Origin of the sequence: Methylobacterium bullatum (assembly GCF_014845095.1) — a bacterium.
Lineage (GTDB): Bacteria > Pseudomonadota > Alphaproteobacteria > Rhizobiales > Beijerinckiaceae > Methylobacterium > Methylobacterium bullatum.
The window spans coordinates 1-57,671 of sequence record NZ_NKUG01000093.1; the positions used below are offsets into that span (position 1 = coordinate 1).

Annotated in this window: 45 protein-coding genes, 1 tRNA gene, 1 pseudogene and 1 riboswitch (1 of these 48 running past the window's edge); of the genes and pseudogenes, 32 read left to right on the forward strand and 15 right to left on the reverse strand. The window is 67.2% G+C overall.

Features of this window, described 5'->3' with window-relative positions; genetic code table 11:
* Nucleotides 1-237, reverse strand: a pseudogene (locus tag MBTS_RS14130) (1-deoxy-D-xylulose-5-phosphate synthase N-terminal domain-containing protein); the annotation flags it as partial.
* A 367-nt stretch (nucleotides 238-604) separates the two neighbouring features.
* On the opposite strand from MBTS_RS14130, the gene MBTS_RS14135 reads away from it, so the two are divergent.
* The 5 genes from MBTS_RS14135 (at nucleotide 605) to MBTS_RS14155 (ending at nucleotide 5,233) form a co-directional block, all read left to right on the forward strand.
* Nucleotides 605-805, forward strand: coding sequence for a hypothetical protein (locus tag MBTS_RS14135; RefSeq protein WP_147830345.1), 201 nt, complete (start codon nucleotides 605-607; stop codon nucleotides 803-805).
* Nucleotides 802-1,716 (forward strand): DNA/RNA non-specific endonuclease, encoded by a 915-nt coding sequence (locus MBTS_RS14140; protein WP_147830347.1) that lies wholly within the window; start codon nucleotides 802-804, stop codon nucleotides 1,714-1,716. The genes MBTS_RS14135 and MBTS_RS14140 overlap by 4 nt, the downstream gene beginning before the upstream one ends.
* Nucleotides 1,717-1,735: 19 nt before the next feature.
* Nucleotides 1,736-2,020, forward strand: a complete 285-nt coding sequence (locus MBTS_RS14145) for a hypothetical protein (RefSeq protein ID WP_147830349.1) — start codon at nucleotides 1,736-1,738, stop codon at nucleotides 2,018-2,020.
* Nucleotides 2,021-2,320: 300 nt separating this feature from the next.
* Nucleotides 2,321-3,973 carry an energy-dependent translational throttle protein EttA gene (ettA, locus tag MBTS_RS14150; RefSeq protein WP_026176022.1) on the forward strand — a complete coding sequence of 551 codons (1,653 nt, stop codon included), beginning with the start codon at nucleotides 2,321-2,323 and terminating at the stop codon, nucleotides 3,971-3,973.
* 393 nt (nucleotides 3,974-4,366) lie between these two features.
* On the forward strand, nucleotides 4,367-5,233 hold the full coding sequence (locus MBTS_RS14155; RefSeq protein ID WP_147830351.1) for an outer membrane protein: 867 nt from the start codon (nucleotides 4,367-4,369) through the stop codon (nucleotides 5,231-5,233).
* 249 nt (nucleotides 5,234-5,482) lie between these two features.
* On the opposite strand, the gene MBTS_RS14160 is transcribed toward MBTS_RS14155, so the two are convergent.
* The 3 genes from MBTS_RS14160 to MBTS_RS14170 all read right to left on the reverse strand — a co-directional run bounded on the left by MBTS_RS14160 (nucleotide 5,483) and on the right by MBTS_RS14170 (nucleotide 8,528).
* Entirely contained in the window at nucleotides 5,483-6,337 is an 855-nt protein-coding gene (locus tag MBTS_RS14160) for a formyltransferase family protein (RefSeq protein ID WP_147830354.1), read from the reverse strand.
* Nucleotides 6,334-7,104, reverse strand: a complete 771-nt coding sequence (locus tag MBTS_RS14165) for an SDR family NAD(P)-dependent oxidoreductase (RefSeq protein ID WP_147830356.1) — start codon at nucleotides 7,102-7,104, stop codon at nucleotides 6,334-6,336. Before MBTS_RS14165 ends, MBTS_RS14160 begins: the two co-directional genes overlap by 4 nt.
* 116 nt (nucleotides 7,105-7,220) lie before the next feature.
* Nucleotides 7,221-8,528 (reverse strand): capsule biosynthesis protein, encoded by a 1,308-nt coding sequence (locus MBTS_RS14170; RefSeq protein WP_147830357.1) that lies wholly within the window; start codon nucleotides 8,526-8,528, stop codon nucleotides 7,221-7,223.
* Nucleotides 8,529-8,830: 302 nt separating this feature from the next.
* Between MBTS_RS14170 and MBTS_RS14175 the strand changes: the two genes are divergently transcribed.
* From MBTS_RS14175 to MBTS_RS14185, 3 genes are all read left to right on the forward strand, one after another.
* Nucleotides 8,831-10,321 (forward strand): capsular polysaccharide export protein, LipB/KpsS family, encoded by a 1,491-nt coding sequence (locus MBTS_RS14175; protein WP_308444977.1) that lies wholly within the window; start codon nucleotides 8,831-8,833, stop codon nucleotides 10,319-10,321.
* Nucleotides 10,318-11,766 (forward strand): LTA synthase family protein, encoded by a 1,449-nt coding sequence (locus tag MBTS_RS14180; protein WP_192215902.1) that lies wholly within the window; start codon nucleotides 10,318-10,320, stop codon nucleotides 11,764-11,766. The genes MBTS_RS14175 and MBTS_RS14180 overlap by 4 nt, the downstream gene beginning before the upstream one ends.
* Nucleotides 11,767-12,045: 279 nt before the next feature.
* Nucleotides 12,046-13,215 carry a polysaccharide biosynthesis/export family protein gene (locus tag MBTS_RS14185; RefSeq protein WP_018044376.1) on the forward strand — a complete coding sequence of 390 codons (1,170 nt, stop codon included), beginning with the start codon at nucleotides 12,046-12,048 and terminating at the stop codon, nucleotides 13,213-13,215.
* Nucleotides 13,216-13,384: 169 nt separating this feature from the next.
* On the opposite strand, the gene MBTS_RS14190 is transcribed toward MBTS_RS14185, so the two are convergent.
* Together MBTS_RS14190 and MBTS_RS14195 are read right to left on the reverse strand one after the other, a co-directional pair.
* Nucleotides 13,385-14,758: an aminotransferase class I/II-fold pyridoxal phosphate-dependent enzyme gene (locus tag MBTS_RS14190; protein WP_018044375.1), complete on the reverse strand. Its 1,374-nt coding sequence runs from the start codon at nucleotides 14,756-14,758 to the stop codon at nucleotides 13,385-13,387.
* 69 nt (nucleotides 14,759-14,827) lie between these two features.
* Nucleotides 14,828-22,234 (reverse strand): type I polyketide synthase, encoded by a 7,407-nt coding sequence (locus MBTS_RS14195; protein ID WP_192215903.1) that lies wholly within the window; start codon nucleotides 22,232-22,234, stop codon nucleotides 14,828-14,830.
* A 746-nt stretch (nucleotides 22,235-22,980) separates the two neighbouring features.
* Between MBTS_RS14195 and MBTS_RS14200 the strand changes: the two genes are divergently transcribed.
* From MBTS_RS14200 to MBTS_RS14210, 3 genes are all read left to right on the forward strand, one after another.
* A tRNA-Val gene (locus MBTS_RS14200) sits at nucleotides 22,981-23,055 on the forward strand.
* Between the two features lie 302 nt (nucleotides 23,056-23,357).
* Complete coding sequence (locus tag MBTS_RS14205) at nucleotides 23,358-24,779, forward strand: DUF1800 domain-containing protein (RefSeq protein WP_244973563.1); 1,422 nt, start codon at nucleotides 23,358-23,360, stop codon at nucleotides 24,777-24,779.
* Nucleotides 24,780-24,905: 126 nt separating this feature from the next.
* Complete coding sequence (locus MBTS_RS14210) at nucleotides 24,906-26,141, forward strand: DUF1501 domain-containing protein (RefSeq protein ID WP_018044371.1); 1,236 nt, start codon at nucleotides 24,906-24,908, stop codon at nucleotides 26,139-26,141.
* A 30-nt stretch (nucleotides 26,142-26,171) separates the two neighbouring features.
* Here the strand turns inward: MBTS_RS14210 and MBTS_RS14215 are convergent, their stop codons facing one another.
* Complete coding sequence (locus tag MBTS_RS14215; RefSeq protein WP_147830368.1) at nucleotides 26,172-26,585, reverse strand: PilZ domain-containing protein; 414 nt, start codon at nucleotides 26,583-26,585, stop codon at nucleotides 26,172-26,174.
* Nucleotides 26,586-27,079: 494 nt separating this feature from the next.
* On the opposite strand from MBTS_RS14215, the gene MBTS_RS14220 reads away from it, so the two are divergent.
* From MBTS_RS14220 to MBTS_RS14240, 5 genes are all read left to right on the forward strand, one after another.
* Nucleotides 27,080-28,762, forward strand: coding sequence for a type I secretion system permease/ATPase (locus tag MBTS_RS14220; RefSeq protein WP_238253750.1), 1,683 nt, complete (start codon nucleotides 27,080-27,082; stop codon nucleotides 28,760-28,762).
* Complete coding sequence (locus MBTS_RS14225; RefSeq protein WP_018044368.1) at nucleotides 28,762-30,105, forward strand: HlyD family type I secretion periplasmic adaptor subunit; 1,344 nt, start codon at nucleotides 28,762-28,764, stop codon at nucleotides 30,103-30,105. Before MBTS_RS14220 ends, MBTS_RS14225 begins: the two co-directional genes overlap by 1 nt.
* 231 nt (nucleotides 30,106-30,336) lie before the next feature.
* Nucleotides 30,337-30,462, forward strand: coding sequence for a type B 50S ribosomal protein L36 (gene ykgO, locus MBTS_RS14230; RefSeq protein WP_003601867.1), 126 nt, complete (start codon nucleotides 30,337-30,339; stop codon nucleotides 30,460-30,462).
* Nucleotides 30,463-30,546: 84 nt separating this feature from the next.
* Nucleotides 30,547-31,191 carry a tetratricopeptide repeat protein gene (locus tag MBTS_RS14235; RefSeq protein ID WP_147830370.1) on the forward strand — a complete coding sequence of 215 codons (645 nt, stop codon included), beginning with the start codon at nucleotides 30,547-30,549 and terminating at the stop codon, nucleotides 31,189-31,191.
* Between the two features lie 6 nt (nucleotides 31,192-31,197).
* Nucleotides 31,198-32,214 carry an alpha/beta fold hydrolase gene (locus MBTS_RS14240; protein WP_147830372.1) on the forward strand — a complete coding sequence of 339 codons (1,017 nt, stop codon included), beginning with the start codon at nucleotides 31,198-31,200 and terminating at the stop codon, nucleotides 32,212-32,214.
* A 5-nt stretch (nucleotides 32,215-32,219) separates the two neighbouring features.
* On the opposite strand, the gene pyk is transcribed toward MBTS_RS14240, so the two are convergent.
* A complete protein-coding gene (pyk, locus tag MBTS_RS14245; protein ID WP_018044365.1) occupies nucleotides 32,220-33,656 on the reverse strand; it encodes a pyruvate kinase in 1,437 nt (478 codons plus the stop codon).
* A gap of 558 nt (nucleotides 33,657-34,214) precedes the next feature.
* Here pyk and MBTS_RS24125 point away from each other — a divergent pair.
* The gene (locus tag MBTS_RS24125; RefSeq protein ID WP_147830374.1) at nucleotides 34,215-35,708 is read left to right on the forward strand and encodes a glycosyltransferase family 61 protein; all 1,494 of its coding nucleotides are present in this window, start codon (nucleotides 34,215-34,217) and stop codon (nucleotides 35,706-35,708) included.
* On the opposite strand, the gene MBTS_RS14255 is transcribed toward MBTS_RS24125, so the two are convergent.
* Together MBTS_RS14255 and MBTS_RS14260 are read right to left on the reverse strand one after the other, a co-directional pair.
* Entirely contained in the window at nucleotides 35,677-36,024 is a 348-nt protein-coding gene (locus MBTS_RS14255; protein WP_238253751.1) for a DUF1036 domain-containing protein, read from the reverse strand. The genes MBTS_RS24125 and MBTS_RS14255 overlap by 32 nt on opposite strands.
* Before the next feature lie 124 nt (nucleotides 36,025-36,148).
* Entirely contained in the window at nucleotides 36,149-37,477 is a 1,329-nt protein-coding gene (locus MBTS_RS14260) for a glycerate kinase type-2 family protein (protein ID WP_056145088.1), read from the reverse strand.
* A 205-nt stretch (nucleotides 37,478-37,682) separates the two neighbouring features.
* Between MBTS_RS14260 and MBTS_RS14265 the strand changes: the two genes are divergently transcribed.
* Entirely contained in the window at nucleotides 37,683-38,429 is a 747-nt protein-coding gene (locus tag MBTS_RS14265; RefSeq protein ID WP_147830376.1) for an N-formylglutamate amidohydrolase, read from the forward strand.
* A gap of 84 nt (nucleotides 38,430-38,513) precedes the next feature.
* Here the strand turns inward: MBTS_RS14265 and MBTS_RS14270 are convergent, their stop codons facing one another.
* Nucleotides 38,514-38,786: a hypothetical protein gene (locus tag MBTS_RS14270; protein WP_147830378.1), complete on the reverse strand. Its 273-nt coding sequence runs from the start codon at nucleotides 38,784-38,786 to the stop codon at nucleotides 38,514-38,516.
* 324 nt (nucleotides 38,787-39,110) lie between these two features.
* On the opposite strand from MBTS_RS14270, the gene MBTS_RS14275 reads away from it, so the two are divergent.
* The 6 genes from MBTS_RS14275 (at nucleotide 39,111) to MBTS_RS14300 (ending at nucleotide 43,821) form a co-directional block, all read left to right on the forward strand.
* Nucleotides 39,111-39,854, forward strand: a complete 744-nt coding sequence (locus MBTS_RS14275; RefSeq protein ID WP_147830380.1) for a DUF2259 domain-containing protein — start codon at nucleotides 39,111-39,113, stop codon at nucleotides 39,852-39,854.
* A 696-nt stretch (nucleotides 39,855-40,550) separates the two neighbouring features.
* Nucleotides 40,551-40,859, forward strand: a complete 309-nt coding sequence (locus MBTS_RS14280) for a DUF1244 domain-containing protein (protein WP_192215904.1) — start codon at nucleotides 40,551-40,553, stop codon at nucleotides 40,857-40,859.
* 82 nt (nucleotides 40,860-40,941) lie between these two features.
* The gene (locus MBTS_RS14285) at nucleotides 40,942-41,208 is read left to right on the forward strand and encodes a DUF2312 domain-containing protein (protein ID WP_018044356.1); all 267 of its coding nucleotides are present in this window, start codon (nucleotides 40,942-40,944) and stop codon (nucleotides 41,206-41,208) included.
* A 58-nt stretch (nucleotides 41,209-41,266) separates the two neighbouring features.
* Nucleotides 41,267-42,013, forward strand: a complete 747-nt coding sequence (locus MBTS_RS14290; protein ID WP_192215905.1) for a response regulator transcription factor — start codon at nucleotides 41,267-41,269, stop codon at nucleotides 42,011-42,013.
* Nucleotides 42,010-43,332, forward strand: coding sequence for an ATP-binding protein (locus tag MBTS_RS14295; RefSeq protein ID WP_192215906.1), 1,323 nt, complete (start codon nucleotides 42,010-42,012; stop codon nucleotides 43,330-43,332). Before MBTS_RS14290 ends, MBTS_RS14295 begins: the two co-directional genes overlap by 4 nt.
* Nucleotides 43,333-43,566: 234 nt before the next feature.
* A complete protein-coding gene (locus MBTS_RS14300; protein WP_018044353.1) occupies nucleotides 43,567-43,821 on the forward strand; it encodes a hypothetical protein in 255 nt (84 codons plus the stop codon).
* A 37-nt stretch (nucleotides 43,822-43,858) separates the two neighbouring features.
* Here MBTS_RS14300 and MBTS_RS14305 read toward each other — a convergent pair whose 3' ends face one another.
* From MBTS_RS14305 to MBTS_RS14320, 4 genes are all read right to left on the reverse strand, one after another.
* Nucleotides 43,859-45,199: a voltage-gated chloride channel family protein gene (locus MBTS_RS14305; RefSeq protein WP_192215907.1), complete on the reverse strand. Its 1,341-nt coding sequence runs from the start codon at nucleotides 45,197-45,199 to the stop codon at nucleotides 43,859-43,861.
* A 24-nt stretch (nucleotides 45,200-45,223) separates the two neighbouring features.
* Nucleotides 45,224-45,377, reverse strand: a riboswitch (Fluoride riboswitch).
* A 110-nt stretch (nucleotides 45,378-45,487) separates the two neighbouring features.
* Complete coding sequence (locus tag MBTS_RS14310; RefSeq protein WP_192215910.1) at nucleotides 45,488-47,038, reverse strand: peptidoglycan L,D-endopeptidase MepK; 1,551 nt, start codon at nucleotides 47,036-47,038, stop codon at nucleotides 45,488-45,490.
* A gap of 223 nt (nucleotides 47,039-47,261) precedes the next feature.
* On the reverse strand, nucleotides 47,262-49,343 hold the full coding sequence (locus MBTS_RS14315; RefSeq protein WP_192215908.1) for a L,D-transpeptidase family protein: 2,082 nt from the start codon (nucleotides 49,341-49,343) through the stop codon (nucleotides 47,262-47,264).
* A gap of 180 nt (nucleotides 49,344-49,523) precedes the next feature.
* Nucleotides 49,524-51,017 (reverse strand): sigma-54-dependent transcriptional regulator, encoded by a 1,494-nt coding sequence (locus tag MBTS_RS14320; protein WP_056145153.1) that lies wholly within the window; start codon nucleotides 51,015-51,017, stop codon nucleotides 49,524-49,526.
* A gap of 341 nt (nucleotides 51,018-51,358) precedes the next feature.
* Here MBTS_RS14320 and MBTS_RS14325 point away from each other — a divergent pair, with 341 nt between their 5' ends.
* The 8 genes from MBTS_RS14325 to MBTS_RS14360 all read left to right on the forward strand — a co-directional run.
* Nucleotides 51,359-53,200: a M3 family oligoendopeptidase gene (locus tag MBTS_RS14325; RefSeq protein WP_373321246.1), complete on the forward strand. Its 1,842-nt coding sequence runs from the start codon at nucleotides 51,359-51,361 to the stop codon at nucleotides 53,198-53,200.
* Between the two features lie 60 nt (nucleotides 53,201-53,260).
* Entirely contained in the window at nucleotides 53,261-53,485 is a 225-nt protein-coding gene (locus tag MBTS_RS14330; RefSeq protein ID WP_018044347.1) for an AbrB/MazE/SpoVT family DNA-binding domain-containing protein, read from the forward strand.
* Nucleotides 53,482-53,868 (forward strand): type II toxin-antitoxin system death-on-curing family toxin, encoded by a 387-nt coding sequence (locus MBTS_RS14335; RefSeq protein WP_018044346.1) that lies wholly within the window; start codon nucleotides 53,482-53,484, stop codon nucleotides 53,866-53,868. The genes MBTS_RS14330 and MBTS_RS14335 overlap by 4 nt, the downstream gene beginning before the upstream one ends.
* A gap of 107 nt (nucleotides 53,869-53,975) precedes the next feature.
* On the forward strand, nucleotides 53,976-55,340 hold the full coding sequence (locus tag MBTS_RS14340) for an ABC1 kinase family protein (RefSeq protein WP_056145227.1): 1,365 nt from the start codon (nucleotides 53,976-53,978) through the stop codon (nucleotides 55,338-55,340).
* Between the two features lie 170 nt (nucleotides 55,341-55,510).
* The gene (locus MBTS_RS14345; RefSeq protein ID WP_018044344.1) at nucleotides 55,511-55,804 is read left to right on the forward strand and encodes an aa3-type cytochrome c oxidase subunit IV; all 294 of its coding nucleotides are present in this window, start codon (nucleotides 55,511-55,513) and stop codon (nucleotides 55,802-55,804) included.
* Nucleotides 55,805-55,898: 94 nt separating this feature from the next.
* Complete coding sequence (locus MBTS_RS14350) at nucleotides 55,899-57,041, forward strand: Re/Si-specific NAD(P)(+) transhydrogenase subunit alpha (protein WP_056160002.1); 1,143 nt, start codon at nucleotides 55,899-55,901, stop codon at nucleotides 57,039-57,041.
* Between the two features lie 17 nt (nucleotides 57,042-57,058).
* Nucleotides 57,059-57,499 (forward strand): proton-translocating transhydrogenase family protein, encoded by a 441-nt coding sequence (locus tag MBTS_RS14355; protein ID WP_018044342.1) that lies wholly within the window; start codon nucleotides 57,059-57,061, stop codon nucleotides 57,497-57,499.
* 4 nt (nucleotides 57,500-57,503) lie between these two features.
* A protein-coding gene (locus MBTS_RS14360; protein ID WP_056145168.1) for an NAD(P)(+) transhydrogenase (Re/Si-specific) subunit beta crosses the window boundary here: on the forward strand, nucleotides 57,504-57,671 show its beginning. It continues 1,233 nt past the right edge of the window; the window shows 168 of its 1,401 coding nt (coding positions 1-168); the start codon lies at nucleotides 57,504-57,506; its stop codon lies beyond the right edge, outside the window.

Sequence of the window (57,671 nt, forward strand, 5' to 3'; positions counted from 1 at the left end):
TGGGCCTGACCCTCCAACCTGGCGGTTCGACGGGACTCTCGAATACGTGGTGCATCGCCCCCGTACAGCTCCACCACGCCCAGACCCGCACCCGAGGTGACCGCCCGTCACCGACACCGCGTCGATCATCTCCTGACGCACAGCGTCCGCCACCGCCTGAAGCTGGCTCTCGGGAAGCGCGCGAAGAGCAGACGTCTCGTCAAGCCCGTCGAGGATCGAGGTTTCTATCCGTGACAATGGCTCACTCACTTCTTTGAATCTGATATCGGATCGACAGGGCGCCCCACCTGCCGCTATCGGCTTCGGGCAGGGGCCGACGATCCTGGTGATGACAACGTTCCGCGCCGCGAGGTCGTCGCGCACTATAACGCCACTATCGGTCAATACCACGCCGACGTTGCAGAGCCGCTGACCGCTTCCCAAGCTTTTGAGCGTTCGAACGGCCACGGGAGTTAAGGATTTGCGGCCGATCGATCAATGTCGAAGAATGGCTTTTCCGCCATCGACGACTTCGCTGCGAGCCGAGATGAACTGCTTTCGCCGCCTGTCCGCACTACTGTCGATGGGGCTCCTGGCCTGTGTGACGCTTTGTCCTGAACCCTTAGTGGCCTCGCCGCTCTCGATCCCGGCGCCCGTCCTCGAATTGAAGCTGCCCTGCGACAGGCTCGACGGCTGCCGGAATCCAGGCTCGTCGCAGCAACCCGACCGCCGGGTCGAGCCGTTCGGCGGCACACTCGGCCGGCCCTGCGCCTATCGCTGGCGGCCGACGCCCTCGGGCACGCGCAAGGTGCGGATCTGCCATTGAGCATTCCGGTTCGGCGGAACGGGCGGCGCTCGGCTGCGGCATGCCTCCTCCTCGTCGGGCTGGCGTGGCCGGCGAGCGAGGGCGAGGCGGGGTTTGCCTGCGCCTCGATCTTCGCGAACGGACAGGAGCCGGTTCTCGTCAACCGTAAGCTCGCCCGCGAGACGACGAGCCTTTGCTACGAAGCCTTCGCGGTGCTGCATTCGGGCGTGTCGCGCACCCCCGTCTACGCTTCCGAACTCCTGACGCGGGCGAGCGTCGCCAAAGCGCGGACCGTCGACCGGACGGATTCCTTCCACGAGGAGGACCGCCTGCCGAATTCCGTCCGCGCCCGGCTCGACGATTACGTCCGGAGCGGGTTCGACCGAGGCCACATGGCGCCGGCCGGAGATATGCCGAGCGCGGCGGCGCAGGCCGAATCGTTCAGTCTCGCCAATGTCGTGCCCCAGGATCGTACCCTGAACCGGGGCCTGTGGGCGGCGATCGAGGAGAGCGTCCGCCGCCTCGCGGTCGCGCGCGGGCGCCTCTTCGTGGTCACCGGGACGATCTATGCGGGCAGCACCATCGATTCCCTCGACGGCCGCGTCCTCGTGCCCACCTCCCTTTTCAAGGCGGTCTACGATCCCGCGCGGAGGGAGGCGGCGGCCTATCTCGCGGCGAACCGGGCCGATGCCGAATGGCGGTCGGTCCCCCTCGGCGAACTGACCACCCTGTCGGGCATCGACGTCTTTCCCGGCCTCGTCGCGACGGCGATGGACCTGCCCGAGCCGCGCACCTATTCCAGGGGCGACACGGCCGGCGAGCGTCCAAAAGGGCGCATGCGCGAGGAACCGGGATTCGGCGAATGGGCGCTCGCAGCGCTTCACCGCATCGCGCGGCGCCTCCTCCGCGAGGTGCTGAGGTCGATCTTCTGACGATGCGGGGAAGACGGACATGAAGACGACGGCCGAGACGGAGGCGACTCCCCCGACCTTCACGCCCTTCGCGGACGACGCCACCGTGGAGACCATCGGGGGGCTCTCCGTGGAGAACGGGTCGGGGTCGATCGCCGTTCACGGCAGCCTCGACCTGCCGCGCGACAGGATGGGACTGGATCGCGCACGCAAGCTCAAGGCGGTCGCCGACGCGATCGTGGCCGCGCTCGAAGCCAGCGACCTGCCGGACGAGGCGCCGCGCGCCGCATCGAACTCCCGGACGGTCGAGAACCCGTTCGCGTGATCCGACGACGGGGCGGGCTCGGAAAGACCGGCCTTCGCCCGCTCGCGCAGCATACCCGTTCTTGCCGCTGACCCGTCGCCCTGATACTTCCAGCCATCGTCCGACGCGGTGCGGTTTCGAGGACGGCTCGCCGCCGTTCGACGCCGCCGCACGCGGGACGGCCCGGGCAGACCGGAGCAACGCGCGCCGCTTTTCATGGCGCGCGACCTCCGCGGCAAGGCCCACCCACGCCATTTCCGGCGGCCGATCCAGCGCCCCCGCGCCAAGCCGCCCCGCAACAGTCAAGGATACCGGACGCTCATGGCGCGCGAATTCATCTACCACATGAAGGGTCTCACCAAGACCTATACCGGCGGCAAGAAGATCTTAGACAACGTCAACCTGTCGTTCTATCCGGACGCCAAGATCGGCGTGCTCGGCATCAACGGCTCGGGCAAGTCGACCCTGCTCAAGATCATGGCCGGCATCGACACCGAGTGGACCGGCGAGGGCTTCGTCGCCCAGGGCGCCCGCGTCGGCTACCTCCCGCAGGAGCCGCAGCTCGATCCGAACAAGTCGGTGCGCGAGAACGTGATGGAGGGCGTCGCCGAGAAGCAGGCGCTGCTCGACCGCTACAACGAACTCGCCATGAACTATTCCGAGGAGACGGCGGACGAGATGACCGCCCTCCAGGACCAGATCGAAGCCAAGGATCTGTGGGAACTCGATTCCAAGGTCAATCAGGCCATGGAGGCGCTGGGCTGCCCCAGCGACGAGCAGCCCGTCGCCACCCTGTCGGGCGGCGAGCGCCGCCGCGTGGCGCTCTGCAAGCTGCTGCTCTGGGAGCCGGAACTGCTGCTCCTCGACGAGCCCACCAACCATCTCGACGCCGAGACGGTGAACTGGCTCGAAGGCCACCTGAAGCAATATCCCGGCGCGATCCTGATCGTGACCCACGATCGCTACTTCCTCGACAACGTCACCGGCTGGATCCTCGAGCTCGACCGCACCCGCGGCTACCCCTACGAGGGCAACTACTCGGCCTGGCTGATCCAGAAGCAGAAGCGCCTCGCCCAGGAAGGCCGCGAGGACATGGCCCGCCAGCGCGCCATCAACCGCGAGCAGGAATGGATCTCGGCCTCGCCCAAGGCGCGCCAGTCGAAGTCGAAGGCCCGCATCACCCGCTACGACGAGCTGGTGGCCAAGCAGAACGACAAGATCGACGCTTCGGCCCAGATCGTCATCCCCATCGACGAGCGGCTCGGCAACAACGTCATCGAGTTCGACCACCTCAACAAGGCGTTCGGCGACCGGCTGCTGATCGAGGACCTGTCGTTCAAGCTGCCGCCCGGCGGCATCGTCGGCGTCATCGGGCCGAACGGCGCCGGCAAGACGACCTTGTTCAAGATGATCACCGGCCAGGAGAAGCCCGACGGCGGCACCATCTCCGTCGGAGAGACCGTGCATCTCGGCTATGTCGACCAGTCGCGCGACGCCCTCGATCCCGGCGCAACGGTCTGGCAGGAGGTCTCGGGCGGCAACGACATCATCTATTTCAACAAGCGCGAGATCAATTCCCGCGCCTATTGCGCGGCTTTCGCCTTCAAGGGTTCCGACCAGCAGAAGAAGGTCGGCACGCTGTCGGGCGGTGAGCGTAACCGCGTGCACCTGGCCCGCACGCTAAAGGGCGGCGCCAACGTGCTGCTCCTCGACGAGCCCACCAACGATCTCGACATGGAGACCCTGCGGGCGCTCGAAGAGGCGCTGGAGGATTATGCCGGCTGCGCCGTGATCATCAGCCACGATCGCTGGTTCCTGAACCGCATCGCGACCCACATCCTCGCCTTCGAGGGCGAGAGCCATGTGGAATGGTTCGAGGGCAACTTCTCGGATTACGAGGAGGACAAGAAGCGCCGCCTCGGCGCCGATTCCCTCATGCCGAAGAAGATCAAGTACAAGAAGTTCTCGCGCTGACGACGCGGCCCGGTCCAAGACCGGGCCGTTTTCGTATGGCCGGCCCATGGCCGGGCGAGAGGCCGAGGCAACGATGCCGCACCGGATCGAGCTGGTAGCGGCATCGTTCTTGCCAGGCCATCCTCCAGAACTTCGCCCGACCTTCGCATAGACCGGCACGATTTCGGCAGGAGGCCCAGTGTTGAAGCAAAGATGATCGAAACGTTACCGATCTCGATGTCTTCGGATTTTCGCTCCGCAGAACGGAATTTCTGAGGGGGGCCGCCGCCGTATCGATAGAGATCGGCCTACGACGCTCGTTTCTACGTTAGGGTGTGGCTCGCGGGTCATAGGCGAGCCGTGGGGGAGGGGCTAATTTGACCTCAAGGTCAGCCCCCACGGACAATCCTCATCATGATCGCGAAGCTTCTTCTCGCCGGCACCGCCTCCGTTCTTCTGGCCGGCGCCGCTTCGGCCGCGGACCTTCCGCGCCGCGCCGCTCCCCCGGCAGTGTTCTCGCCCGTCCCGGTCTTCACCTGGACCGGCTTCTACCTCGGCACCCATAGCTCCTACGCCTGGAGCGACAATCAGACGATCCGCACCACCGGCAACGAGTTCAACACGCGCGAGAACGTGCGCCTGGACCGTCGTCCCGGCACCTTCCGCTCCGAGCAGGACGGCATCGGCAATGTCGGTGGCGGCATCGGCTACAACTACCAGCTCACCCCCGGTTCGGGCTTCGTCCTCGGCGTCAATGCCGACGTGACTTGGACGGACATCAGCAAGAGCTACGCCTATTTCGGCCCCAGCAGCACTGTGGGAGGCCCCCTCAATCCCGCTAACCTGCGCCAGCGCCTCGACTATCTCGGCACCGTCCAGGGCCGCATCGGCTACGCTTTCGACACGGTCCTGGTCTACGGCACCGGCGGTTTCGCCTATGGCAACGTCAATTACGGCGCCAACTTCTTCAACGGCGCCGGCGCTCTGGCCTATGCCGGCCGCTACAACGACATGGAGACCGGTTACGCCTATGGCGGCGGCATCGAGTGGGCGATCCCCACCGACAGCTTCCTCAACCGGTTCAACTTCATCGGCAGCTTCATCGGCGCCAGCGCCATCACGCTGAAGGCCGAGTACCTGCATTACGATCTCGGCAGCCGCAACGTGCTGGTGAACAACACGGGCCTCGGCGCTCCCTCCACCGGTTCCTACACCTCGCGGTTCAGCACCGAGGGCAACCTGATCAAGGCCGGCTTCAACTACAAGTTCGGCGGCCTCTGAAGTCACCGCCCGCCGGAGCGCACCGCGCCCCCGGCAAGCCAATTCGACGGTCAACGACATGGCTCGATCCTCTGGATCGGGCCATGTTCGTTTGGAAACAAGGCCATGATACCGCCGTGCCGGCCCGGGTGTAGCCCAATGGCGATGGCGGTCGTTCGAGACCGTTTCTCCAGCCGTTCGATAGGTCGCGCAGCCTATCGGCCGACCAGTCCAGCGAAGCCGCCCGCGCGATCTGTTTGCGACACGTATTCAGGCCTTCGCATTCACGCCCAGCGCAGCCCGCAAGTCGGCGCTGTCGATGAGCTTTCGCCCTTGGCTGGCCAGACGCGTGAGCAGCGCGCGGTCCGGGAAGTGGCAATAGGGCAGGGCCTCCGGCGTGATCCCCTCCTTCAGCGTGTCGGATGCGATCTCGTCCAGCACCCGGTCGAGCAGGATGCGCCCTCGCTCATGCAGCAGGATCGCGGCACGGGTGGCGGTGGTGCCGGACGGCAGGTCCGATGCTTCCTGCGCGAGGATCGCCCCCGCGTCGATGGCGGGCGTCAGGCGATGGATCGTGACTCCGAAGGCGGGATTCTCTTCCGCCAGAGCGTGGATCGTCGGAACCGGCCCGCGATGGCGCGGCAGCAGGCCGGGATGGAGGTTGAGTCCCCCGAGCGGCGCCAGCGACAGGGTCGCGGCCGAAAAGATCTGGTCGAAATGGAACGCGACGATGAGATCCGGAGCATGGGCCTCGAAGGCCCGGGCCGCGTCCGGTCCGTTGACGTCGTCGATCCGCAGGGTCGGAATACCGAGCGTTCGGCACAACGCCTTGAGCGGCGTCGCCGTGGTCGCGTCTCCGGCCCCGGTCAACCGCCTCAGCAGCCCCGATGCCGGAGCCAGCAGATCGGGCAGGCCGAAATTCACCGCGAGATAGGGCAGGAAAGCCGGGCCGGAGCGGGCGAGGTGTCGCCGGACCTGACCACTTAAGCCGCCGGAACTCGGACGCTCGGCATTCGACAGGCCGACGAAAGCGATATCCTCGGCGTGATCCCGCACGAACCGGCGTACGGCACGGGCATTCGGCAGGGCCTCCAGCACGAACAGGGCGATGCGCGGGCGGGTCATCGTTTGTTGCGTCCGACCTTGAACCGGAAGCCGCGCATGGAGCGGCGGCGCAGTCCCTCCGGCAGCAGGGCCGATCCGCGCGCCAGGGAGGCGAGGGGCTCGGGAAAGGCGATGATGTCGAGATCGCGCGCGAGGCCGCGCGCGATACGGGCGGCCGCCTCCTCGGCGCTCATCTCCATCGGGCGCCAGCCCTCGTAATCCCCGCCCATGGTGGTCTTCACATAGCCGGGCGTCACCACGTTCATCTTGACGCCTCGGGGGGCGAGCTTGGCGCGCAAGGCCAGGCCATGCGCGAGCAGTGCCGCCTTGGTGCCGCTATAGGCCGGAGCGTCGGGCAGGGGCGCGAAGGCGGCGAGCGACGAGACCAGGGCGATCTGGCCGCTGCCACGCGCCAGCATCAGGGTGACGCAGGGCAGGGCGACGTTCAGGGCACCGTTGAGATTCACGTCCACGGTCTCGAACGCCATCGCCTCGGTCTCGATCTCTCCGCCGGGATGGCCGCCATTGATGCCGGCATTGACGATGACGAGATCGAGGGGCGCGGCCGCGTGGGTTTCGCGCAGCCATTCGGCCACGGCCGGCCTGTCGCGCACGTCGAGGGAACGGATCGACACGGTTGCGCCGAGATCGCGGCACGCGGCGGCGACGGCATTCAGCCTGTCGATGCCGCGCGCATTGAGAACGAGGTGTGTGCCGGGCGCGGCGTAATGCCGGGCAAGGGCCGCGCCGATACCGCTCGAGGCACCGGTGATGAGGATGACGGGCATGGGCCTGTTCTAGAGCATCATTCCGGCAAACGGGAACCCGCTCTGGGAGGAGATCATGCCGTACCGATAACGGGACGCAGCGGCCTGCTCGGAATGAACCGAGGCGCGGCGATCGCTCAGTAGACGGGAGCGAGTTCTGGGGTTCTCGTCGAGCGTTCGCGGATCGCCTGTGCCGCCGCCAGGGCCGGGGCCGGAAGCCTGGATTCCAGCCGCAGGACGCTGCCGGCCACAGCCCGGTCGATGGACGGGCGGGAGAAGAAGCCGCCATTCACCTGGGTCCGGTGAAGGACGACACGGCGGAAATCCGCCATCAGCGCCATGTCCGGTGCTTCGGGCTTCGTCCAGAACGTGTCGAGGCCGCCCTGATGGGTCAGGCCGGGCAGGTTGTAGATCGCCTCGCCCGCGGCGACGGTCGGACGTCCGAGTTCGAGGGACAGCATCCCGACTGTGCTGTTCACGAGCACCACGCCCCGGCTGCCGGCGATGAGCTTGGGCAGGTCGCCGCCATCGATGAAATCGAGCCGCTCGTCCACACCGTGGCGCCGGGCGGAGTTACGGGCGTGCTTGCGCCAGTTCACCAGTCCACTGTCGAGCGGGTGGAGCTTGATCAGCAGTCTCGAGCTCTCGGACGCATGGGCGGCAAAGGATGCGATGACGCGATCCATGAACCCTTCCACCCCGAGGAAGGGCGAGTGGACACGGATCTGATAGTCGCTGTCGAGTTGCAGCGGCAGCAGGAAGTACTCCTCCTTGCGCGCCGCATAGATCTCGTTGAGCTCCCGTGCCTGGCGCCGCGTGCGGCTCCGGCCGGCGAACTTCTTGATCCAACCCACATATTCGGCCGCCACATGAATCGGCCGATGGCTACGGAAATGCGGGAAGAAGTAGGGAAACCCGATATTGGCGATGTTGTAGGCCACGTCCCAAAGGCTGCGGCGGGCCATGTCGCCGCTCGCCGGCATCGCGCGACCGGGCCGCGGCAGGCGGCGGGCGATGGCGCGGATCTCGTCCGCACAGCGGGGCAGCGAGGAATGGCCGTTGACGCCGCCGAGCTCACACGTGATCCAGTTCGGCCGCAGGTAACCTTCTTCGAACACATGGATGCGGATGCCGAAGGGCTCGGCTGCTTCGCGCGCGGCGACATGATAAGGACGGCAATCGCCGAACAGGACGATATCCGTCACGCCGTGCTGGACGATGTAGTCGGCGATGTAGGCGTCCCAGCCCTCGCGGGGGCCACGATAATTGTCCGAGCCGAGGCGCCAGAACAGCCAGTCGCCCGAGGAGAAATTGATACGTCGCACCTGATGGCCGCGCTTGAGCAGCGCCTGACCCAGATCGGCGAAGAACGGCGAGGCGATCCCCTGCAGAAACAGGAAGGTCGCCGGCCTCTCGCGCGTGATGTCTACGCGTGTCGGCAACATGCGGAAGTGCTTGCTCCTGCGCCCTAGGCGGGCGTGTCGAATGGGCACGTACGTCGCCCTCATTGCACGAATGGTGCAACGCGGCAATTGCGTAGCACGGCCTCGTCGATGGAATTCCTGGGGGCGTGATGTGTCGGCAACAAGGCGCCTTGTCGACCCCGTCGAACCCCGACACCGATGGTCCGTCGCGAGGCGAGATCGGATCGCCTGAGGGCGCGGATCGTCGTATGGGTGCCCCTCCCGAACCGGATCAGCGATTGCCGTTGCCCCATCTTTCGACGCCACCTGCCTCGGCCGCATCGATAGCGACAGGATCGCTACTCGCCGCGAGCCGGCCCGTCCGGGCCCTGCGGGCTGAGATCGAATCCGTGACGGGCCTCCGTTTCGGCCGGCGCTGGACGCCCGGGACGATCGGCGTGGTCTGGGGCCGGGGCGGCCTCACGGCGTCGAGCCTGCGGCTTGCCGGTCGCGCGATTCTCACCGTCGAACCGGGCCCCCTGCTCAGCCCCTACGATTCGCCGGCGACGGGACTGTCGACCCTGCGTCTGACGCTCGACGGCGCGCCGTTCGGGGGAGAGGCCGGGATCCACGCATTCGACCCGTGGACGCGCAGACCGATTTCGCTCGGGGAATGCCGGGACAAGGTGGCATGGCTGGAAGGCCGGTTCCGGGACAATTCCCGCCCCACCGTCCTCGTCGGCATCTCGCGCTGGAAGCGGCCGGCCCTCGATGTCTTCGTCGGCGGCCCGTCCGGGAAGCCCGTCCATGCCATGAACGCCGAGGATGCCGTGGCGAAGGCCAGGGCCGGTCGTGCCCGCATCCTCGCCTGGGCGACGCGGATGCCTGAACGACTGCCGGCGCTCTGCGCGGAACAGGGCATTCCCCTCGCGCGGATCGAGGATGGGTTCCTGCGCTCGGTCGGTCTCGGGGCGAGCCTGCAGCCCGGCGCCTCCATCGTGGTGGACGACAGCGGCATCTATTACGATCCCCGCACCGAGAGCCGCCTCACGCGCATTTTCAAGACCGAGGATTTTCCGCCCGAACTCGTGGCCCGGGCATCGGCCCTGCGCCGACTCGTGGTGGAACGGCGCCTGACGAAATACAATGTCGGCCTGTCCGGAGACGCATCGGGTTGGCCCGAGGACCGGCGCATCGTGCTGGTGCCGGGCCAGGTCGAGGACGATGCCTCGGTGCGGCACGGCTCGCCGCATGTCCGCTCGAATCTCGAACTCCTGCGCGCGGCCCGCGCCCGCAATCCGACGGACTTCCTCCTCTACAAGCCGCATCCCGACGTGGAGGCCGGGTTCCGGCCGGGCGCGATCCCGGATGCCGAAGTTCTGGCCCTGGCCGACAGGATCGTGGCCGGCCTCTCCATCGTCGATCTCCTCGACCGGGCGCACCATGTGGAGACGATGACCTCGCTGGCGGGGTTCGAGGCCCTGATCCGGGGCTTGAGCGTGGCGGTCCATGGCCGCCCCTTCTACGCCGGCTGGGGGCTGACCGAGGACCTCGCGCCCGGCGCCGACAAGGGGCGGCGGCTCGCCCTCGACGAACTCGTGGCAGGCGCGCTCCTCGTCTACCCGCTCTATCTCGACCCCGTGGCGATGAAGCCGTGCACGCCCGAACAGCTCCTCGACCGGCTGAGCGAGAGCCGCGAAGCGGCGGCGCCATCGAAGCTCGCCCTCAGCCGCCGGGCACAGATCGTCATGCGCCTGCGCTACGCCGTGCTGAACCCCATCGTCCGCCTGATCCGGGCACGGCGGGGGATCGGCAAAGGTGGCGACAAGGCATGACGATCCCCGCCGCTCTCGCCATGGCACTGATCGGCTCCCTCGCCATCGAGGCGTGGGACGGTGCGGGTCGCCGGCCCATCGGCCGTCGTCCCGCCGAATTGGCCCTGCGCCTTGCCGGCTACGCGCTGCTCACTGCTTTCTGGTTCTGCTTCTCGTGGCGTCCCTGGCTCGCGGCCTTCTCCTGCCTTCTCACCGTCGCGATCCTCGTCGTCGTCAGCCGGTTGAAACAGGCAGTGATCGGCGAGCCGTTGGTCTTCAGCGATTTCGCCCTGCTGCGGCAGGTGCCGCGCCATCCAGACCTCTACTATACGCGGCCGTTCACAGACCCGCGCATGGCCATCCCCCTCGGGGTAAGTCTCGTCGTCGTCGCCCTCTGGTACTGGATCGAGCCCACCGCCCTGCCCGAAGAGCCGAGCGTCGCCCTCGTCGCCCTCATCGGCTTGCCGTGCCTCCTCGTCGGACTGGCCTCCGAGCTTGGCACCGGACGTCCGGCGCAGTGGCTCGCCGCCCGGTTTCCCCGGCCCGATCTCGATGCGGATTGCGCGCGCTATGGGCTGCCGGCCACGATCATCGCCTATGCCCTGCGCTGGAGACGCGAACCGCCGCCGCCGGAGGCAGGCGACGACATCTCGCTCTGCCAGTCCGGCCCGGCGCCGGTGGTCGTCGTCGTCCAGCTCGAATCCTTCGTCGACCCGACGCGGCTCGGCGGGCCGGCCCTGCCGCTCATGGAGACGATCCGGACCCGCGCCTCGCGCCACGGCCGGCTGACGGTCCCGGCCCACGGCGCCTATACGATGCGGACGGAACATGCGGTGCTCACCGGAAGAGAGCCCGACAGCCTCGGATTCGGACGCTACGATCCCTATCTCAGCAACGGCGGCGACGAGCCGGCGAGCATCGCCCGGCGGGCGTTGCGGGCGGGATACGCGACCGTCTTCGTGCATCCCTTCCACCGCGATTTCTTCCATCGTGCCGAGGTGATGCGGCGGTTCGGCTTCGCGCGCCTCGTGATGGAGGAGGATTTTGCCGGTGCCCCGCGCATCGGCCCCTATATCGGCGACGAGGCCCTGGCGGCGCGCATCCTCGCGGAGGTCGAGGCAGCGACGACACCCGTCTTCGTCTTCGCCGTGACCATGGAGAACCATGGGCCGTGGAAGCCCGGCCGGCTCGACGGCATCGACGATCCGCTGGCGCAGTATCTCCACCACGTCGCCCATACCGGCCGGGCCATGGAGACCCTGATCGCCGGCCTCAAGGGGCGCGATGCGATCCTCTGCGTCTATGGCGATCACGCCCCGTCCCTGCCCACCTGCCGGCCGGGCTTCGGCGACACGACCACGGAGTATGCCGTTTTCGGGTTCGGGACCTTCCGTGACGGTCCACAGCGGGTCGATTCCACTGCCCCCGAGCTCGGCCGTTTCCTCCGGTCACTCATCAAGGGGTGATCGGCAGAGCGACCGGGATCGGCTATCGCCTCACCATCGTGCTGACACGAACGTGACCGAGGCGGACCCGCGCATCGTTCCGACAATGCGATAGTGGAACGATCGTTAAACGATCGAAGAGATTTGGCGCTATCAAGGGTGGACCGTTCGTGACGACCGGCCTCGCACCGGCCGGCACGGCTGGCGACCGAGACCGGCGCTGACGGACGGTTCGTATCCGCCGACCGACACGTGATCCGACAAGACACTCGTCGTGGGGGCGGGTCTGAGGAGAGTTCGATGTTACCCAAAGCCACGCTGGCCATCGCCATCGCCGTCACGGTGTCGGGCTGCAACGCCTTCCTGCCCGCCGCCGGTCCGTCGACCTCCGCCGTGGTGGAAGGAAGCGATCAGGCGACGAGCGAGGGGACCTTCGCCCGCTATGAGTTCATCGAGGTGAACTCCGCCGTGGTGGAGGCCTTGCGCGGACGCCCCCTCGACAGCCTGCTGTCCTCGTTCGGTGACGGACGCATGCCCTCGGAACCGGTGATCGGGATCGGTGACGCGGTCGCCGTTTCGGTGTTCGAAGCTGGCTCGGGGGGCCTCTATTCCGGTCCGCTCACGGTCAACTCGATGTCCGCGGGCTCGAAGGCGGCGCAGCTGCCCGAGCAGATCGTCTCGCGGGACGGGGCCATCTCGGTGCCCTATGCCGGCCGGATCAAAGTCGCGGGGCGCCGTGCCCAGGACGTCCAGGCGCTGATCGAGACCGAACTCGCCGGCAAGGCGATCCAGCCGCAGGTCATCGTCACCGTGAGCCGGCCGGTCTCGCAATCCGTCACCGTCGGGGGTGAGGCGGTGGGCGGCGCCCGCGTCCCGCTCGGCACCCAGGGCGATCGTATCCTCGATGTCATCGCCACGGCCGGCGGCGTGAAAGCCCCGGTCAGCGAGACCTTCGTGCGCCTGTCGCGCAACGGCAGGACGGCAACGGTGCCGCTGACCACCGTGGTGTCGAACCCCAAAGAGAACATCTACCTGCGCCCCAACGACAACCTCACCCTGGTGCGCGATCCCCAGACCTTCCTGGCCATCGGAGCACTGGGCACCTCCAACGAGATTCCGTTCCAGGCCGAGGGCATCACCCTGGCGCAGGCGCTGGCCAAGGCGCGCGGCCAGAGCGACGCCGATGCTGACCCCACCGGCACCTTCCTGTTCCGCTTCGAGCCCGCCCCGGTGGTGCGCCGCCTGAAGCCCGGCAGCCCGCTCCTCGGCACGCCGCTCGTGCCGGTGGTCTATCGCTTCGACATGCGCGACCCCAACAGCCTGTTCCTCACCCAGGCCTTCCGCATGCGCAACCGCGACATGATCTACGTGTCGAACGCGCCGTTCACCGAGGTCAAGAAGGTCCTCTCGGTCTTCGCCGCGGCGTCCCAGCCGATCACCACCGGCGTCCGCGTGGGCGGCGCTTTCTGAAGGGTGAGCCCCGTAGGGGCAGGACGGCGGATCGCTCGACCGATACGCGCGGCCCTCGCGATACGGGGGCTTCTGCGTCGCGCCATCCGGCCGATGGTGCCGGCCTCAGGATCACACTCGTCGCGGGTGATGCCGCGCCGCCTGCCCGGCCAAGCCGGCCAGGATGCTCTCAGGGCTTGCCGCGCTTGGCCATGAGCTGCTCGATCAGCGAGCCGCCCTTCTCGATCTCGGCGAGTTCCTCGGCCACGGCCGCCACCGTCTCGCGGATCTGCTCGGGCGTATGCTCGGAGGTGATGAAGAAGCGCAGGCGTGACGAGCGCTCGGGCACCGCCGGGTGGATGATCGGCTGCACGTTGATGCCGCGCTTGTACAGGCGGTCCGACAGGGTCACCGATTTCAGCGAATCCCCGACGATGACGGGAATGACGGCGAGGCCGAGGCTCGTGCCGGTATCGAGCCCGTGCTTCCTGGCGCAGGACAGGAACAGGTGGCCGTTCTGGCGCAGGCGCTCGACCCGATGCGGCTCCGCATGCATCAGGGCGAGCGAGGCTTCGGCGGCGGCGGCCAGCGGCGGGGACAGGCCGACGCTATAGATGAAGCCGCCGGCGGTGCATTTGAGATACTCGATCAGCGCGGCCGGCCCGGCGATGTAGCCGCCGCAGGAGGACAGCGTCTTCGACAGCGTGCCCATCCAGATGTCGACGAGGCGCGGATCGACGTCGCAATGCTCGGCGAGGCCGATCCCGCTCCGGCCGAGGACGCCGAGGCCATGGGCGTCGTCCACCATCAACCAGGCGTCGTAGCGCTGCTTCAGGGCGATGAGGCCGGCGAGATCCGGCGCATCGCCGTCCATGCTGTAGAGACCCTCCACCACGATGAGCGCACGGCGGTGCTCGTGCCGGGTGGCACCGAGCAGGGTCTCCAGGGCGTCGAGATCGTTATGGGCGAAGGAGCGGCGCTGGGCGCCCGAGAGCTGCGCCCCGGTGACGATGCTGTTGTGGCTCAAGGCGTCGTGGAAGATCACGTCGCCGGGTTCGAGCAGGGCGCCGATGGTGGTGACGTTGGTGGCGTGCCCGCTCACCATCACCACGCAGGCTTCCGTCTCGTAATGCTCGGCCAGCGCCTGTTCGAGGCTGAGATGTCCGGGCCGCTCGCCAGCGACGATCCGGCTCGCCGAGGCCGACGTGCCGTACTCGTCGATGGCGCGGCGCGCCGCCTCGCTCACATCCGGGTGCCCGTTGAGGCCGAGGTAATCGTAGGACGAGAAATTGATGAAGCCCTTGCCGGCGATACGCGTGGTGGCGCCGGCCTTGGTCTCGTGGACCCGGAAGAACGGATTGCCGAGGCCGATCAGGTCCGCGGCCGAACGCTGCAGCCGCAATTCCCGGTAGCCGGGCAGGGACTCGAACTTCTGCACCGAGGCGTCCGTCGTCTTCGCCTCCGGGCGCGGGGCGGCCTGACGGCTGGCGTTGCGGCCGAGGCGATTGGTGACGAAGCCCGCGAGTGCCGCGCGGCCACCGTCGGGACGGGGTGGGTTGGACATACGGATAGGGTCTTCCGGTTGCGGATCACGAGGGCTGGCTCGGGCCAGCCCTCCTTTACGGCAGGATTTCTACGGCAGGATTTCTTTGATCTGGAGGCTGTTCTGCTCGACGAGCTCGTGGAACGGCTCGAGGGTGCGCACGTCGACGCCCTCGCTGGCATGGCGCTGGGCCAGACTCATCACCGCCGCCGACGCGTCGTCCACGGGGGCGGCCACCGACTGGATCAGGGTCTCCGCCAATTCCACCACGGTCAATCCCGAGGAGATGCCCGAAGGCGGCGCGTCGAGGGCGAAGCGCTCCTGCAGGCTGGCGCCCAGTTCCACGCCCATCAGCGAATCGAGGCCAATCTCGGAGAGATGGCGCACGCGGCTGATATCGTCCTTGGGCAGGCGCAGGATGCGGGCGATGTCCTCGACGATGGCGTCGGAGACGGTCTTGCGCACGGCATCGAGGTCCTGGCTCTTGAGCAGGCCGCCGATATCGATGGTGGCCACCGTGCCGGCTTCCGCCTGCTGGTCCGAGCCGAGGTCGCCGTAGCTCGGGGAGCGCATGGTGGCGAGGCGCTCGCGCGCCTTGCCCCAGTGCATCGACGCGATGGCGAGGACGGCATCGTCGGGTGACGAGCCCTGTCCTTCCAGGGCCTCGGCCATGAGATCGAGGGAGCGGCGGGCGTCCATCGGCGTGACGCCGACACGGCCCGCCAGGGTCTCCATCACCGCGCGGTTGCGGGCGAGCACGCCGACATCGCCGATGGCGCCCCAGGCGACCGCGAGGGCGGGCAGTCCCAGCGCGCGGCGACGACGGGCGAGGCCCTCCATGAAGCCGTTGGCGGCGACATAGGCGCCCTGTCCCGGATTGCCGATGAAGGTCGTTGCCGACGAGAACAGGACGAAATAATCGAGCGACCGGCCCCGCGTCGCGGCGTCGAGATGCTCGGCCCCGACGACCTTCGGGCGGATCACCGCGTCGAGGGAAGCGGCGTCGAGATTGGCGATGAGGCCGTCCTGCAGCACCATCGCCCCGTGGATCACGCCGGCGAGCTTGCGGCCGCCGCTTTCGACCTCCTCGATAAGGTCGTCCACCGCCCGGCGGCTGGTGATGTCGCAGGCCATCGCGGCGACGCTGACGCCGCGGACCGCGAGATCGGCCACCACCTGCTTGGCTTCCGGACTCGATGCGCCCTTTCGCCCGACGAGCACGAGGTGACGGGCTCCCCGGTCGGCGAGCCACCGGGCCGCCTCGATGCCGAAGCCGCCGAGCCCGCCGGTGACGACGTGCACGCCCTCCGCCGAGACCCGGAAGTCGGACTTGCGCTCGACCACGATGCTGCCCGGCTTCGGCGGGGCGATGACGATCTTCCCCACATGCCCGGATTGCTGCATCAGCCGGAACGCGTCCGAGACCTCGTCGGCGGTGAAGGGCTGGAACGGCAGGGGCTTGAGACCGCCTTCCGTGAACAGGGCCATCACTTCGCGGAACAGGCGCGCTCCGTCCTCACCCTGGTGCTGGAGCACCTGATCGAGGTCGACGCCGAAATACGACAGGTTCCGGCGGAACGGCCGCAGGCCGATATGGGTGTTGGCGACGTAGTCGCGCTTACCCAGTTCGATGAAGCGGCCGAACGGCTTCAGGCAGTTCAGGCTGCGCTCCATCGCCTCGCCGAACAGGCTGTTCAGCACCACGCCGACGCCATCGCCGGTGATGCGGCGGACCTCGTCGACGAAGGCCAGCGAGCGGGAATCGAGGACGTGCTCGGCCCCCAGCGCCTTCACGAGCGCCCGCTTCTCGCGCGAGCCGGCGGTGGCGATGACGCGCGCGCCCTTCAGCTTGGCGATCTGCAGGGCGGCAAGACCGACGCCGCCGGCGCCGCCATGGACCAGCACCCACTCGCCGCGCCGCAGGCGGGCGCAGCTGACGAGGCTGTAATAGGCCGTGAGGAAGGCGACCGGCACGGTCGCCGCCGCCTGCGGGTCGAGGCCGGGAGGGCTCGGCGCCACGACGAGTTCGGGCACGACGATGTGAGTCGAGAAGCCCGACTGGGCGAAGGCGACGACGCGATCGCCGACCTTGAACGCCGCGGCGCCCTTGCCCACCGAAACCACACGGCCGGCGACTTCGAGACCCAGGCGCGGTCCGGCGAAGCCGTCCTCGAGGATCTCCTCGGGAAGCATCGACAATGCCCAGAGCACGTCGCGGAAATTGAGGCCGGTGGCCTCTACGGCGATCTCGACCTCGCCGCGTCCGGGAGTGCGCCGCTCGGCCGGCCCCCAACGCATGTCGTTGAGACCTCCCGTGGCGCTGCGCTCCAGCTGCGCGGCCGGCGCGGGCACCGCATCGACGGCAGGGCGGCGCGAGAGTTGCCCCGGCGAGAACCGGATTACGCGGGTGGCATCGACGTCGAGGACGATCTCCGTCTCGGGGGTGCCCGACAGGATCACGTCGCGCAGGCGCTCGGAGGCGATCTTGGTCGGCATCGCCTCGGTGAGGTCGATGCGGCGGATGTCGAGATTGGCCACCTCGTTGGCGAGGGTGCGGGTGAAGGCCCAGAGTCCGGCTTCCACCGCGCCCGCCCCGTCATGGCGCGTCGCACCGGGACAGACGACCCAGAGACGGGTCTGGCGCGTCCCGAGATGCTCGACGCAGCGCTTGAGGCCGAGGCAGCGCTCGCGCAGCCGGTCTGCGGCTTCGCCGCCGGAACTGAAGGCCCCGGCGAGGAACACCACCGTGTCGGGGGTCTCCCGTTCGAGTTCGAGCAGGGACTGCTCGGAATCGAGGATGATCGAGACGTGGACGCCGGCGGCGACGAGGAGCGTCGCCAGCGAGGAAGCGGTTTCGGCGGCGAAAGAATCCCGCGATCCGATGATGAAGGTGAAGGTCTGGCCGGTGGCGGCCTTGGCCCGCACCGGCGCCTCGGCGAGGAAGAGAAGATCGTCGCCATTGGCCGAGGCGGCCCGGTCGACGGCGATGCGCACGAGGCCGGTATCGCTGAGCGAACGCTGCCAGCCGGTGATGTCGTCGAGGCGACCCAGCGGCATGCCGTCCACGCTCTCGAACCAATCCGGCATCAGGCCGAAGACGAGGTCGCGGAACAGCGACGCACCCGGTTCCACAGCCAGGAGGAACCCGCCGGTGGCGAGGGCATCGGCGACCTTGCCGAGGAGACCGCGCTCGGATCGGTGCAAGACGTTGCTCGCCAGGATCGCGTCGAAGCCGCCCTCCGTCAGATCCACCTCGTCCTCGATCACGGTGACGCCACGGGGCAGGGCGAGGCGAGCGCGCTCGGCGAGGCGCCGATCAGTCTCGAACACGGTGAGCTGGGCGGCGATGCCGTCGGCGATGGCGGCGGCCTGCGCGGAGAGCGGCCCGAACCCGACCTGGAGAAGGCGCAGCGAGCGGTCCTTCGGCAGGTCCGCTCGTGCTCCCTCGCAGACAGCCGCGATGACGTCGGACGATGCGCGGGCGGTGGCGCTGCGCAGGACAAAGGCGTCGAGGGCGTTCTGCGACAGGGTCGGCGGACTGGCGAGTTCACCGGCCACGAGGCGAGCGACCACGGCGCCGAGATCCGCGGTGAGCACCAGCTCGGCGGAGAGTTCGGGATGGTCGGCCGCGATCCAGCGCATAATTTCGTCGGGCGCGGGCAGGGTGACGTCCTTGCGCAGGGTCCAGCGCGTTCCGTCGAGGGTGGCGAGTCCGCTGCTCTCGAGGGCGTAGAGGGCGTTCAGCAGCCAGGGCCGCATCGCCTCCGGCACACGCTCGTCGATGGCGACGGTGCCCGAGCGCTGCAGCCCCTCGGCCATGCGGTAGGCCAGCGAGGTGGCCCAGCCTTCGAGGAGGAGATGGCCCGGCGAGAGGGCCGCATCCGCCGGGGCGAGGGCACCCTTGATGCCGGGCCGGACGGCATCGGCGATGCGGGCACGCCGGTCGAGGGGGATCGCGGTGGGTTCGGTGGCGAGTTCGGACCGCTGCGCGATGGCATAGGCGGCGAGATCCTGACCGGACTTGGTGCGCAAGGCCTGGAAGCGGCCTTCGCGCAGGGTGGCGATCACCTCGCCCGCCTCGTCCACCAAGGTGAAGTCGGCCAGGATGCTTCGCTCGTTGCAGCGCCGGGTGCGGATCATCGCCCGCGCGATGACCGCGCCCGGCCGGATCAGCCTGATCTCGCCGAAGCGCACCGGAACGTAGGCCTTGGTCGAGCCCTCGCCCATCAGGTCGGCGAAGAGCAGGATCAGGCCGTGGAAACAGGCGTCCAGCCGCGCCGGCACGAGGCCGAACCGGAGATCGGCTTCGGCCGGCTTCAATTGGGAGACGATGGTCGTCTCGTCCACGCGTGCGCTGAGGGCGACCTGCCGGAAGCTCGGCCCGAAATCGAGGCCGGAGGCGGCGGCGAGGCAATAGAGCCCGGCACCCTCGACGGCGTTCTCGGCCGGGATGTCGATGTCCTGCCGCGGCCGGGCGGCGAAGGTGCCGTCCACGACCTTGGCGGAGGCGTGCAGCTGCCAGCCCGCCTGGGTCAGGCGCGGCCGGCTCAGGATCTGGATCTGATTACCGCTGCCGGAGAGCCGAACGGCGACCTCGCGAAGTGCCTCCTCGGCGAAGACCATCGGCGACAGGATCTCGAACTCGGCCAGCACGACGTCGTCGCTGCGCATGGCTTCGCGGGCGACGCCCAGCGCCATCTCGATGAAGGCCGCACCCGGCAGGATCGCCTGGCCATCGATGCGGTGATCGTCGAGATCGGGCACCGTGGCGATGTCCACATGGCCGAGCCATTCGAGCCCGTCCGGCGACAACCGGGAACCGTAGAGCGGGTGATAGACACGGGCGGTCGCCGCACCGACGCCTTCCGATGTCTCGGACAGGCGGAAGGGCCGGCGCTGCCACGGATACGACGGCAGGGCGACGTCGCCCTTCGGGTTCTCGCCGAAGACCACCGCCTCGTCGACGGCGGCACCGTGGACGAGGGCCGAGGCCAGGGCGCGGGCGAAGGGGTCGCTGCCGACGGGCTTGTTGGTGAGAACGCCCACCGTGGCGTTCTCGATGCCGAGGGGCTCGATGCAGTCGCCGATATGCGGCAGAAGGGTCGCACGCGGACCGACCTCGACGAAGATCCGGGCACCCTTGCGGGTCGCTTCCTGGACCGCATCGGAGAAGCGCACCGGCTCGCGGATGTTGCGCCACCAATAGCCGGCGTCGAACTCCCCCCCGGGGAGCACCGTGCCGGTCACGGTGGACACCATGGCGATAGCGCCGGGATGAGGCGTGAGCCCGGCAAGATCGCGCAGCAGCGGCTTCTCGGTCGGGTTCATCAGCCGGCCGTGGAAGGGATAGGCGAGGTCGAGCTTGCGACCACGGCGGCGCTTGCGCGCCAGCGCCTTCATGGCCGCGTCGATATCGGCGACGGGGCCCGCCACGGTGACGGCCTTCGGGCTGTTATAGGCCGCGATGTCGAGGCTCGGATAATCCTTGAGGAAGATCTCGATCTCCTCGACGGGCGCCAGCAGCACGGCCATGGTGCCCAGACCCCGCGTCGTCTCCTGATGCTGGCTGCGGTAGAAGATGACCTTCACCGCCTGTTCCAGGCTCAGGATGCCGGCACCCTCGGCGGCCGCGATCTCGCCGACGCTGTGGCCGAGGACGAAGGAGGGGACGAGGCCGGCGGCCTTCAGGGCCGTGGTCGAGGCACTGGAGATCGCGAAGATCAGGGGCTGCGAGACCCGGGTGAGGACCATGCGCTCGGCGAGGTCCTCGGCGAACAGGGCTTCCTTCAGCGACCAGCCCGAGATCTCGGCGAACAGGACGTCGATCCGGTCGAAGGCGGATTGGAAGGTGGCGCTGCGCTCATACGCCTCGCGGCCCATCCCGACCCATTGGCTGCCGTTGCCGGAATAGACGAAGGCGACCTCCGCATTGCGGTCCACGGCAGTGCCGACGCGGGCAATATCGGTCTCCTCGGCATCGGCGACCGCGCGCAAGGTGGCGGGCAGGTCGACGTCGAGGGGCATGGCGAGGCGGGTGGACAGGCGCTCGCGCCGATGGGCGGCGGCGGCGGCGATGCGCACGGTCTGGGCGTCATCGGCCTGCTCGAACCGCTCGGCGTAGTCGAGGGCGAGTTCGTTCAGGGCCGCACGGCTCTGGGCCGAAAGAAGCAGCAATTCGGGCGGGCGCCCGGCATCGCTCGCGGCGGGGGCCGGCGCTCCGTCGGTGAGGACGATATGGGCGTTGGTGCCGCCGAAGCCGAACGAGTTGACGCCGGCGAAACGCTCGCCGCGGCCACGCGGGATCGCCAACGGCGCGGTGACCACCGAGAGATTGAGCTTGGTGAAGGGGATATCGGGATTGAGCTCGGCCGCGTGAAGCGAGGGCGGCAGCAGATCGTGCTCCAGGGCGAGACTTGCCTTCAGAAGACCGGCGAGCCCCGAGACCGGCTCGGTATGGCCGATGTTGCTCTTGATCGAGCCGATCGGCAGCGGCTCCTTGCGGGGACGTCCGATCTTTCCGCCGATGGCGCCGGCCTCGATCGGATCGCCCACCGCCGTGCCGGTGCCGTGCGCCTCCACGAAGGCAACCGCGTCGAAATCGATCTCCGCCTCGCGGTAGACCTGTTCGAGCAGGGCACCCTGTGCGTAGCCGGAGGGCAGGGAGATGCCGGTGGTCCGGCCGTCGGAATTCACGCCGCTCGCCGCGATGACGCCGCGCACGGTATCGCCGTCGCGGGCCGCCTGACGCGCCGATTTCAGCACGAGAACGACGCCGCCCTCGGACCGGACATAGCCGTCGGCATTGGCCGAGAAGGCTTGGCAGAGCCCGGTGCGCGACAGCATCTGCGCGTTGGAGAAACAGATGAAGTTGAACGGGCTCGCGAGCAGGTTCACGCCTGCCACCACCGCGGTGTCGATCCGGCCGCTGGCGATCGCCGCGACGGCGGCATCGAGCGCCACGAGGGAGGAGGAACAGGCCGTATCGACGGTGAAGCTCGGCCCCTTCAGATCGTAGATATAGGAGATCCGGTTGGACAGGATCGAGAGCGTGTTGCCGGTCGCCGCATAGGCATCGCCCGACGACGTATCGAGGACGCGCAGGTTGCCGTAGTCGAGGGACGAGGCGCCCACGAACACGCCGATCTGCGACCCCGCCACGGCGGAGGGACGCAAACCCGCATCCTCCAGGGCCTCCCAGGTCAGTTCGAGGAGAAGCCGCTGCTGCGGGTCCATCTGCTCGGCCTCGCGCGGCGAGATGCCGAACACGCCGGGATCGAACGACCAGATGTCGTCGAGAACGCCCGCCGACCACGTGTAGCTCTTGCCGCGCTCCTGAGCGCGCGGGTGACCGAACCGCTCCAGCGACCAGCGATCCTCAGGGATGCGGCCAACGGCGCATCGTCCTTCGCTCAGAAGCTGCCAGAGGCCGTCGACGCTGGCAGCGCCGGGCAACCGGCACGAACGGCCGACGATCGCTATGTCTGTACGTTTGATCACGTTCGATTCGCACACGCTCTTGATCGAGGAAACCACCGTCTCGCACTCGCAACGGACCGGCGACCCTGTGATGCATAATATGCAGCCGGAACCGTGTCCAACCCATGGCAGCTTTGCTGCAGCACGGAGGCCAGGCAGACATCAGGATACGGGCAGTCTCGAGGGCTGATATAAATCACACACCCTGCATCAGACACGTCGACGATAGAACATTCCAATCATCGATCCCGCCAGAAGCATACGGACCAGATCGATCATCTGCAAAAAAGCCGCGACATTACATCGATTGAAACAATCACATCATAAAACTGGGATGGATCGATCAATATGGAAAATTCATGACACCACCGTGCTTACCTCAAGCAGAATCTTTCTTTTAACATGCATTTCAAGAAACATAACTTATTATGAGTTTCAACTGTTACAGATATAAATTTGAATTTATGAATAAAAATGGCCCACATGATCGTTTAATTTTCTGCCGAAATCATAACCCATCAAGTATCTAGCCAATCTTGAGCCGGCCGTGAAAATCAACCTCGTGCCGAGCCTGCCGTCTACTCCACCCCTTGTCGCCGCAGCGCAACATGACAGCCGCGTCCCAGGCCTCGTGGGAGGAGGCGGCGCCATCGGAGAAAGCGTGCTTGCGCTACCGGAACACGCTCTTTCCGGACGAAAGGCCCTTGACGCCCGTTCCGACCCAAAGCTATACGCCGCTCCTCGCTGCAGCGGAAACGCTTCAGCCGGGGCGCGTAGCTCAGCGGGAGAGCACTACCTTGACATGGTAGGGGTCACAGGTTCGATCCCTGTCGCGCCCACCATTCCTCTTTCAGTGGAATGGTCGAGAGAACAAAGGCCCCGGAAACGGGGCCTTTTCTCGTTCGTGCCTGGTCCCGGACCGGTTTTCACGCACTGGGCATAACCTGCACGGGATCCTGTCGACGAGTCTGGTCCGATGTAGTCGTGGTTCGATCGGCCGATGCCCGCCACTGTCACGCTTGCGTGAGCCGAAGGCCCGGTCACAGAACCGCCTCAGACAGATCGTGTAAGACGAGCGCTTTCATTCGGTGCCGGGCATCTCGGCCAGCGGTCCCGGATGCCGGAGATGATGATGAGCCGAAACTTGGCATTCTCGAATGCGGTCGGACGGTTCGGTCTCGGATGCGGCGCCATCGATCTATCCGCCGTGGACGATCCGCGCGGCTACGTCCGTGCCCAGCTCGACATGCCGCTGACGGTCCCCGAAGCCAAGCTGATGTCCAGCAGCGACCAGTTGCAGGCGATGATGCAACGCCGTCAGATTGCGCGGCAACGTCGCGAGGCGATGGCGGATACGGGGTCCGGCAATGCCAAGGTGAAACAGGACGGCGCCATGGCCATGGCGCCCGGTACCGAGCCGTCGATGGCTGGCGGCATGATGGAGCCCGAGACCGCAGTCACGCAGGCTCCGACCACGAAAAACCCCGATGAGTTGATCGCTTGGCTGAGACTGGCGGCTGCGACGAAGGCGCCCCTGCACGAGCGGCTGTTCCTGCACTGGAGCAACCACTTCACCGTCGGCGCGGGTAAGGGGAAATCCAGCCTGACGGCAGGCTCGTTCCAGCGTGAAGCCATTCGGCCATTCATTCTCAGCCGCTTTCACGACATGGCCAAGGCGGCGATCCTGCACGCCTCCATGCTCTATTATCTGGACAACGCATCGTCCATCGGGCCCGATTCCAAGGTCGGTCGTATCAAGAAATCCGGCCTCAACGAGAATCTCGGGCGCGAAGTGCTCGAACTTCACACCCTCGGCGTCGACGGTGGCTACAGCCAGGCCGACGTCACCGCCCTGGCCTCCGTCCTCACCGGCTGGACCGTGGATCTCAAGCCGCAATCCGAGACTTTTGGCGAAGTGGTGTTCCGCGAACGCCAGCATCAGCCCGGGCCGAAGACCATCCTCGGCAAGCGCTACGCCGAGGCGGGAGCCGATGAATTCCTCGCCGTCCTGACCGACCTCGCCCGTCACCCATCCACGGCGCGCTACGTGACGCGGCGGATGGCACGCGCCTTCGTCTCGGAAAAAGTGTCGGACTCGCTGCAAAACAGCCTCGCCAAAGTCTTCAGGGACAGCGACGGCGATCTGAAGGCCGTGACCACCGCCCTGATCCGGAGCGACGAGGCCTGGGCCGCTGCCCCCGTGAAGCTGCGCCCGCCGCTCGAGTTCCTGGCCGCGACCGGCCGCCTCCTCGGGCAAGCGCCGGTCAGACCGTCTCCGAAGGCCTCGCTCCTCGCCATGGGCCAGCCGTTCCTGGCGGCCCCGTCCCCGAAGGGTTGGGCCGAGGAGGACGATGCCTGGGTGACCTCGGACGGTATCAAGAGCCGGATCGACTGGGCGCAGCAATGCGCGACGCTCAACGCGGATCACGTGGACATCCGCAAGCTCGTGGACGACCGGATCGGCAGCTATTTCTCGGACGAGACACGGCGCGTGATCAGGCAGGGGGAAAGCTCCGAACAGGCCTTGGCCCTGCTGATGCTGAGCCCGGAATTCCAGCGGCGCTGAGCGGGTTCGCGTTGGCGAGCCACTGCTTCACCTCGCTCAAGCCTTTGGAATGTCGCAGGTTTCAAGGCGCAAAACCGATGACCACTTTTGCGAACTCTGCTTAGCCGGTCGAGAGGCGATGACCCCATGAACCCTCAGGAACACGCCCACCTGCCCACGCGCCGCAACCTGCTGCTCGGTGCCGGCGCCCTCTTCGCATGGCCCTATGTGCCCAAGGTCTGGGCCGCCTCCGGCCGCGACCCGCGCTTCCTCGTGGTGGTGCTGCGCGGCGGCCTCGACGGCCTCTCGGCGGTGATGCCGGTGGGCGATCCGCAATTCGCGGCGATCCGCTCCGACTTCAAGCTGTCCCCGACGCATACGCCGTTTCGGCTCGACCCGCTGTTCTCGCTCAACCCGGCGATGCCGAACCTGGCGGATCTCTATGCCAAGCGCGAGGCCACGCTGTTCCATGCCGTCGCCACCCCCTACCGCGCCCGCTCGCATTTCGACGCGCAGGAGGTCCTCGAGAACGGGATGACGCGATCGAGTACCGGAGTCGATACCGGCTGGCTCAACCGCGCGCTCTCGCTCATTCCCAAGGCCAAGGGCATCGAGTTGAGGCCGGCCAAGGCTCTCTCCGTGAGCGCAACGACACCGCTGATCCTTCGCGGTCCGGCCCAGGTCGAGACATGGCAGCCACAGACTCTGCCCTACGCCTCGGCCGATACGCTGATGCGGCTTCAGGCCCTCTACGACGACAAGGACCAGGCCCTGGCCAATGCTCTGAGGGAGGGCGTGCAGGTCGACGACTTCATCGCTTCGGATCCCAGCATGGCGGCGATGGGCAAGCAGCCGTTGAAGGGCCCCAACAGCTTCGCCTCGGCCGCCCGCGCCGCGGCCTCGCTCATGGCGCCGGTGACCGGCCCCCGCATCGCCGTAATGAATTTCGACGGCTGGGACACCCACTCTTCGCAAGGCCCCTATGAAGGGCGCCTGGCCAAGAACCTCGCTTCCCTCGATGCCGGCATGGCGGCGATCAAGGAGGGGCTCGGTGCCTCCTGGGCCCAGACATCGGTGCTGATCGTCACCGAATTCGGCCGCACGGTGCATGTGAACGGCTCGTCCGGCACGGATCACGGCACGGCCACGGTCGCCTTCCTCGTCGGTGGAGCGGTGGCGGGAGGGCGGGTGATCGCCGACTGGCCGAGCCTCAAGGAAAGCGCCCTGTTCGAAGGCCGCGATCTCGCTCCGACGATGGATCTGCGCGCCGTGATGAAGGGCCTGCTGATCGACCAGTTCGGCTTCGAGGAGAAGGTTCTTTCCGAGAAGGTCTTCCCCGGCAGCGAGAAAGCGCCCGGCATGAGGGACCTGATCCGGGCCTGACGCGGTCACGGAGACCACTTCGATCCCGCGTCAGAAGGACGATGGTTTCCGTCTGCGCGAAGGAATACCGACGCCGCCCGGTTCGTCGATCGCCTCCGGTTTGTCCAAGGAGGTCGCCACCGGCTGCGGCGGCTCGTCCCGGACGCGCGGTGGCGCCACCTTGCCGACGCGCTCGATCCTCACGCCGACATAGTCGCCGCGCCTCCAGGCGAGCTTCACCATGCAGACGAAGTCCCGGCCGATGATGCGGAGCAGGAACGACTCGGGCAGCGCGTGGTAGGCTGGAATACCAAGCTTGGCGCCGGATTTCGAGACGTCCTTCACGGTGCATGGGATTTCCCGACCATCGGGAAGCCGAACGTTGGCTATCCAGTTCGTCGAGTTACGGTCCTCGCGCCGTGATACCGGCTCTGGAGACGTTTCCGTTTCTTTGTCCGACCGCACGTAAGACGCTCCGGCGCTTCACCGTTTCTCGAACCACCATAGGCCGAGAACGTTTACGGACCATGCTTGCTCGGGGTTTCTTTACGGGCTCAGCAGCCGACACGCGCTAGCAAGTCGTCGACCACTCACCTGTGCCGACCGCATCGTTTCCTCTTCCGAATACGAAGGCCACGTCTCGGGGGGGAAGAAGCGGTTCATCCCCCCCCCTGAGGCGGCGAGAGCCGGGGGCATATGTCGCGAGAGATGGGCCCTCCGGACACAGACGGCCATAATCCAACCGCAGCAGCATGTTTTCGAGTTCTCGACTTCACGCTTTTCTTATAAAGGAGGCGAGTGTCGGGCCGCCGTTCCCAAACGGTATCGCAGACTACCATTCACACTAAACTTGACAATCGAACGCGACGGCGGGGGCGGCAGTGGCTAAGGGGCGGGAATCGGCCGAAATCATTTCGGCATTGGCAAGTTGCCGAACGGCGTTCATCGGCGTCGCCGTGATGAGCGGGTTGGTGAACATTCTGTATCTGACCGGTTCATTTTTCATGCTCGAAGTCTATGACCGCGTCATTCCGAGCCGGAGCGTTCCGACACTTATCGGCCTCATGATCCTCGCTCTCGTCCTTTACGGATTTCAGGGCGTCCTGGAGACGATCCGCTCGCGGATCCTCGCGCGCGTCGGCGCCTCGCTCGACGAAGCCCTCTCGGCGCGAGTGTTCGACATCGTCGTGCGGGCTCCCCTGAAGGGCGCGACCCCGGGCGATGGGCTGCTGCCCCTGCGCGACCTCGACCAGTTGCGTGCCTTCCTCGGCGGCACGGGGCCCTCGGCCTTCTTCGATCTGCCGTGGATGCCGATCTATGTCTTCATCTGCTTCCTGTTCCACCCGCTCATCGGTATCGCGGCCCTCGTCGGCGCGGCGGTCCTAGCGGTCCTGGCCCTGACCACGGATCGGTCGACCCGCGCCCCGACCCAGACCGCAACCGCCCACGGCATGCGTCGCAACGGCCTCGCGGAAGCCGGGCGCCGCAACGCCGAGGTGCTGGCCGCCATGGGGATGCAGGGACGCTTCGCCGATCGCTGGGGCGGCGCCAACCGCGATTACATGCAGTCTCAGATGGCCGTCTCGGACGTCGCGGGCGGTTTCGGAGCGGGCTCGAAAGTGTTCCGCATGGCACTGCAATCGGGCGTGCTCGCCCTCGGAGCCTGGCTCGTCATCAACAACCTGGCCTCGGCGGGCGTCATCATCGCCTCGTCGATCCTCGTCGCCCGCGCCCTGGCTCCGGCGGAACTCGCCATCGCCAACTGGAAGGGATTCGTGCAGGCGCGCCAGAGCTGGGCACGGCTCTCGGAGTTGTTCGCGCGCCTGCCCGCCGTCGAACAGCCCCATGCTCTGCCCGCTCCGTCGCAGAGCCTCGTGGCCGAAAACGTTACCCTCGCACCGCCGGGAACCCAGCGCATCGTCGTGCAGGATGTCAGCCTGTCCCTGCAGCGGGGGCAGGGGCTCGGAATCATCGGCCCGAGCGCCTCGGGCAAGTCGAGCCTCGTCCGCGCCATCGTCGGCGTCTGGCCGCCCGTGCGCGGCAAGGTCAGGATCGACGGCGCGGCCATCGACCAATGGTCGAGCGCCGATCTCGGGCCACATATCGGCTTCCTGCCGCAGGAGGTGGAGTTGTTTGCCGGCACCATCGCCGAGAACATCGCCCGGTTCGATCCCAATGCCCAATCGGGTGCGGTCATCTCGGCCGCCAAGGCAGCGGGTATCCATGAGATGATTTTGCGCCTGGCGGAAGGCTACGACACCCGGATCGGCGAGGGCGGGGCGGGCCTGTCGGCAGGGCAGCGCCAGCGGGTCGGACTGGCGAGGGCGCTCTATGGCGACCCCTTCCTCGTGGTGCTCGACGAACCCAATTCGAATCTCGATGGGGAGGGCGAGAACGCCCTGACCCAGGCCATCGTCGGGGTGCGGCAGCGCGGCGGCATCTGCATCGTCGTGGCGCACCGCCCCAGCGCTCTGGCCGCCGTCGACATGATCCTGATGATGGCCGACGGGCGCGCCCAGGCCTTCGGCCCCAAGGACGAGGTGCTCAAGCGCGTCCTCCGGTCGACTCCGGCTCCCGCCGCCGAGCCCGTCGCCGCACAACGTACCGGCGCGAACGTCGCCACCCTGCAGGAGAGCGCGTGATGGCCATCGCACTGTCGCCCACCGGGCTCCCCGCCGCTCAAATCCGGCCCACCGCCAACGGGTCGATCCGCCGTCACCTCGCCGCCGCGATCGGAGTCGGCGCCGTCCTCGTCATCGGAATCGGCGGCTGGGCCACCTTCACGATGATTTCGGGTGCCGTGATCGCGCCGGGCCAGCTCATGGTCGAATCGGACGTGAAGAAGGTGCAGCACCCCACCGGCGGCGTCGTCGGCGAGTTGCGGGTGAAGGAAGGCGCGCGGGTGAAAGCCGGCGACATCCTGATCCGCCTGGACGAGACCCAGACCCGCGCCAATCTCGACATCATCCTGAAGGCGCTCGATGAGTTCGCCGCCCGTCGGGCGCGTGACGAGGCCGAGCGCGACGGTGCGTCCGAGATCACCTTCCCGCCGGACCTTCTAGCCCGCAAGGCGAAGGATCCGTCCGTCGCCCATCTGGTCGACAGCGAGACCCGCCTGTTCCAAGCCCGCGTCGCCGGCCGCGAGGGCCAGAAGGCGCAGCTGCGCGAGCGCGTCTCCCAGCTCGGCGAGGAGATCAAGGGTCTCACCGAACAGGCCGCCGCCAAGGAGCGGGAAACGGCCTTGATCGGAACCGAGCTGAAGGGCGTGCGCGAGCTCTACGGCAAGAACCTCGTGCCGCTCTCCCGCGTCACCGCCCTGGAACGGGACGGCGCCCGGCTGCAGGGCGAGCGCGGGCAACTCATCGCCTCCACGGCATCCGCCAAGGGCAAGATCACCGAGATCGAGCTGCAGATCTTCCAGATAGACCAGGACATGCGGACCGAGACCGGCAAGGAGCTCGCCGAGATCCGTGGCCGCTGGTCCGAATATGTGGAGAAGCGAATCGCCGCCGAGGATCAGCTCAAGCGTATCGACATGCGCTCGCCCCAGAACGGCACGGTCCACCAGCTGACGGTGCATACGATCGGCGGTCTCGTGGTTCCCAGCGAGCCGGCGATGCTCATCGTGCCCGACGCCGACAAGCTCATCGTCGAGGTCAGGATCCAGCCGCAGGACATCGACAACGTGCGCGTCGATCAGCGCGCTGTCCTACGTTTCCCGGCCTTCAACCAGCGGACGACGCCCGAGATCGACGGAATCGTGAGCCGGGTTTCGGCCGACGTCTCGCAGGACCCGAAGAGCGGCATGACCTACTACACCGCGCGCATCCGCATGACGGAGGATCAGGTGGAGCGCCTCGGCAAGGTCCAACTCGTGCCCGGCATGCCCGTGGAGGCCTTCATGCAACTCGGGGACCGCTCGGTCATCTCCTACCTGACGAAGCCCCTGACGGACCAGATCGCCAAGGCCTGGCGCGAGCGCTGAGGGCGTCCAACGGCGGACGAGAAGGCCCCGGCCGTGCGCCGGGGCGAAAGTTTGAAGAATCCGCATCCCCGGCAGGTCGGTTGCACCTTGCCTTCAGGCGCTCAAGCCTGATATGGCAACCGCCTTTCCGCGATGCGTGAACTGCCATCGCCGAGGACGCCTTACCGAGGTGCCTCGTTCCCGAGACCCTATGGACAGGCGGCGGGCTCAAACCCGGCCGACGTGAGACCGATGAAGATTCGCAACTCCCTCAAGTCCCTCCGTGGCCGTCACCGCGACAACCAGCTCGTGCGCCGCAAGGGCCGCGTCTACGTCATCAACAAGACGCAGAAGCGCTTCAAGGCCCGTCAGGGCTGAGGCTGCGGGCTGCCCGGCAATTCGGGGCAGCCGCGTCAAGCCGGCCTGTTGACGGCGGCGTGAAGGGCGAGGAAGCTCGCTTTCATGACGCTGTCCCGGCATTTTGGCATTCTGTTCAACGCTGCGCTCCTGAGCGCGGCGGTCTTTTCGTTTGGGGTGTCGTCAGCCGACGCTCTGCCGCCACAGAGCCAGGGCCGTGAGACCGGACAAGGCGAGGAAAACGGCAAGGATGCACCCAAGAAAGTGCAGGCGCCGAGCCTCGAGGATCTCTATGCGAGGCTGAAGGCGTCCGAGGACGATGCGGAGGCCAAAGGCATCTCCCGCCTGATCGAGCAGCGCCTCGGGCGCTCCGGCAGCGCCACCGCCGACCTTCTCACGGAACGTGCCCGTCAGGCGATGTCGGGCCGCGACTATGCCCTCGCCGTCGAGTTGATGGACCGCGCTACCACCCTCGAGCCGCAATGGGCCGAGGGCTGGAACCGGCGGGCCACGGTGTTCTGGCTTCTCACCGACCAGACCAACGCCGTGGCCGACCTGCAGCGGACGCTGGTGCTGGAACCACGGCATTACGAGGCCTGGGCTGCGCTGGGGCGGATCTATCTGTCCATGGACGACAAGCGTCGCGCCCTGGACGCTTTCCGCCGCGCCGCCGCCATATATCCGCGCATGGAGAAGCTCCAGAGCGCCATCGACCGGCTTGTCCCTGAGATCGACGGCCGGGACCTGTAACCGGACATGGTTCTCCTCCACTGGCTCGGCCTGATCGCGGGCGCGATGCTCGGGGTGATCGTCAGCGTTCTCGCGGGCGGAGCCCTCGTCACCCTGATCGTCACCTTGCGGGTCGGCGCCCGGTTTCCGCCGCAGGGGCCTTTCATCGAGGTGGATGGCGGGCGGCTCGCCACCATCCAGGCCGGCCCGACGACGTCGTCGAAGGGGACCGTCGTGCTTCTTCACGGAGCCTCCGCCAACGCGGCCGACCCGATGGAAGGCGTCGGCCGCAGGCTCGCCCAGGACGGCTTTCGCGTCATTGCCTTCGACAGGCCCGGATACGGCTGGAGCGACCGCCTCGGCGGCCGTGATGGGGGAAGCCCCGCGGTGCAGGGCCATGCGATCGCACAGGCGGTCGAGCGCATGGGGACCGGCCCGGTGGTCCTGCTCGGCCATTCCTGGTCCGGCGCCCTGGCCACCGCCATCGCCCTCGACCATCCCGAAGTCGTCTCGGGTCTCGTCCTGGTGGCGCCTGTGGCGATGCCGTTTCCGGCCATGGCGCCTCTGCCGTGGTACTACCGTCTCGCCCTGAAGCCTCCGGTCGCATGGCTGCTCAGCCGCACCGTCGCGACACCGATCGGCCTCTACTATCTGGAACGCGCAGGCCGTGCGGCCTTCCGGCCGCAGGAACTCCCCGCGGACTATCTCGAGCGGAGCCGCTCAGCCCTGGTGCTGCGCCCCGCGACGATGCTCGCGAATCTCGAAGACCTGATCGGCCTGCCCTCCGCCTTGGCGGCCCAGGCTCCACGCTACGGTGAGATCGCCGTTCCGACAGTGATCGTCTCCGGCGATGCGGATGCCGCCGTTCCGGCGACGCGCCATGCCGCCCCCCTCGCCAAACTCATCCCCGGCGCCCGGCTCGTTCTCCTGCCGGGCATCGGGCACATGGTGCCATACATGGCGACGGACGCCCTCGTGGATGCGGTCGAAGGGCTCGCCACCCGGATCGGCGCGACGAGACATGAGCAGCCCGTCGCGCGCTGATCCGATCAGGCTCTCGCGGCGTGATCGCGGGTGACGAAGGCGATCCGCACGAGGTTGGTGGCGCCCGGTGTCCCGAACGGCACGCCGGCCACCACGATGACCCGGTCGCCGATCTCGGCGAAGCGCTCGCGCACGGCGAATTTCGCCGCGCGGAAGGCCATGTCGTCCACGTCGCTGGCATCGTTGGTCACGATCGGGTGCGTGCCCCAGCACATGGCCAGTCGCCGGGCGGTCTCGCGCTTCGGCGTCAGCGCGATGATCGTGGCGTTGGGCCGCGAGCGGGCGAGACGCAGGGCCGTCGATCCCGAATGCGTCCAGGCCATGATGGCGGTGAGGTTGAGGGCGTCGACCATCTGATGGGCGGCCGCCGCGATGGCGTCCGATGCGGTGGCGTCGGGCTCCGAACGCTGCGCCGTGAGGATCGTCCAGTAGAGGGCGTCACGCTCCACCTGCTCGGCGATGCGGCTCATCATCGAGATCGCCTCGATCGGGAAGGCGCCGGACGCGCTCTCGGCCGACAGCATCACCGCATCGGCACCCTCGTAGACGGCGGTCGCCACGTCCGAGACCTCGGCGCGCGTCGGCACCGGTGCCGTGATCATCGATTCGAGCATCTGCGTCGCGACGACGACGGGCTTGCCGAGGCGCCGCGCACCGCGCGTGATCCGTTTCTGCACGCCCGGCACCTGCTCCAGCGGCATCTCCACGCCGAGATCGCCGCGCGCCACCATGATCCCGTCGGAGATCTCGATGATCTCGTCGAGGCGGGTGAGGGCCTGCGGCTTCTCGATCTTGGCCATGACCAGGGCGCGGCCGGCGGCGACCTTCTTCACCTCGGCCACGTCCTCGGGACGCTGAACGAAGGAGACCGCGATCCAGTCCGCCCCGGCATTGAGCCCGGCTTCGAGATCGCCGCGATCCTTCTCGGTCATCGCCGCCACCGGGATCACGGTGTCGGGCAGGGACACGCCCTTGCGGTTGGAAATCCTGCCCCCGATGACGACCTCGGTCACCGCGCGTCCCTCGGAGACCTCGGTCACGACCAGGCGCAACTTCCCGTCATCGATGATGACGACGTGGCCCGGTTCCAGCGCGGAGAGAATCTCGGGATGCGGCAGGTAGACACGATGGATGTCGCCCGGCGTCGGATCCGAATCGAGCACGAACGAGGCGCCGTTCTCGAGGATGGCGCCGCCCTCGGCGAAGGCGGCGACCCGCAATTTCGGACCCTGGAGATCCACCAGGACCGCGATCGGCCGGCGCAACTCGCGCTCGATGGTACGGATCACCTCGATCTTCTCCGGCAATTTCTCGCGCGGAAGGTGGCTCATATTGAGCCGGAACACGTCCGCACCGGCGCGGAACAGCTTCTCGATCATCTCCGGCGTGTCGGAAGCCGGACCGAGGGTGGCGATGATCTTCGTGCGGCGCGAGCGTTTCACTCCGGTCTCCAAGTTTTTTTGAGGATACCCGTCGGGTTCGAACGACCGATTGGGGGTAGGGGGCCAGAAGCACTGCGACGGCTTACACGTCAAGCTGCTGAGACTTGTTCTCTCAGGCCCCACCGAGGGGGCGGTTGCCGCCTATGGAGCAATCTGAGTGAAGGGCACGTTCGCCAGCTTCGCGGACTGCGAGACTATACGCGGGATCATGGGCTACACGCTCGAACCTTGCCAACCCAAAATCACCTGCTTCGTGAAGGTGTCCGGGTTTACAGACTTGTCCGGCATGCTGTACCCCGCACGTGCTATGCTGGACGCCACGCCTGGTTTGTGTCGAGATTAGATAGGAGTGAGTTGGATGAACGAACAGCATGCCCCTCCTCGTTCGGAAAAAGCCGAAATGAAGCGCCAGGCCCGCATCAAGGCGCGAAAGGACTCTCACATTGAGGCTCGGAAGGCGGAGCGTAAGCAGAAGCGTATTTCTAGCCGCACATCAGAGGCGGGAAAATCCTGAATCTGCTCGGCCAAATTTTCGATCAACAACAGGATTAGTGATCAGTGCTATTTGGCGCCCCTTCTACACCTGTTAGCCGCGCACGAAAAGCAGTAAAGACCTGCCGCGATGAGGCAGCAGCCAATCGCTGGGACCAGGTAATAGCGATTACTGACGACCCTGAGCTCATTACGCAACAACCGCAGCTGCTTCTTCAACGCTTGCAGGCTGCTTTCATCCTTGCCGACGACGATGTCATCGGCTGCATTTTAAAGGATCTCCCCAGCGCAGCGCTTCCGCAAGCGGTAAAGTTTGCGACTGCGCGGCAACTTGCTGTTAACAAGCGCGCACATCTGGCGGCCCGCCTACTCATAGACACGCTATCCCTTCACGATACGACACGCTTCCTCAAGTCGACTGGCCTCGTTTTTAAGCACCTGCGCGACGCCAAGCTCAAACGCGAGCTACTCGATCTGGTCGCAAAGGTGAGTGGAGGCGGATCATCGATAAAACCAACTATATCCGAACTGATTTTTGCCCCTCAGCCTGTTCAGGAAGTTTTCGGCAGCGTCAAGCTCGTTGCTTCGCCCAACACTGCCACGCATCATCTCAAGGGCTTGAAGCGCGAAGTTGCAGTCTTTAACAAGCTCATTGCGCGCCCCCTCAAACCTATAGTTTCCGAGTACAGGAACGTTTTCACCCATCCATCCGGGCAAATTTGGACCGAGAATAGAGCGATCGTCGTCTCGAAGGGGTTCCCCCTCGATGTAACCGACAGGACCCAGACGGAGACCATACCGCTCGCGCTTGGTCTCAATCGTGGAAGCCGCGGAATTTATCATTGGCTCATTGATTATCTTCCAAGACTAGCATGGATCCAGAGCAGTGGTTTGATTGAAAACGAGGGATGCAAAATCCTCCTCAATGCTGCGCGGTCCGGCTTCGAGCAAGATACTCTTGAGATGCTCGATCTCGGAAAACCAGTTCAAAAGCTCGACAGATCGGTCTTCGTCGAACGCCTGTTGGTCGCGCGGGTCGGTTTCCGTGGTATGTCAGGATGGCGCCATCTGGATAGCATCTACGAAGAACTTGGTGAACGCGCGAGCACCTTGGCCGCAAGCAACAACGCTGAACTGCCAGATCGTGTCTATGTGACACGAAGAGACGCCGCCCGGCGTGTGATGAAGAATGAAGTCGATGTGGAAGCCGTAGCGAGAAAGCTCGGATTCACCGTGATGGAGTTCTCAAAGATCCCTCTTTGGCACCAATTTGCTATCGCCCGGCATGCTTCGGTCATCATGTCCCCTCACGGGGCTGGACTATCTCACATCATTGTCGCGAAACCCGGCCTTCAAGTGATCGAAATCCTTCCGATCATGGATGGGACGTACCAGCTGCGTTTCAATTACGCTCGCCTTTCAATCGTCAAGGGCCATCGATATTCTGCGTGGCTCGAACCCCAGCATCCTGGCTTCGATGCATGGACAGTCGATTTGCCGGCCTTCACGACTTTCCTCAAGAAGACTCTCAAGGCGCCCCCGGCTGGCTCGGGTCGGTGAGCTGGATCGTCCAGCTCTTCTGCTCGCCGGTATCGACCTCGTAGAAGCCGTTGCGGTCGTAGCCTCGCGCGAGACAATCCTCGACGCCGCGAATCGTGAATTCGGTGTCGCGGGTGCACATGAGCGAGCGGCCGTTCCACTCGCCACCGCGGGTATAGTCCACCGCGTAGACGTAATAGAACCGCGCGGCGAGAGCGCCGCGCAGCAGGGTTTCACACCCTTTGGGCGCCACGTCCCACCACCCTTCCGTCACCCAGCCCTGCGTATCGCGATATCCCAGCGAGATGCCGACCTTGCTTGCGGTCTGGTTGCACATCCGCAGATCGGCCCGGGCGGGCGAGGCGGTGAGGAAGAGGGCGGCCAGCGGAGAGGCGAGCCAGAGAACCTTCCCCCTCCCCACGCGCAGCGGGGAGGGGGTCGTACGGCGACGGCTCACGCCGTTAACCGACGAGGATGATGCGGCAATCGTTGACATTGGTGCGCGTGGGACCCGGCTGGACGAGATCGCCGATCGTGGCGAAGAACTTCGTCGAATCATTGTCCGCGAGCATCGCAGCCGGATCGAGGCCGGCGGCGCGGGCGCGCTCCAGCGTCGTCGGGTCGACGAGCCCCCCGGCCGGATCGGTGGCCTCGCCGCGTCCGCCGTCGGTGCCGTCGGTATCGGCGGCAATGCCGAGGATGCCCGATTCGCCATCGAGGCCGATCGCGAGGGCGAGGGCGTATTCTTGGTTCGGGCCGCCATGGCCCTCGCCGACGATGGTCACGGTGAGTTCGCCGCCGGAAATGATCGCCACCTTGCGGCCGGCCGCCTTCATCTCCTTGGCGAGGGCGGCGTGTTCCGCCGCGACCTCGCGGGCCTCGCCCTCGACGTCGGGGCCGAGCATCACGACCTCGTAGCCGGCGCGCTTGGCCGCCTCCGACGCCGCGTTCAGGGCGTCGATGGGACGGGCGATGATGCGGTACTCGGCCCGGGCGAAGGAGGGGTCGCCCGCCTTCGGGGTCTCGTTGGCCGGATCGTTGAGGAGGGCCTTGGCGGTCTCTGGCAGGGGAATGTTGCGGCGCTCGCAGATCTCGCGGGCGTCGGCGAGCGTCGAGGGATCGGGCACGGTCGGGCCTGAGGCGATCACCGCTGGGTCGTCGTGCGGCACGTCGGAGATGGCCAGCGTCAGGATCGAGCGGGCGTTGCGGGCCATCATGGCCAGACGTCCGCCCTTGATCCGGGAGAGGTGCTTGCGCACCGCGTTGATCTCGTTGATCGGCGCGCCCGAGCGCAGCAGCGCCTTGGTCACCGCCTGTTTCTCGGTGAGGGTGAGGTCGCCGGCGGGCGCGATCCAGTTGGCCGAACCGCCGCCCGAGAGCAGCACCAGCACGTCGTCCTCCGGACCGGCATCGGCCGCGATCTTCAGGGCGTCGATGGTGGCGTCGATGCCGGCCTGGTCCGGCACCGGGTGCCCGGCCTCGACCATGCGGATCATCGGGGCATCCTCGCCGTAGCCGTGGCGGGCCACCGCCAGGCCGACGATGCGGCTCTCGTCGACACCGTGCTGCTCCCGGTAGAACCGGCTCGCCACGGCGGCCATGCTGCCGCCGGCCTTGCCGGCACCGAGGATGATCAGCCGGCCGGGCCCCGGCGCGGGCAGGTGCGGCACCAGGCAGCGGGAGGGATGCGCGGCGGCGATCGCCTCGTCGAGGAAACCGAGAAGCAGGCCGCGAGCGGCATCGTGGGACGAAGGGGGGGAAGCGGGCGAGGCGTGTGAAGGCGCGGTCATGGCGTGTCCGTGTCTCATCAAGGTCCGATCGCGCGGGCCGGATTGCTTGTCCGCCGGATTATTGCCGTGGCGGCGCGATCGCCTATACGTGCTGTGCCCGAGCCCTGCCGCCTCGGCAAGCGCGCGATGACGCGACCGGCGGCGTGTTTCCTGCCTGCCCAGGGGGATTTTCCCCCAATCGGCCCTGAAGGACCGTGACCACCTCATGTTTCCGCCGCATCCCGTCGAGACGATCCCAGGCGATCCCGCATCCGGGCTCCTCCTCATCTGCGAGCACGCTTCGAATCACGTACCGGAGGATCTGGCGCAGCTCGGCGTTCCGGAACGGGAATTCGCGCGCCACATCGCCTACGATATCGGCGCGGCGGACGTGACGCGGCGGCTTGCGGCACATCTCGGCGTGCCGGCCATCCTCACGCGGTTCTCGCGCCTCGTCATCGACCCCAACCGGGGGCGCGAGGACCCGACGCTGGTCATGCGCCTGTCGGATGGTGCGGTGGTGCCGGGCAACGCCCGCATCGACGAAGCCGGCAAGGACGAGCGCATCCGGCGCTTCTACGTGCCGTTCGACGAGGCGGTGGATGCGGCCGTCGCGCGGGCCACGGAGGTAGGCGTGCCGCCTTCCATCGTCACGATGCACAGTTTCACGGCCTCGTGGCGCGGCTATATGCGGCCCTGGCATGTGGGCATCCTGTGGGACGGGGACGACCGGATGAGTGCGCCCCTCATCGCCGGCCTGCGCGCCGACCCGGCCGGGCTGACGGTGGGCGACAACGAGCCCTATGGCGGCGGTCTGCCGGGCGACACGATCGATCGCCACGCCATCGCGCGCGGCCTTCCCAACGCCCTCGTGGAGATCCGGCAGGATCTCATCGCCCTGGAGCCGGGCCAGATCGAATGGGCGGCGCGTTTCGCCAAGCTCCTCCGACCGCTGATGCCGAAAGCCGGCTGACCGTCATTCGGTGATGAACAGAGAGCACATACGAAAGCGGCGGGGCTCACGCCCCGCCGCTTTCGTCATTTGAGCAGACTGTGTTTAGCGGGGGCCGCCGGAGGTGCGGCCGTACTGCCAGACCGGGAAGCTGTTCTGCTCGGCGTTGCCTTCGCGGGCGGAATCGACGCTGCGGCGGCTGACGACCGACCCGGTGGTCAAATCGTCATCGGCGACGACCTGACGGCCTGCACTGCCGGGGGCCGCGTAGGCAGAGATACCGGCGGGCGCGTTATAGCTCTGAGCGAGCGCAGGCGAAGCAACGGCGCCGAGGCTCAAAGCAAAAGCGGCAACGGCGGAAGCGAAACGGGTGTTCATGACTGGATCCTATTGAATGTCGCGGTCTCCGTCAGAGGGCGGTGGGCCGTGAGTTCTTGTGTAGCCCCGATGTAGGACGAACCCTGCCGCAACGTCGTGCGGTTTGGCACCTGCATGCGCGAGACGCCGGGCGAGCGCTGATTTGAGGCCTCATGATGCGTTAGACGCAAGAGAGCGAGGAGCAGCCATCACCGAGATCAAGTGGCATAATGTGATTGCTGTCATCGAGACGAATGGCGACTCGACATCACTTCGTGGTAGTCGCTTGCCGGTTTTCGGCCTTGTCAACAGGTTGCCGACGCCGGGACTTAGGAGAGCAGAGAATTGATATTCAATATCTGCAAGCTTACGGCCGTTTTGCTGATGTTGCTGGCCTTGCCGGCCTCAGCCGGAGACCGCGCCGGGATCGGCTTCATCGGCTATTCCAACACCGGCTCTTATTTCGCCTACGAGGAATTCGGCATCCAGGACGGTTCTGGCTTTGCGTATGCCAATCTGTACGTTCTCGACCTCAACACCAAGAGCCGGGTCGAGGGCACCCCCTTCCGTCAGGTAATCGAGAACGAGACCGGCAGCATCGCCTCGGCGGTGGCCGGCGTACGGGCCAAGGCCAAGCCCATACTCGACAAGCTGGACATTGGTGAACCGGTAGATATCGCTGCCCTCAATGCCGATGGTGCACTGAACACCGATATGCGCAAGTTGCGCTTCGGCCGCCCTGGTGACGGCATGGCGGATCCCGATCAGGACTATGAGCTGGTGCTGTCAACAATCGAGGACGGTATTGCCCCGCCAAAATGCGCGGCCCTGGGCGAGGAGTATGTATCGGGCTTTGCCCTTACCTTGACCGTCAATGGAAAAGCTCGCGAGGTTTATCGCGATACCGCCGTGCCGGAGAGCCGTGGCTGCCCGCGGGGCTATCGGCTTTATGCAGTGGTCAGACAGTACGATGGTCTCGTCTCCTTTGCACCCGACATGACGCCAGGTATGGTCGCCATCGTCTCGGTCTATTCGATGGGCTTTGAGGGTCCGGACAGGCGTTTCATCGCTGTTCCAATTGGCAGTTAGCCCTCACGCCTGACGAGATCGCTCGGGTTTGCGCCGCGCCGGGCAATCAGCCTGCAACACTATGTTTTGGGGTTGAGGATTGCGAGCTTGACCAGAACATCCGCGTGCACGGCTTCTACTTCTCCGGTGCGCGCGACGTTCGGTGCGGCTTCCAGAATGGCTTTATAGGCTGTCGTGGCTGACGCCGCGCTGCCAGCGACAGTTCCGCCGCGCCGGCCCGTTGACACCCATGCCGGATCAACCGCGCCCCGCACCAATTTTGAATGGCCTTCCGCACGGAGCGACGGTCGGCCCCTCCGGTTTCGCAACCGTTCTGACAGTTCCCGTAACTCCTCATCCCGATCGACCACCGGAGCCGAGACCCGGACGGCAAGATCCCCAAGGGACGCTGCAGGCTCAGCGGAATATGAACCCACCCGAAGAGCTACGGACATTAGTCCTGGCGCTGGACAGGCCGTTGGCCGCTCGGGAACGAGGTGACTACTTAGGGGGCCGCGTTATTCGCGATCCCAAGCGAAGTGTCCGGCGCCTCCCGCATGAACCCGCATTTCCGCGGGAGGTCATGCGCGCGCAGGAGCGCCGGGATCGCCATGCCCCCGAAAGCCATGCGCCCGAAAACGGGACCGCGCGGGAGCGATGGTATATCCTCGCGCGAAAGCGGTGACTGGCCGCGAGCCCGAGGATGAGGAAACAGCCATGACCGAGATCGACAGCGCCACCCGGACGGAATTGGAAGCCGCGGTGTTCCGCCGCCTCGTGGCGCATCTGCAGACGCGCAGCGACGTCCAGAACATCGACCTCATGAACATGGCCGGCTTCTGCCGGAACTGTCTGTCGAACTGGATGAAGGACGCCGCCGACGAGCGCGGCCTCGGCCTCACCAAGGACGAGACCCGCGAGCGCGTCTACGGAATGCCCTATGAGGAATGGAAGCGGCTCAACCAGGCCGAGGCCACGTCCGAGCAGCAGGCGGCCTTCTCGAAGGCCCAAGCCGAGCCGCACTAAGCTTCCGGTAAGCGTGATCGCTTAACCAGCCTCCTCCGGCGCATCCCACCCGATGCGCGTCAGATCAGGAATTGAGACGCTCATGGCCGCTTCCGCCGCACCCGCCGTCGATGCCTCCTCGGTTGCCGCCGACCAGCTCAAGAGCTTCATCGAGCGCATCGAACGCCTGGAGGAGGAGAAGGCCGGCCTCGCCGGCGACATCAAGGACGTCTATGCCGAGGCCAAGGGCACCGGCTTCGACGTGAAGGCCCTGCGCAAGATCATCTCCCTGCGCAAGAAGGACCATGCCGAGCGCCAGGAGGAAGAGGCGATCCTGGAGCTCTACATGCAGGCCCTCGGCATGGTGTAGGCCGACATCGCGGCGTGCCGGCCCATCCTTTCGCGCATCGGGCAGGGCGATAGCGACGATGCCTCAGCTCCTCGACACGCCCTCGCTTGCCGGCACGGCACACATCCTCCTCGTGGAGGATGACGACGGCATGCGGATGCTCGTCACCCGCCTGCTGCGGGAAAACGGCTACCGCGTCACCGGTTGCCGCAACGGCGGGGAGATGTGGCGGCTCCTGCCGGAGGGCGGCATCGATCTCGTCCTCCTCGACGTGATGCTGCCCGGCGCCTCCGGCATCGATCTCCTGCGGAGCCTGCGCGCGAAGAGCACGGTTCCGGTCATCATGGTCAGCGCCCGCAACGAGGAGGCGGATCGCGTGCTCGGCCTCGAATTCGGGGCGGACGATTATGTGGCCAAGCCGTTCGGACGGCCGGAACTGCTCGCCCGGATCCGCGCGGTTCTCCGGCGCTCCGCCATCGCCGCGACCGCGCCGGATGCGTCCCGGAGCGAGAGCGTGGCCTTCGACGGCTGGCGTCTCGACCTGCGCAGCCGCTCGCTCCGCGACCCCGAGGGCGCGGGCGTCGACCTGTCCGGGGCGGAATACGACCTGCTCCTGGTGTTCCTCGACCATCCGAACCGCGTCCTCGGCCGCGAGCAGATCCTGGAACTGTCCCGCGCCCGCCTCGGCTCACCCTCGGACCGCAGCGTCGACACCCTGGTGAGCCGACTTCGGCGAAAGCTGGAGCCGCCGGACGGCCACACCGCGATCATCAAGACGGTCCGTGGCTCCGGCTACATCTTCAGCGCGACGGTCGAGCGGACGTGAGGCGGCTGCTCGCCCTCGCGCGAAGCCTCGAAGCGCGCACCATGGCCGTACTGCTCGTGGCCATCGTCGTCGTCCATGCCGGGGCATTGCTGCTCTATCGCCAATCGGCGGTCGCGGCCGCCGACGAGGCCTTCGCGCAGCAACTCGCCACTCAGCTGGCTCTGGCGCGGGAGGGCCTGATCCGGCGGCCGGTGATGGAGCGCGACACGGAGGCGAGGGCACTGTCCTCGCCACATTTCGAGATCGGGTGGTCGAAGGCCCCGCCGATCCGCCCGCGGGAGCGTGACGATCCCATCCTCTGGTCGCTCAGATCCCGCATCCTCGCCCTCCAGCCGAGCCTCGGCCCCGGGCTCGTCCTCGCCATGGGGGAGGGGGAGGATGCGCTGCACGCGCAGGATCTGAGCGGGGCGCTCTCGCTGCCCGATGGCGGCACGCTGACCTTCCGTTCCGCCCATGCTCCGAACCTCGCCCGCCTGGGAGCCTGGGCTTTCGTCTCGACGGCGGTGGCGATCCTCGTCGGCCTCGCCGCCGTACTCCTGGTGCATCGGATCGCCAAGCCCTTGCGCAGCCTCACCCGAGCCACGGAAGCGATCGGCAACGGCCCCGTGGTCGCCGTGCCCGAGGCCGGCCCGGACGAAACCCGAGGGATCGCCCGCGCGCTCAATGCCATGCAGCACCGCATTCACGGACTGGTCTCCGAGCGGACTCAGGCACTCGCGGCCGTCTCCCACGATCTGCGCACGCCCATCGCCCGGCTGCGCCTGCGCATCGAGCGCCTGGCCGACGCCAAGGAGGGACAGGCCATGTCCGGCGATCTCGACGAGATGCAGGCCATGATCGACTCGACGCTGGCTTATCTGCGCGGCGATACGGACCCGGAGCCACGCCGGATCACCAACGTGGCGAGCCTCGTGATGAGCGTCGCCAATGCCGCCGCCGATGCCGGCCGGCCCGTGACGTATGACGGGCCCGGCAGGGCACTGTCGGAGGTTCGACCCGTCGCCCTGCGGCGGGGCCTGGAGAACCTCGTCGACAATGCCGTGCGCTATGGCGAACGAGCCGCCATGATCCTGGAAGTCGGCGAGGACGCGGTCGTCCTGAGGATCGAGGATGACGGCCCCGGTATTGCGCCAGAGGAGGTGGAGAGCGCGTTCGCGCCGTTCACGCGCCTGGAGGCCTCGCGCAATCGCCATACCGGCGGTACCGGTCTGGGCCTCACCATCGCCCGGCGCGCGATCCAGGCCGAGGGCGGCAGTCTCACCCTGACCAATCGGGCCGAGGGCGGGTTGCGGGCCGAGCTGATCCTGCCGCGCGTGTAGGTCCAGGGCTCACCTGATACCAAGTCTCACTGACCCTGCCCCATAGGTCAGGGTCAGTGAGGTCCGGCGGACGACCGCCGCCGCGCCGTCGCGCGGGCAGACCTCGATGAGTCAGGCTCATTGAGGTCCGGTATGACACACTTCGTCACGAAGGCGGCGTGCGGGCGTCAAACGGCTTTTCCATCTCCTGGATCGACGCGGCGGAGCAGCCGCGCAACCACGGAGACACCGACCATGACACGCTTCGCACGCAGCCTCGCCGCCACCGGCATCCTCTTCGGCCTCGCGGTTCCGGCCTTGGCCATCGACGGGCACGGCAATGCCAGCAACCCCTCCGTCTCGGTCCCGAACACCGGGACCGTGTCGGGCGGCCCGGCCCATCGCGACGACCCGCGCGTTCAGGAATCCAAGGAGGTCGGACGTGACGGGAAGCCGCTGCATTCCGACAAGGATGGCCACGCCCACGGCCACAGCCACGACAAGAAGTGACGATCGGGCGGGAGGTGCGTGGCCGCCTCCCGCCGCTTCAACGCCGGGTGCGCGCCTCGCGCAGGGTGGAGCCGGGCTCGACGGCGCCGCCCTTCGAGACGGCGATGCGCTGCGACAGGTAGATGCCGTGATGGCCCGAACAGGCATAGGCGGCGAAGCACGCGACCGCCATGGCGACGCCGTGCGTGGCCCCGAACAGCTCGATCCCCATCAGCGTGCAGGCGAGCGGCGTGTTGGCGGCGCCCGCGAAAACCGCCACGAAGCCCAGCGCCGCCATCAGGTCGAGGGGCGCCCCCATCACTCCGCCAAGGGCATTGCCGAGGGCGGCGCCGATGAAGAACAGCGGCGTCACCTCGCCGCCCTTGAAGCCCGAAGCCAGGGTGACGACGGTGAAAAGGATCTTCCAGGCCCAGGACCAGGGATGGACCTCCGGGCCGAAGAAGCTTGCGATGCTCAAGCCTCCCGCATTGGCCACGGTGACGCCGAGGCCGAGATAGTCACGGGTGCCGACCGCGTAGACGAGGCCGATCACCGCCAGGCCGCCGAGGACCGGGCGCAGGGGCGCGTAGGGAATCAGGCGCTTCAACCACCCGCCGAGGATGTGGTTGGCCTCGGCGAAGACGAGGGCCACGAGCCCGAAGGCGACACCCGCGACGGCGACTTTCGCCAGTAGAATCGGATCCAGGGCGATGGGGCCGGTCGCATCCGCCAGATAGGCGATGCGGAACAGCGAATGGTGGATGCCCCAGGCCTGGCAGGCCCAGTCGCCGATGACTGCCGCGAGCAGGCAGGGGATCAGAGCGGCATATTCCACCCGGCCGATGGCCAGGACTTCGAGGGCGAAGACGGCCCCGGCGATGGGGGTGCCGAACACCGCCCCGAACCCTGCCGCCACGCCCGCCATCAGCACGATGCGCGTGCCCGCCGGATCGAGCCTGGCCAGGCGCCCGATGGCGCTGGCGAGGCTGGCGCCGAGTTGCACCGCCGTGCCTTCCCGGCCGGCGGACCCGCCGAAGAGATGGGTCACGACGGTCCCGAGGACGATCAGCGGCGCCATGCGCAGGGGAACGCCGCCACCGGGCTCGTGGATCTGATCGACCACGAGGTTGTTGCCGCCCTCCACGCCGCGCCCGACGCGGTGGTAGAGCAGGCCGATGGCAAAGCCCCCCACAGGCAGCAGGAACAGCAGCCAGGGATGCGTGAACCGGGCGCTCGTGGCGACGTCCAGGCACCAGAGAAAGGCCGCGCAGAGGGAGCCCACCACGACCGCCATCGGCACGAGGATCACCGCCCAGCGGGCGAACGCGATCGCCCAGGCCACGCGGACCATCGTGGCGCGCTTCAGATCGGCGATCCGGTTCTTGAAGGAGACAGGCATGGTTCCACCGTCTTGCTGCATGGCAAAAGGGTAGGAATCATCAGCCCTTATGGCGGTTCGGCTGAGTGTCTCTCACCAAACTCCCGCTACGCCATCGTACTCCGAGGGAGAACCGACCGTGATCGGGAGTTGTGTGAGGCACTCTTCATGCCCGGCAGAATCCATTGCCGCAGACTTCGTGTCCCGTGGCGGGCAACGCGTCAAGCCTGTTCCGCCCTCTGCGCACCCCATCGCCGCCGCCCGGGCGTCGGCCCCGACCCAAGTCGGAGGCGATCAGGTTAGCGAGGTTCAGCGCCCGGCAGCCACCGCGCGGGTGGACGAGCCGGTGAAGCGCGCGGCTGTGAGGTCGTCGCCGGGGCTGCGTCCCGAGAACCGGCTGCGCACGCCGCTCTCCGCCTGGGCGACGAAGCCGGCCGGCGCGGCATCGGCGCGGGCGCGGGCCGGGGCGACGTGAACGGGAGAGGCGCGGCTGGCCGGCGCGGTCTCCGCGGCGGCCACCTCGAACAGGGCGCGCAGCTGCGTGCGGGCATCGGCATCGGCGGCGACGGGCCGGGCGAAGCGGGTGGGCGCCGCAGTGACGGGCGGCGAGGCCATCCCGGTGGGAGAGAGACTCGCCACCTGAATGGCGGGACGCGGCGGCGGCAGAGGCATGGTGAGGGCGGCGGAGACGGCGGCGAATTCCGATGGCCGGCGCGGCGGCAGCGGCACGTCGATCGAACTCGATTCCGCCTCGGCGGGGACCGCCGGCTTGGAGACGTCCTGAACCTTGGAGACGTCCTGGGTCAGGAGGCTCTGGGCATCGCGTCCGTCACGGCGCAGGAGAGCGCCCTTGAGGGCATCGGAGGCGGCCGGCGCGGCATAGGCCAGGGCCTCGCGGGTGCCGGCCCCGTCGTCCGGATCGGCGCTGGCCACGAGAACGGTGGGCTTTGCCCGGGCACGGGCCGGAGCTTCCGGCTGAGCGGCGGGCGCCTTCGCGCCGCCGCCGAAGAGGCTGGCGAAGAAGCCCTTGATGCTCGGGCCGTCATCCTCCTCCACCGTCGCGACCTGGGTCACGCCGAGCACGGTGCCGCCACGGGCGAGCACCTCCGCGCGGGCGAGTTCGTAGCCGGGCAGGGGGCGGTTGTCGGCGGGCAGATGCACGGTCTTGCCATCGGGAAACAGCCGGGCCAGCTGGTCGTGGCTCATGCGCGGCCAGGAGCGGACGGAGCCGACGTCGAGATGGACGAAGGGCGAGCCGGCATGGGGATACCAGCCGACACCGCCGCGCTGCATCCGCATGCCGACGGCACGCAGCTGGTCGATGGAGACATCCGGCAGGTAGAAATCCATCGCCTTGCCGAGCATGTGCTGGCTGAACTCGGCCACCGCACGCGACCGGCGGCGCAGCATGGCGTTGGTACCCGGCGACCGATAGGCCGAGACCACGGTGATCGGCTCCTGCGAGCCCACAGACCGGTAGGCCTCCCACACGGTGTCGAACAGGCGGGGATCCATCTTGGTGGGCTCGTCCAAGCGCCAGTCGCGCAGCATCCAGTTGAGCTGTTCCAACGCCGCCCGGTCGTAGCGCCCGTCACGCTTGAACGTGATCGTGGCGCTCTCTTTCGTATGGGTATGGTAGATCGAGAGAGTGCGGGTATCGCCGTTGGCGACCGCATCCTGCGTCCCTCGCGTGCCCACGCCTAGCGCCAGGGCGATGCCCGACGCCGCGACGATCGAACGGCGCAGGCGGCGATGGGAGAAGGCGTGGCGGAGATAGCCCCGAAGGCGAGAGATCGGCTGGGTGGATCGGTCGGCCGGCTGGGCCTCTTCACGCAGCGGAATGCCCACGATCGTCCTCACCTCTGCCAGACCACGCGTTGGCGCGTGGATCATGGTGAACGCAAGGTTACCGAAAACCGTAAACGAAAGGTTCTCGGATCCTCAGCCATTCGCCGGTCGACACAACGGCTAGGTTTGAACCGTGGCGAAATCGTGCCGGCCCGCCGCCATGATTCAGCATCGACAAGAGCGGCGGCGCACATTCCTCGCCGCGTGACATTCGCGCAACGACACCGGCGGCGCGTTACCACCAGCCGCGGGAGACCGGGGCAGGGGCCGGTACCGGTCCCCACGGATCGACAGGGGCCGCTTCGGCGGATCTGGCCGCCGGTGCCCTGACCGCCCGCACGGGATTGGCGCCGGACGGGGCGGGGTGCGATGCGGCGCGGCGAACCTCCGGCGAAGCCCCGGCCGCGCCCGGCGCCGACGTCGAAGGCCGCGCCGCGACCTTGGCCGGCGCTTTCACCGGCGCCTTGGCGACGAGCAGGCTGCCCGGTGCCAGACCGAGGGCGATCTTCATGCGCGCATCGTGACCGTAGAGATCCGAAAACGTGCGCAGGGATCCGCGCTCGTCCGCATCGAGGGTGAAATAGGCGAGATGCACCGGCAGCTTCTCGGGCAGGCGGATGGTGCGCTCGCCCTTGCCGATGAGCTTCTTCAACCGCTCGCTCGACCACGCTTCGGGCAGGACCGAATCGGCGAACCGGAAGGGATCGTCCACGCGCACGCAGCCATGGCTCATCGCCCGCTGAGAAGCGGAAAACAGCGAACGGTTGGGCGTGTCGTGCAGGTAGACGGCATGGTTGTTGGGGAAGAGGAACTTGATGAACCCGAGCGCATTCCGCTCGCCCGGCGGCTGGCGCACCGAGATGTTGCCGTTGCGATAGACAACCTCGTAGCCGCGACGGGCCGCGTAGTTCGGGTCGCGGGCCAGGGCGGGCAGGAACTCGTTCTTGAGGATCGAGGGCGGCACGTTCCAGGACGGGTTGACGACGGCGTATTCCATCATCCCCGAAAAGACCGGCGTCGGCGTCTCGGCCTTGCCGACGATGACCCGGGTCTCGTCGCGCTGCGTGCCGTTGCGGACCACCCGCAGGCGGAATTCGGGGATGTTGACCAGGACGTAGTCACGACCGAGGTCGCTCGGCAGCCAGCGCCAACGCTCCATGTTGACGAGGACGGTCGCCTCCTCGTCGCCGACGCGCGAGGATGACTCGGCCCGGCCCAGGGCGGCGACGGTCTGCGGCGTCAGCGTGCCGGTGATCGGCAGGCCGCGGCCGCGCTGGAACTTCGCCACGGCAGCGGACACGTTCGCATCGAACGCATCCGGCTCACCGGAGGCGGCGTCGAGGGTGCCGGCGGTCCGGGTCGGCAAGCCGAAATGGCGGCGTAGCGCGGGCACGCGGGGATCGTTCATGCCGACCTTGAGCACCGGCCCGGCGGGAATTGCGACGGGCGATGCCGCCATGGGCGCGCTATGGAGATTGCGCAGGCTGGCGAGCCGCGCCTTCAGAGCGAGGTAGCCGGCCTGCGCCGGGTTGTAGCCCTGCAGCACGGTACCGGCTTGCGGCCCGGCGCTGGCGACGCGCGTCAGGACGGCGTCCGCGCCGGGAATGTCGAGGGTGGGCGTGATCAGGCGGGATATGGCGGACAGGTTGATGCGCGCCCCGCGTGCGTCCTTGGCGTAGAGCACGATGGCGGCCGAGAGTTTCAGCTCGATCTCGGCGGTCTGGGCCTCGGTCAGTCCCTGCGTGCCGATGACCGGCACCGGATAGGCCTGGACGTTGAGGCCGTCCTCGGCTGCGAGGGAAAGGCGGGACGCGGCGGCCTTGGCGGCGGGGGTGAAGGCGCCATCGACCACCCAGACCGGCTTGAAGGCACCGAGCCCGTAGAAGGCCTGCATCGCCTCCCGGTCCTTGGTGCTCAGGCGTGCGAGGAGAGGGGCCGGATCGGCGAGGCGGGCGGCGAGGGCCGCACCCATCGGATCGGTCGGCACCGGAGCGGCGGCCACGGCGCCAGCGGGTTCGGAGCCGGCCTCGGCGTTCGTGGTCTCCGCCTTGCCCGTCTCGGGTGGGCTCGCTGGCGTTTGGGCGGCCTCTCCCGCTGCGGCGGGTTTGGCCGGGTCGGGGGAGGGCGATACCGGCGCGGAGATCGCCCCGGTCGCTACCCTGTCGCCTTGCCCCTGCTCGGACGAGACCGATGGCGCGGCAGCGCTCTGCGCCACGGAAGGAGCCGGATCGAGCCGGGGTTCGGCCTTTACCGCGTAGCCGACACAACCCGCCATCAGGGCAGCCAGTGCGACGGAGGCGGAGCGCGAAGCGCCCATGATGAAACTCCCGGAACCGGCCGCAACGGCCGTGTTTGAGCTCAAAACAATCGCTGCTTGCGCCACCGCTTGCAACGGCGCGCGGGCAACAGTGGAAGCCTGGCGTGCGCCGGAGGCCGGAAACGCAGTGCCGTGACGCACATCCCAATTTAAAGGATGCGAAGGGATCGCCCCCGTGTCTCAGGCAGCGGCTTCGTCGCCCTTCTCGTCGCCGTCGAGACCGAGATCCTTCAGCTTGCGGTAGAGCGTCGAGCGGCCGATGCCGAGGCGCCTCGACACTTCGGACATGCGGCCCCGGTAATATTGCAGGGCGAAGCGGATGATCTCCGCCTCCAACTCGTCCATCGGTTTCATCTCGCCGGACTCCTCGGTGACGAGGGTCATGGCGTGGGGGTCGCGGACCTCCACGCGGACGATCTCGCGCACCGGCTCCGGAGTCCCGGCATGGACCATGGGCTGGACCGGGGCGGCCGGAATGCGCACGTCGAACCCTTCGACCTGGGCGGCGATCTGCGGGAACTCGGCCACGGTGAGCTCGTCGCTATCGGCGAGCACCACCGCGCGGAACAGGGCGTTTTCCAGCTGTCGGACATTGCCGGGCCAGCCGTAGCGGCTGAGCAGCGACATCGCCTCCGGCGTGATCGCGCGGACACGCTTGCCCTCCTCGGCGGCGAAGCGCGCACAGAACGAGCGCACCAGATCCGGGATATCCTCGCGGCGCGCCCGGAGGGGGGGCAGGGTCATCGGGAAGACGTTCAGGCGGTAGTACAGGTCCTCGCGGAAGCGGCCCTGCTTCACGAGGTCGAGGAGCGAGCGGTTCGTGGCCGAGATGAGGCGGATGTCGATTCGGACACTGCGCTTGGCGCCCACCGGATCGACTTCCCCCTCCTGCAGGGCGCGCAGGAGCTTCACCTGGGCATCGAGGGGGAGTTCGCCGATCTCATCGAGGAACAGCGTACCGCCCGACGCCTCGACGAACTTGCCCACATGGCGCTCGGTGGCGCCGGTGAAGGCGCCCTTCTCGTGCCCGAACAGGGTCGATTCGACGAGGTTGTCGGGAATCGCGCCGCAATTGACCGTAACGAAGGCCTTGCCGCGCCGGTCGCCCGACCCCTGGATCGCGCGCGCCAGCACCTCCTTGCCGACACCGGATTCACCCTCGATCAACACCGGGATGTTGGACTTGGCCGAACGCTCGGCCAGCCGGATCACGCGCTCCATGTCGGGGCTGCGCGAGGACAGGTCCTTGAAGGTGAGCGAGCCGGAGGCGCGCCGCCGCATGCGCCGGACCTCCTCCTCGAGCTGATCGACCTTGAGGGCGTTCTTGATCGAGACCTGGAGCCGTTCGGCACCGGCGGGCTTCACCACGAAATCGGTGGCGCCGGCCCGCATGGCGTTGACCACCGCATCGATGGAGCCGTTGGACGTCTGGACGATGACGGGGATGTCGAGACCCGACTGGCGCATCTGGGCCATGACCCCGAGACCGTCGAGGCCGCCGGGCATCACCAGATCGAGGAGCACGACGTCGATCGGTTCGCCCGAACGCAGCAGGGACAACCCATCCTCGCCGCTCTCGGCGACCTTCACCTCAAAACCGAGGCGACGCACCATCGCTTCGGCGAGCCGGCGCTGGACGGGATCGTCGTCGACGATGAGGATCGTTGTCGACATGCGGAGAGCCTCGACCGTGTGCTGAGAAAGGCGATCGTCCCAGGGATATCGCCCTGCGAGTCGGCCACCGGTGTTTCGTTTCGATCCGTAGGGTGAGCGAAGAGCGTAAAGCTGCTCTTAACGACGATCCCACTTTCTTCCCTGATGGTCCACTCCCCGGCCGAGGCGGGGCGAACGAGGGACATGCCGGAGATTCGTTGCGGCCGAATGGGCCGAATCGGTTGATCACGGAGCCTCACCGCTCGATATCAGCGGAAACGGCGGGGAAACGCCGCTTCAGGATCAAAGACATCATGTCGAGTCGTGCCGTCGTCCATGCCAGCCTCTCAAGCGCCGCCCGGATGCCGGCCGGGCAACGATCGGAAGGAACGAACGTCGCGCGGGCGGCCGCTCTCGCCCTCGACCTCGGCTCGCTTCCCGAATGGGATCTGAGCGACCTCTATTCCGGGATCGATTCGCCGGACTTCCGCGCCGACCTGATCCGGGCGGAAGAGGAATGCAGCGCCTTCTCGGAGCGCTACGGCGGCGTCATCGCCGAGATCGCCGGCGGACCCGACGCGTCCGCTCGCCTCGCCGAGGCGGTGGCGGCCTATGAGGCGATCGAGGATCGGCTCGGCCGTCTGATGTCCTTCGCCGGCCTGGTCTACTCCGGCGACACCACGGACGAGCGGCGCCAGAAGTTCTACGGCGACACCCAGGAACGGCTGACCACGGCCTCCGGTCACCTGCTCTTCTTCGCCCTGGAGATCAACCGGGTCGATGACGGCGTGATGGACGCCGCCATGGCGGATGGTCCTCTCGCGCATTACCGCCCCTGGATCGAGGATCTGCGCCGCGAGAAGCCGTATCAGCTCGACGACCGCACCGAGAAGCTGTTCCTCGAGAAGTCGGTCACCGGGCGCTCCGCCTGGAACCGGCTGTTCGACGGCACGATCGCGTCCCTGCGCTTCCCGCTGCAGGGCGAGATGCTCACCCTCGAACCGACGCTCAACAAGCTGCAGGACCCGGACGGGGCGGTCCGCAAGGAAGCGGCCGGAGCCCTGGGCGACGTGTTCCGCGCCAATCTGCGGACCTTCGCCCTCATCACCAACACCTTGGCCAAGGACAAGGAGATCTCCGACCGCTGGCGCGGCTTCAAGGACGTCGCCGACGACCGGCACCTCTCCAACCGGGTCGAGCCCGAGGTGGTGGCGGCCCTGGTGGACGCCGTCCAGGCCGCCTATCCGCGCCTGTCGCACCGCTACTACCGGCTGAAGGCCAAGTGGTTCGGGGTGGACGTCCTGCCCTATTGGGACCGCAACGCGCCGCTGCCGCGGGTCGAGCAGCGCACCATTCCCTGGGCGGAGGCGCGCGACATGGTGCTCGACGCCTACGGCGCGTTCTCGCCGCGCATGGCCGACATCGCCAAGACCTTCTTCGACCGCCGCTGGATCGATGCGCCGACGCGGCCGGGCAAGGCGCCGGGCGCCTTCGCCCATCCCACCGTGCCCTCTGCGCATCCCTATGTGCTGGTGAACTACCAGGGCAAGCCGCGGGACGTGATGACCCTGGCGCACGAACTCGGCCACGGGGTGCATCAGGTCCTCGCCTCACATAACGGTGCGCTGATGGCGCCGACGCCCCTGACGCTGGCCGAGACCGCGAGCGTGTTCGGCGAGATGCTCACGTTCCGGCGCCTGCTCGCCGCCACCACCGATACGGTTCAGCGACGGGCGATGCTGGCCGCCAAGGTCGAGGACATGATCAACACGGTGGTGCGCCAGATCGCGTTCTACCTGTTCGAGCGGAAGGTCCACCTCGCTCGGGCCGAGGGCGAGCTCACCGCCGAGCAGATCAACGGGCTCTGGATGTCGGTGCAGGCGGAGAGCTTCGGCCCGGCGATCTCGCTGGATGCCGGCTACGAGCCGTTCTGGGCCTATATCCCGCACTTCATCCACTCGCCGTTCTACGTCTACGCCTATGCGTTCGGCGACTGCCTCGTGAACTCGCTCTACGGCGTCTATGCCAATGCCGAAGAGGGTTTCGTGGACCGCTACTTCGCCCTGCTCTCGGCCGGCGGGGCCAAGCCCTACGGCGAGCTCCTCGCTCCCTTCGGCCTCAATGCCAGCGACCCTGCCTTCTGGCAGATCGGCCTCAACATGATCGAGGGGATGATCGTCGAACTGGAGGCGATGGAGGGGTAACGCTCCTTTGCGCCGGCGGCCTTTCGTTGTACACAACGTACAACGAAAGGCCCGACCGTCATGAAGCTCGAAGTCAAGAAGATCGGCAATTCCACCGGGCTCATCCTGCCGCGGGAACTCATCACCAAACTGAATCTGGAACAGGGTCAGTGGCTTCACGTCACCGAAATGCCCGACGGCGGAGTGCGCCTGACCCCCTACGATCCTGATTTCGACAAGGCGATGGCGCTCGTCGACGACATCATGGACGAATACAAGGATACTTTGCGGGCGCTCGCGCAATGACCGAGCCTCGTTGGCTGACGGCCGAAGAGATCAAGGTTGCCCATGAACGCCAACTCGTCCGGTTTGGGGGCCCACCTGGACTTCGAGACGAGAATGCCCTCGAGTCGGCTCTGGGAAGGCCTGTGAACCGCTGGCGATATGAGGACGGCGACCTCGCTTCACTGGCGGCGGCGTATGCCTTCGGTCTTGCGCGGAATCATGCATTCATCGACGGCAACAAGCGGATCGCCTTCGTGGCAATGACGCTGTTCCTACGTCTCAACAACATTGCTTTTCGACCGGATCAGGCCGAGGCGACCCGGATGATCCTCGGCCTCGCCGCAAGCGAGATCGACGAGGATGGCCTCACGCGCTGGATCCGCGACAACTGGCCGGCGGCGTAACCTCTTCCGCGACTCGAGTTCCGCGACCCATGGGCTCATGGCCCTGGCACCCTCGGGGGAGGAGCCTATCTCGTAGTGACACCCCTTCGTCGCGCAGAATGGACCCGATGGCCGATCACGACAACGAAGCCAACCGCTTCTCGGCGCGCGCCAGCCGCTATGCCCGTGTCGGCGCCAATGTCGGGGGTGTCGCCGCGCGAATGGCCGGCGCCAAGCTGTTCGGAAAGGGAGAGACCCCCACCAACGCGGCCGCTCTGGCCCAGGCGCTCGGGGGGCTGAAGGGCCCGATCATGAAGGTGGCGCAGCTCCTCGCCACCGTGCCGGATCTGCTGCCGCCGGAATACGCCACCGAGCTTCAGAAACTCCAGGCCGACGCACCGCCGATGGGTGCGGCCTTCGTCAAGCGCCGGATGATGGCCGAGCTCGGCCCCGACTGGCAGAAGCGGTTCGCCTCCTTCGACCTCAAGCCCGCCGCCGCCGCCTCCCTCGGCCAGGTTCACCGGGCCACGGGCCTCGACGGGACGCCCTTCGCCTGCAAGCTCCAATATCCCGACATGCAATCGGCCGTGGAGGCCGACCTGAAGCAGCTCGAAATCGCCTTCGCCCTGCACCGTCGCCTCAGCTCCTGGCTCGACACCCGCGAGATCGCCAAGGAGATCGGCGCCCGCGTGCGCGAGGAGCTGGACTACGAGCGCGAGGCCAAGCACGCCGCCCTCTACGGGGCCGTGCTTCAGGACATCGCCGAGGTGAGGGTGCCCGCCATCCACACCGACCTCTCCACCAAGCGCCTCCTCACCCTCGGCTGGCTCGAAGGCGACAGGATCCTCAGCTTTTCCGATCAGCCCCTCGAGATCCGCAATCGTCTGGCGCGGGCGATGTTCAAGGCCTGGTGGCACCCGTTCAGTCGAGCGGCCGTGATCCACGGCGATCCGCACCTCGGCAACTACACGGTCTTCTCCGAGGACGGCGAGGCGCGCGGGATCAACCTGCTCGATTACGGCTGTGTCCGCATCTTCCACCCCCGCTTCGTCGGCGGCGTGGTCGATCTCTATCGCGGCCTGTTGGAGAACGACCACGCCCGGATCGTCCACGCCTACGAGGTGTGGGGATTCAAGAACCTCAACAAGGAGCTGATCGAGATCCTCAACATCTGGGCCCGGTTCATCTACGGCCCGATCCTCGAGGATCGCACGAGAACGGTGGCGGATGGCGTCAAGCCCGGCGAATATGGCCGGCGCCAGGCCTTCGAGGTGCATCAGGCCCTCAAGCAGCGCGGACCCGTGACCGTGCCGCAGGAATTCGTCTTCATGGACCGCGCCGCGGTGGGGCTCGGCGCGGTGTTCCTGCACCTGCGCTCGGAGCTGAACTACCACCGCCTGTTCGAGGCCGAAATCGAGCGCTTCTCCCTCGAGACCCTGACCGAACGGCAGGGCGCGGCTCTGGCAGCGGCGGGACTTCCATCTCCCGAGTAATCGCCAAGATTAACTGCCTGCGCATGACAAGCGGGGATCGACTGTCATTCTCCGGGATAAAACCGGCTTTCCATATTTTCGCGAGTCGGTATCTCGATTGCGGGTGACAGAGGCATGCGCTAAATCCGCTTGGAACCAATCAAGATGATACCCAAGGGGACGACGACAAGATGGCCGATGCGAAGACCGTGACCGGCGTACGTTACAGCCCGGCGATGGACGAAAAGACCCATGAACAGACCTACCGTGGGTTTGTCCGGTTCGTGGAAATCGGCACCTTCGTGGTGATCTGCTGGGTGCTCGCGTTGGCCGTGGGTGGCATTCGCGAGGCTTGGCTCACGGCGATCTTCGGCGTCTTGCTGTCGGGCGTGGCGGGCACGGTGGGCGCGCTGTCGCCTGTCGTCGGTTGGAAAGCTCCCGCTGCGGTCGCCGTTCTTCTACTTCTGTACCTCTTCTTCGCGTGACGTAGCCACGGACCGCTGGTATACCAGGGGTCCGGGCTCTATATTCCTGCTAAGCTACGGCGATCGAGAACGATCGCCGAGGGGGATCTCCTGAATGCGCATCGCTGTATTGACAGAGTCGGACCCCGCCGAGCCGCGGGTCGCGGCGGTGCCCGAGACGATCAAGAAATTCAAAGGCCTCGGGGCCGACGTGACGATCCAGTCCGGGGCCGGCCTGAAGGCCGGTGTTCCCGATGCGGATTACGAGGCGGCGGGCGCCACCATCGCCGCTACGGCGGCGGAGGCCGCAACGGATGCCGACCTCGTCCTCAAGGTTCGCCGTCCCAACGAGGACGAACTGAAGCTCTTGAAGACCGGCGCGACCGTCGTCGCCATCATGGATCCCTACGGTAACGAGACCGCGCTGAAGGCCATGGCCGATGCGGGGATCAGCGCCTTCTCCATGGAGCTGATGCCTCGCATCACCCGCGCTCAGGTCATGGACGTGCTCTCCTCGCAGGCCAACCTCGCCGGCTATCGCGCCGTGATCGACGCCGCCGCAGAGTATGGCCGCGCCATGCCGATGATGATGACGGCCGCCGGCACCGTGCCTGCCGCCCGCGTCTTCGTGATGGGCGTCGGCGTCGCCGGCCTCCAGGCCATCGCCACCGCCCGCCGCATGGGCGCGGTTGTGACCGCCACCGACGTGCGGCCCGCCACCAAGGAACAGGTCGAATCCCTCGGCGCCAAGTTCGTGGCGGTAGAGGACGACGAGTTCAAGCAGGCCGAGACGTCCGGCGGCTATGCCAAGGAAATGTCGGCGGAATACCAGAAGAAACAGGCCGATCTGGTGGCGACGCATATCGCCAAGCAGGACATCGTCATCACCACGGCGCTCATCCCCGGCCGCCCCGCTCCGAAGCTCGTCTCGGAGACGATGGTCGCCTCGATGAAGCCCGGCTCGGTGCTCATCGATCTCGCCGTCGAGCGCGGCGGCAACGTCGCCGGTGCCAAGGCCGGCGAGATCGTCACCACCGAGAACGGGGTCAAGATCGTCGGCCACGTCAATGTCGCCGGCCGCCTCGCGGCAACCGCGTCGAGCCTCTACGCCCGCAACCTGTTCGCCTTCGTCGAGACCCTGATCGACAAGGAGTCCAAGGCCCTCGCCGTCAAGTGGGACGACGAGCTGGTGAAGGCGACGAACCTCACGCGGGACGGACAGGTGGTCCACCCGTCCTTCCAGTCCACAGCAGCCTGATCGCGACGGAGAGACAGATGGCAACCCTTCCTCCCGAACAGGCCGCCGAACAGGCGCGCGCCGCCGCCGCTACCGCGCGCACCGCCGCCGAACAGGCGCAGAGCCTCGCAGACAGCCTCGGTCAGGGCATCAGCCACGGGATCGCCGCCGCCACCCACGGCGCGGTCGACCCCACCGTCTTCCAGCTCGCGATCTTTGTGCTCGCGATCTTCGTCGGGTACTACGTGGTGTGGTCGGTGACCCCGGCGCTCCACACCCCCCTGATGTCCGTCACCAACGCGATCTCGTCCGTCATCATCGTCGGCGCGCTCCTCGCCGCCGGCGTTCCGCTGATCGAGAAGGGCACCGGCTGGGCGCGCTTCTTCGGCTTCGTCGGCATCGTCCTCGCCAGCGTCAACATCTTCGGCGGCTTCCTCGTTACCCAGCGCATGCTCGGCATGTACAAGAAGAAGGCCTGAGACGATGTCCCAGAACGTCTCCGCCCTCCTCTATATCGTCTCCGGCGTCCTGTTCATCATGGCGCTGCGGGGGCTCTCGCATCCGACCACGTCGCGGCAGGGCAACCTGTACGGCATGATCGGCATGGGACTCGCCGTCCTGACCACCCTCGTCGGTCATCCGCCGGCCGGG

Coding starts and splice junctions, on each gene's coding strand:
- MBTS_RS14145 (WP_147830349.1), top strand. CDS start 1,736: ATGAAGACGACGGCCGAGACGGAGGCGACTCCCCCGACCTTCACGCCC.
- ettA (WP_026176022.1), top strand. CDS start 2,321: ATGGCGCGCGAATTCATCTACCACATGAAGGGTCTCACCAAGACCTAT.
- MBTS_RS14155 (WP_147830351.1), top strand. CDS start 4,367: ATGATCGCGAAGCTTCTTCTCGCCGGCACCGCCTCCGTTCTTCTGGCC.
- MBTS_RS14160 (WP_147830354.1), bottom strand. CDS start 6,337: ATGACCCGCCCGCGCATCGCCCTGTTCGTGCTGGAGGCCCTGCCGAAT.
- MBTS_RS14165 (WP_147830356.1), bottom strand. CDS start 7,104: ATGCCCGTCATCCTCATCACCGGTGCCTCGAGCGGTATCGGCGCGGCC.
- MBTS_RS14170 (WP_147830357.1), bottom strand. CDS start 8,528: ATGTTGCCGACACGCGTAGACATCACGCGCGAGAGGCCGGCGACCTTC.
- MBTS_RS14180 (WP_192215902.1), top strand. CDS start 10,318: ATGACGATCCCCGCCGCTCTCGCCATGGCACTGATCGGCTCCCTCGCC.
- MBTS_RS14185 (WP_018044376.1), top strand. CDS start 12,046: ATGTTACCCAAAGCCACGCTGGCCATCGCCATCGCCGTCACGGTGTCG.
- MBTS_RS14190 (WP_018044375.1), bottom strand. CDS start 14,758: ATGTCCAACCCACCCCGTCCCGACGGTGGCCGCGCGGCACTCGCGGGC.
- MBTS_RS14210 (WP_018044371.1), top strand. CDS start 24,906: ATGAACCCTCAGGAACACGCCCACCTGCCCACGCGCCGCAACCTGCTG.
- MBTS_RS14220 (WP_238253750.1), top strand. CDS start 27,080: ATGAGCGGGTTGGTGAACATTCTGTATCTGACCGGTTCATTTTTCATG.
- MBTS_RS14225 (WP_018044368.1), top strand. CDS start 28,762: ATGGCCATCGCACTGTCGCCCACCGGGCTCCCCGCCGCTCAAATCCGG.
- ykgO (WP_003601867.1), top strand. CDS start 30,337: ATGAAGATTCGCAACTCCCTCAAGTCCCTCCGTGGCCGTCACCGCGAC.
- MBTS_RS14235 (WP_147830370.1), top strand. CDS start 30,547: ATGACGCTGTCCCGGCATTTTGGCATTCTGTTCAACGCTGCGCTCCTG.
- MBTS_RS14240 (WP_147830372.1), top strand. CDS start 31,198: ATGGTTCTCCTCCACTGGCTCGGCCTGATCGCGGGCGCGATGCTCGGG.
- MBTS_RS14255 (WP_238253751.1), bottom strand. CDS start 36,024: ATGTGCAACCAGACCGCAAGCAAGGTCGGCATCTCGCTGGGATATCGC.
- MBTS_RS14260 (WP_056145088.1), bottom strand. CDS start 37,477: ATGACCGCGCCTTCACACGCCTCGCCCGCTTCCCCCCCTTCGTCCCAC.
- MBTS_RS14265 (WP_147830376.1), top strand. CDS start 37,683: ATGTTTCCGCCGCATCCCGTCGAGACGATCCCAGGCGATCCCGCATCC.
- MBTS_RS14270 (WP_147830378.1), bottom strand. CDS start 38,786: ATGAACACCCGTTTCGCTTCCGCCGTTGCCGCTTTTGCTTTGAGCCTC.
- MBTS_RS14280 (WP_192215904.1), top strand. CDS start 40,551: ATGACCGAGATCGACAGCGCCACCCGGACGGAATTGGAAGCCGCGGTG.
- MBTS_RS14285 (WP_018044356.1), top strand. CDS start 40,942: ATGGCCGCTTCCGCCGCACCCGCCGTCGATGCCTCCTCGGTTGCCGCC.
- MBTS_RS14290 (WP_192215905.1), top strand. CDS start 41,267: ATGCCTCAGCTCCTCGACACGCCCTCGCTTGCCGGCACGGCACACATC.
- MBTS_RS14300 (WP_018044353.1), top strand. CDS start 43,567: ATGACACGCTTCGCACGCAGCCTCGCCGCCACCGGCATCCTCTTCGGC.
- MBTS_RS14305 (WP_192215907.1), bottom strand. CDS start 45,199: ATGCCTGTCTCCTTCAAGAACCGGATCGCCGATCTGAAGCGCGCCACG.
- MBTS_RS14315 (WP_192215908.1), bottom strand. CDS start 49,343: ATGGGCGCTTCGCGCTCCGCCTCCGTCGCACTGGCTGCCCTGATGGCG.
- MBTS_RS14320 (WP_056145153.1), bottom strand. CDS start 51,017: ATGTCGACAACGATCCTCATCGTCGACGACGATCCCGTCCAGCGCCGG.
- MBTS_RS14325 (WP_373321246.1), top strand. CDS start 51,359: ATGCCGGCCGGGCAACGATCGGAAGGAACGAACGTCGCGCGGGCGGCC.
- MBTS_RS14330 (WP_018044347.1), top strand. CDS start 53,261: ATGAAGCTCGAAGTCAAGAAGATCGGCAATTCCACCGGGCTCATCCTG.
- MBTS_RS14335 (WP_018044346.1), top strand. CDS start 53,482: ATGACCGAGCCTCGTTGGCTGACGGCCGAAGAGATCAAGGTTGCCCAT.
- MBTS_RS14340 (WP_056145227.1), top strand. CDS start 53,976: ATGGCCGATCACGACAACGAAGCCAACCGCTTCTCGGCGCGCGCCAGC.
- MBTS_RS14345 (WP_018044344.1), top strand. CDS start 55,511: ATGGCCGATGCGAAGACCGTGACCGGCGTACGTTACAGCCCGGCGATG.
- MBTS_RS14350 (WP_056160002.1), top strand. CDS start 55,899: ATGCGCATCGCTGTATTGACAGAGTCGGACCCCGCCGAGCCGCGGGTC.
- MBTS_RS14355 (WP_018044342.1), top strand. CDS start 57,059: ATGGCAACCCTTCCTCCCGAACAGGCCGCCGAACAGGCGCGCGCCGCC.